Source organism: Mycolicibacterium arcueilense (genome assembly GCF_058536225.1).
In genome coordinates this window covers 1-56,876 of sequence record NZ_JBZTYL010000035.1, presented here as the reverse complement: position 1 = coordinate 56,876, position 56,876 = coordinate 1, and the positions used below count along the sequence as shown (strand labels likewise).

Annotated in this window: 54 protein-coding genes and 1 pseudogene (1 of these 55 running past the window's edge); 22 read left to right on the top strand and 33 right to left on the bottom strand. The window is 65.6% G+C overall.

The genetic code is table 11. The annotated features are described in order from the left end of the window. On the top strand, window positions 1–1,086 hold the 3' portion of the coding sequence (locus tag AC4LGL_RS29855; protein WP_491841900.1) for an acyltransferase family protein. 1,065 nt of this gene lie to the left of the window's left edge; only the last 1,086 of its 2,151 coding nucleotides appear in the window; its start codon lies off the left edge, out of view; its stop codon occupies window positions 1,084–1,086. A 3-nt stretch (window positions 1,087–1,089) separates the two neighbouring features. On the opposite strand, the gene AC4LGL_RS29850 is transcribed toward AC4LGL_RS29855, so the two are convergent. Genes AC4LGL_RS29850 through AC4LGL_RS29840 form a run of 3 tightly spaced genes read right to left on the bottom strand, consistent with a single transcriptional unit; the run spans window position 1,090 to window position 3,754 of the window. Continuing rightward, a complete protein-coding gene (locus AC4LGL_RS29850; protein WP_491841899.1) occupies window positions 1,090–2,637 on the bottom strand; it encodes a carotenoid oxygenase family protein in 1,548 nt (515 codons plus the stop codon). Between the two features lie 17 nt (window positions 2,638–2,654). Next, window positions 2,655–3,302 (bottom strand): TetR/AcrR family transcriptional regulator, encoded by a 648-nt coding sequence (locus tag AC4LGL_RS29845; RefSeq protein ID WP_491841898.1) that lies wholly within the window; start codon window positions 3,300–3,302, stop codon window positions 2,655–2,657. Then, the gene (locus AC4LGL_RS29840) at window positions 3,299–3,754 is read right to left on the bottom strand and encodes a MarR family winged helix-turn-helix transcriptional regulator (RefSeq protein ID WP_491841897.1); all 456 of its coding nucleotides are present in this window, start codon (window positions 3,752–3,754) and stop codon (window positions 3,299–3,301) included. Before AC4LGL_RS29840 ends, AC4LGL_RS29845 begins: the two co-directional genes overlap by 4 nt. 61 nt (window positions 3,755–3,815) lie before the next feature. Between AC4LGL_RS29840 and AC4LGL_RS29835 the strand changes: the two genes are divergently transcribed. Further along, window positions 3,816–4,142, top strand: a complete 327-nt coding sequence (locus AC4LGL_RS29835; protein WP_491841896.1) for an antibiotic biosynthesis monooxygenase family protein — start codon at window positions 3,816–3,818, stop codon at window positions 4,140–4,142. A 3-nt stretch (window positions 4,143–4,145) separates the two neighbouring features. On the opposite strand, the gene AC4LGL_RS29830 is transcribed toward AC4LGL_RS29835, so the two are convergent. Next, on the bottom strand, window positions 4,146–6,305 hold the full coding sequence (locus AC4LGL_RS29830) for an AAA family ATPase (RefSeq protein ID WP_491841895.1): 2,160 nt from the start codon (window positions 6,303–6,305) through the stop codon (window positions 4,146–4,148). 348 nt (window positions 6,306–6,653) lie between these two features. Further along, the gene (locus tag AC4LGL_RS29825; RefSeq protein ID WP_491841894.1) at window positions 6,654–7,454 is read right to left on the bottom strand and encodes a fructosamine kinase family protein; all 801 of its coding nucleotides are present in this window, start codon (window positions 7,452–7,454) and stop codon (window positions 6,654–6,656) included. Window positions 7,455–7,534: 80 nt separating this feature from the next. On the opposite strand from AC4LGL_RS29825, the gene AC4LGL_RS29820 reads away from it, so the two are divergent. Then, entirely contained in the window at window positions 7,535–9,238 is a 1,704-nt protein-coding gene (locus AC4LGL_RS29820; RefSeq protein WP_491841893.1) for a BamB-related PQQ repeat family beta-propellar protein, read from the top strand. Between the two features lie 19 nt (window positions 9,239–9,257). Here AC4LGL_RS29820 and AC4LGL_RS29815 read toward each other — a convergent pair whose 3' ends face one another. Further along, on the bottom strand, window positions 9,258–10,502 hold the full coding sequence (locus AC4LGL_RS29815; RefSeq protein WP_491841892.1) for an HNH endonuclease signature motif containing protein: 1,245 nt from the start codon (window positions 10,500–10,502) through the stop codon (window positions 9,258–9,260). 80 nt (window positions 10,503–10,582) lie between these two features. Between AC4LGL_RS29815 and AC4LGL_RS29810 the strand changes: the two genes are divergently transcribed. Then, a complete protein-coding gene (locus tag AC4LGL_RS29810; protein WP_491841891.1) occupies window positions 10,583–11,320 on the top strand; it encodes a hypothetical protein in 738 nt (245 codons plus the stop codon). Here AC4LGL_RS29810 and AC4LGL_RS29805 read toward each other — a convergent pair. The 14 genes from AC4LGL_RS29805 to fadD5 form a co-directional block, all read right to left on the bottom strand. Continuing rightward, window positions 11,283–11,969 carry a YoaK family protein gene (locus tag AC4LGL_RS29805; protein WP_491841890.1) on the bottom strand — a complete coding sequence of 229 codons (687 nt, stop codon included), beginning with the start codon at window positions 11,967–11,969 and terminating at the stop codon, window positions 11,283–11,285. The two genes, AC4LGL_RS29810 and AC4LGL_RS29805, sit on opposite strands and share 38 nt — an antisense overlap. A 16-nt stretch (window positions 11,970–11,985) precedes the next feature. Then, window positions 11,986–12,912: a mammalian cell entry protein gene (locus AC4LGL_RS29800; protein WP_491841889.1), complete on the bottom strand. Its 927-nt coding sequence runs from the start codon at window positions 12,910–12,912 to the stop codon at window positions 11,986–11,988. After that, window positions 12,879–13,439, bottom strand: a complete 561-nt coding sequence (locus AC4LGL_RS29795) for an Rv1363c family protein (RefSeq protein ID WP_491841888.1) — start codon at window positions 13,437–13,439, stop codon at window positions 12,879–12,881. The genes AC4LGL_RS29800 and AC4LGL_RS29795 overlap by 34 nt, the downstream gene beginning before the upstream one ends. Beyond that, entirely contained in the window at window positions 13,436–14,413 is a 978-nt protein-coding gene (locus AC4LGL_RS29790) for an RDD family protein (protein WP_491841887.1), read from the bottom strand. The genes AC4LGL_RS29795 and AC4LGL_RS29790 overlap by 4 nt, the downstream gene beginning before the upstream one ends. Then, the gene (locus tag AC4LGL_RS29785) at window positions 14,410–15,054 is read right to left on the bottom strand and encodes an Rv1363c family protein (RefSeq protein ID WP_491841886.1); all 645 of its coding nucleotides are present in this window, start codon (window positions 15,052–15,054) and stop codon (window positions 14,410–14,412) included. Before AC4LGL_RS29785 ends, AC4LGL_RS29790 begins: the two co-directional genes overlap by 4 nt. Further along, window positions 15,024–16,574 (bottom strand): MCE family protein, encoded by a 1,551-nt coding sequence (locus AC4LGL_RS29780; RefSeq protein WP_491842011.1) that lies wholly within the window; start codon window positions 16,572–16,574, stop codon window positions 15,024–15,026. The genes AC4LGL_RS29785 and AC4LGL_RS29780 overlap by 31 nt, the downstream gene beginning before the upstream one ends. Before the next feature lie 6 nt (window positions 16,575–16,580). Continuing rightward, window positions 16,581–17,732: a virulence factor Mce family protein gene (locus AC4LGL_RS29775; protein ID WP_491841885.1), complete on the bottom strand. Its 1,152-nt coding sequence runs from the start codon at window positions 17,730–17,732 to the stop codon at window positions 16,581–16,583. Further along, on the bottom strand, window positions 17,732–19,366 hold the full coding sequence (locus AC4LGL_RS29770; RefSeq protein WP_491841884.1) for a virulence factor Mce family protein: 1,635 nt from the start codon (window positions 19,364–19,366) through the stop codon (window positions 17,732–17,734). Before AC4LGL_RS29770 ends, AC4LGL_RS29775 begins: the two co-directional genes overlap by 1 nt. Before the next feature lie 9 nt (window positions 19,367–19,375). After that, a complete protein-coding gene (locus AC4LGL_RS29765; protein ID WP_491841883.1) occupies window positions 19,376–20,941 on the bottom strand; it encodes a virulence factor Mce family protein in 1,566 nt (521 codons plus the stop codon). Continuing rightward, window positions 20,938–21,969 (bottom strand): MCE family protein, encoded by a 1,032-nt coding sequence (locus AC4LGL_RS29760; RefSeq protein ID WP_064881270.1) that lies wholly within the window; start codon window positions 21,967–21,969, stop codon window positions 20,938–20,940. The genes AC4LGL_RS29765 and AC4LGL_RS29760 overlap by 4 nt, the downstream gene beginning before the upstream one ends. Then, window positions 21,966–23,195 carry an MCE family protein gene (locus AC4LGL_RS29755; RefSeq protein WP_064881268.1) on the bottom strand — a complete coding sequence of 410 codons (1,230 nt, stop codon included), beginning with the start codon at window positions 23,193–23,195 and terminating at the stop codon, window positions 21,966–21,968. Before AC4LGL_RS29755 ends, AC4LGL_RS29760 begins: the two co-directional genes overlap by 4 nt. 4 nt (window positions 23,196–23,199) lie before the next feature. Next, entirely contained in the window at window positions 23,200–24,069 is an 870-nt protein-coding gene (locus AC4LGL_RS29750) for an MlaE family ABC transporter permease (protein WP_064881265.1), read from the bottom strand. 1 nt (window position 24,070) lies between these two features. After that, window positions 24,071–24,871: an MlaE family ABC transporter permease gene (locus tag AC4LGL_RS29745; RefSeq protein WP_036443857.1), complete on the bottom strand. Its 801-nt coding sequence runs from the start codon at window positions 24,869–24,871 to the stop codon at window positions 24,071–24,073. Between the two features lie 243 nt (window positions 24,872–25,114). Next, window positions 25,115–26,704, bottom strand: coding sequence for a fatty-acid--CoA ligase FadD5 (gene fadD5 / locus AC4LGL_RS29740; RefSeq protein WP_491841882.1), 1,590 nt, complete (start codon window positions 26,702–26,704; stop codon window positions 25,115–25,117). Window positions 26,705–26,830: 126 nt separating this feature from the next. Here fadD5 and AC4LGL_RS29735 point away from each other — a divergent pair, with 126 nt between their 5' ends. Together AC4LGL_RS29735 and AC4LGL_RS29730 are read left to right on the top strand one after the other, a co-directional pair. Then, the gene (locus AC4LGL_RS29735) at window positions 26,831–27,523 is read left to right on the top strand and encodes a GntR family transcriptional regulator (protein WP_491841881.1); all 693 of its coding nucleotides are present in this window, start codon (window positions 26,831–26,833) and stop codon (window positions 27,521–27,523) included. A 426-nt stretch (window positions 27,524–27,949) separates the two neighbouring features. Then, complete coding sequence (locus AC4LGL_RS29730) at window positions 27,950–28,252, top strand: hypothetical protein (RefSeq protein WP_491841880.1); 303 nt, start codon at window positions 27,950–27,952, stop codon at window positions 28,250–28,252. Here AC4LGL_RS29730 and AC4LGL_RS29725 read toward each other — a convergent pair. After that, on the bottom strand, window positions 28,249–28,689 hold the full coding sequence (locus AC4LGL_RS29725) for an SRPBCC family protein (protein WP_491841879.1): 441 nt from the start codon (window positions 28,687–28,689) through the stop codon (window positions 28,249–28,251). The two genes, AC4LGL_RS29730 and AC4LGL_RS29725, sit on opposite strands and share 4 nt — an antisense overlap. Beyond that, window positions 28,658–29,122 carry an acyl-CoA thioesterase gene (locus AC4LGL_RS29720; RefSeq protein WP_491841878.1) on the bottom strand — a complete coding sequence of 155 codons (465 nt, stop codon included), beginning with the start codon at window positions 29,120–29,122 and terminating at the stop codon, window positions 28,658–28,660. Before AC4LGL_RS29720 ends, AC4LGL_RS29725 begins: the two co-directional genes overlap by 32 nt. A 26-nt stretch (window positions 29,123–29,148) precedes the next feature. Here AC4LGL_RS29720 and AC4LGL_RS29715 point away from each other — a divergent pair, with 26 nt between their 5' ends. After that, on the top strand, window positions 29,149–30,240 hold the full coding sequence (locus AC4LGL_RS29715) for an alcohol dehydrogenase catalytic domain-containing protein (protein ID WP_491841877.1): 1,092 nt from the start codon (window positions 29,149–29,151) through the stop codon (window positions 30,238–30,240). Here the strand turns inward: AC4LGL_RS29715 and AC4LGL_RS29710 are convergent. Further along, the gene (locus AC4LGL_RS29710; RefSeq protein ID WP_491841876.1) at window positions 30,237–31,955 is read right to left on the bottom strand and encodes an acyl-CoA dehydrogenase; all 1,719 of its coding nucleotides are present in this window, start codon (window positions 31,953–31,955) and stop codon (window positions 30,237–30,239) included. The genes AC4LGL_RS29715 and AC4LGL_RS29710 overlap by 4 nt on opposite strands. A 9-nt stretch (window positions 31,956–31,964) precedes the next feature. Next, window positions 31,965–32,861 carry a sigma-70 family RNA polymerase sigma factor gene (locus tag AC4LGL_RS29705; RefSeq protein WP_491841875.1) on the bottom strand — a complete coding sequence of 299 codons (897 nt, stop codon included), beginning with the start codon at window positions 32,859–32,861 and terminating at the stop codon, window positions 31,965–31,967. A 99-nt stretch (window positions 32,862–32,960) separates the two neighbouring features. On the opposite strand from AC4LGL_RS29705, the gene AC4LGL_RS29700 reads away from it, so the two are divergent. Then, entirely contained in the window at window positions 32,961–33,341 is a 381-nt protein-coding gene (locus AC4LGL_RS29700; protein ID WP_491841874.1) for a DoxX family protein, read from the top strand. Here AC4LGL_RS29700 and AC4LGL_RS29695 read toward each other — a convergent pair. Then, on the bottom strand, window positions 33,334–34,107 hold the full coding sequence (locus tag AC4LGL_RS29695) for an SDR family oxidoreductase (protein WP_491841873.1): 774 nt from the start codon (window positions 34,105–34,107) through the stop codon (window positions 33,334–33,336). The genes AC4LGL_RS29700 and AC4LGL_RS29695 overlap by 8 nt on opposite strands. Before the next feature lie 3 nt (window positions 34,108–34,110). Next, entirely contained in the window at window positions 34,111–34,788 is a 678-nt protein-coding gene (locus AC4LGL_RS29690; RefSeq protein ID WP_064878534.1) for a TetR/AcrR family transcriptional regulator, read from the bottom strand. 127 nt (window positions 34,789–34,915) lie between these two features. Between AC4LGL_RS29690 and AC4LGL_RS29685 the strand changes: the two genes are divergently transcribed. Further along, window positions 34,916–35,026 (top strand): hypothetical protein, encoded by a 111-nt coding sequence (locus AC4LGL_RS29685; protein WP_088305440.1) that lies wholly within the window; start codon window positions 34,916–34,918, stop codon window positions 35,024–35,026. On the opposite strand, the gene AC4LGL_RS29680 is transcribed toward AC4LGL_RS29685, so the two are convergent. Continuing rightward, window positions 35,027–35,545 (bottom strand): CGNR zinc finger domain-containing protein, encoded by a 519-nt coding sequence (locus AC4LGL_RS29680; protein ID WP_491841872.1) that lies wholly within the window; start codon window positions 35,543–35,545, stop codon window positions 35,027–35,029. It abuts the gene before it with no gap. 94 nt (window positions 35,546–35,639) lie between these two features. Between AC4LGL_RS29680 and AC4LGL_RS29675 the strand changes: the two genes are divergently transcribed. From AC4LGL_RS29675 to AC4LGL_RS29665, 3 genes are read left to right on the top strand one after another with little or no spacing between them, the layout of a single operon-like run. Further along, window positions 35,640–36,503, top strand: coding sequence for an alpha/beta fold hydrolase (locus AC4LGL_RS29675; RefSeq protein ID WP_491841871.1), 864 nt, complete (start codon window positions 35,640–35,642; stop codon window positions 36,501–36,503). Then, complete coding sequence (locus tag AC4LGL_RS29670) at window positions 36,503–37,180, top strand: haloacid dehalogenase type II (RefSeq protein WP_491841870.1); 678 nt, start codon at window positions 36,503–36,505, stop codon at window positions 37,178–37,180. Before AC4LGL_RS29675 ends, AC4LGL_RS29670 begins: the two co-directional genes overlap by 1 nt. Continuing rightward, window positions 37,177–38,160 carry a zinc-binding alcohol dehydrogenase family protein gene (locus tag AC4LGL_RS29665; protein WP_491841869.1) on the top strand — a complete coding sequence of 328 codons (984 nt, stop codon included), beginning with the start codon at window positions 37,177–37,179 and terminating at the stop codon, window positions 38,158–38,160. Before AC4LGL_RS29670 ends, AC4LGL_RS29665 begins: the two co-directional genes overlap by 4 nt. Before the next feature lie 90 nt (window positions 38,161–38,250). Here AC4LGL_RS29665 and AC4LGL_RS29660 read toward each other — a convergent pair whose 3' ends face one another. The 3 genes from AC4LGL_RS29660 to AC4LGL_RS29650 are packed head-to-tail and all read right to left on the bottom strand — an operon-like array spanning window position 38,251 to window position 40,911. Beyond that, on the bottom strand, window positions 38,251–39,039 hold the full coding sequence (locus tag AC4LGL_RS29660; protein ID WP_491841868.1) for an ABC transporter ATP-binding protein: 789 nt from the start codon (window positions 39,037–39,039) through the stop codon (window positions 38,251–38,253). Then, on the bottom strand, window positions 39,020–40,051 hold the full coding sequence (locus AC4LGL_RS29655; protein ID WP_491841867.1) for a taurine ABC transporter substrate-binding protein: 1,032 nt from the start codon (window positions 40,049–40,051) through the stop codon (window positions 39,020–39,022). The genes AC4LGL_RS29660 and AC4LGL_RS29655 overlap by 20 nt, the downstream gene beginning before the upstream one ends. Beyond that, on the bottom strand, window positions 40,048–40,911 hold the full coding sequence (locus AC4LGL_RS29650; protein WP_491841866.1) for an ABC transporter permease: 864 nt from the start codon (window positions 40,909–40,911) through the stop codon (window positions 40,048–40,050). The genes AC4LGL_RS29655 and AC4LGL_RS29650 overlap by 4 nt, the downstream gene beginning before the upstream one ends. 213 nt (window positions 40,912–41,124) lie before the next feature. Here AC4LGL_RS29650 and AC4LGL_RS29645 point away from each other — a divergent pair, with 213 nt between their 5' ends. Genes AC4LGL_RS29645 through AC4LGL_RS29635 form a run of 3 tightly spaced genes read left to right on the top strand, consistent with a single transcriptional unit; the run spans window position 41,125 to window position 44,409 of the window. Beyond that, window positions 41,125–41,769 carry a TetR/AcrR family transcriptional regulator gene (locus AC4LGL_RS29645; RefSeq protein WP_491841865.1) on the top strand — a complete coding sequence of 215 codons (645 nt, stop codon included), beginning with the start codon at window positions 41,125–41,127 and terminating at the stop codon, window positions 41,767–41,769. Then, window positions 41,766–42,623: a 3-hydroxyacyl-CoA dehydrogenase gene (locus tag AC4LGL_RS29640; protein ID WP_491841864.1), complete on the top strand. Its 858-nt coding sequence runs from the start codon at window positions 41,766–41,768 to the stop codon at window positions 42,621–42,623. The genes AC4LGL_RS29645 and AC4LGL_RS29640 overlap by 4 nt, the downstream gene beginning before the upstream one ends. A gap of 16 nt (window positions 42,624–42,639) precedes the next feature. Next, window positions 42,640–44,409, top strand: coding sequence for an oleate hydratase (locus AC4LGL_RS29635; RefSeq protein ID WP_491841863.1), 1,770 nt, complete (start codon window positions 42,640–42,642; stop codon window positions 44,407–44,409). Window positions 44,410–44,422: 13 nt separating this feature from the next. Here AC4LGL_RS29635 and AC4LGL_RS29630 read toward each other — a convergent pair whose 3' ends face one another. Then, on the bottom strand, window positions 44,423–45,037 hold the full coding sequence (locus AC4LGL_RS29630) for a DUF3159 domain-containing protein (RefSeq protein WP_491841862.1): 615 nt from the start codon (window positions 45,035–45,037) through the stop codon (window positions 44,423–44,425). Between the two features lie 55 nt (window positions 45,038–45,092). Further along, window positions 45,093–46,406: a cytochrome P450 gene (locus AC4LGL_RS29625; RefSeq protein ID WP_491841861.1), complete on the bottom strand. Its 1,314-nt coding sequence runs from the start codon at window positions 46,404–46,406 to the stop codon at window positions 45,093–45,095. 124 nt (window positions 46,407–46,530) lie between these two features. On the opposite strand from AC4LGL_RS29625, the gene AC4LGL_RS29620 reads away from it, so the two are divergent. The 5 genes from AC4LGL_RS29620 to AC4LGL_RS29600 all read left to right on the top strand — a co-directional run bounded on the left by AC4LGL_RS29620 (window position 46,531) and on the right by AC4LGL_RS29600 (window position 51,822). After that, complete coding sequence (locus AC4LGL_RS29620) at window positions 46,531–47,193, top strand: helix-turn-helix domain-containing protein (RefSeq protein WP_491841860.1); 663 nt, start codon at window positions 46,531–46,533, stop codon at window positions 47,191–47,193. Next, entirely contained in the window at window positions 47,190–48,206 is a 1,017-nt protein-coding gene (locus tag AC4LGL_RS29615) for a magnesium transporter CorA family protein (protein WP_491841859.1), read from the top strand. The genes AC4LGL_RS29620 and AC4LGL_RS29615 overlap by 4 nt, the downstream gene beginning before the upstream one ends. 118 nt (window positions 48,207–48,324) lie before the next feature. After that, window positions 48,325–49,851, top strand: coding sequence for a Re/Si-specific NAD(P)(+) transhydrogenase subunit alpha (locus tag AC4LGL_RS29610; RefSeq protein ID WP_491841858.1), 1,527 nt, complete (start codon window positions 48,325–48,327; stop codon window positions 49,849–49,851). 36 nt (window positions 49,852–49,887) lie between these two features. After that, complete coding sequence (gene pntB / locus AC4LGL_RS29605; RefSeq protein ID WP_491841857.1) at window positions 49,888–51,327, top strand: Re/Si-specific NAD(P)(+) transhydrogenase subunit beta; 1,440 nt, start codon at window positions 49,888–49,890, stop codon at window positions 51,325–51,327. A 111-nt stretch (window positions 51,328–51,438) separates the two neighbouring features. Next, window positions 51,439–51,822, top strand: coding sequence for a RidA family protein (locus AC4LGL_RS29600; RefSeq protein ID WP_491841856.1), 384 nt, complete (start codon window positions 51,439–51,441; stop codon window positions 51,820–51,822). Between the two features lie 65 nt (window positions 51,823–51,887). Here AC4LGL_RS29600 and AC4LGL_RS29595 read toward each other — a convergent pair whose 3' ends face one another. After that, entirely contained in the window at window positions 51,888–54,647 is a 2,760-nt protein-coding gene (locus tag AC4LGL_RS29595) for a cadherin-like domain-containing protein (RefSeq protein WP_491841855.1), read from the bottom strand. Window positions 54,648–54,770: 123 nt separating this feature from the next. Between AC4LGL_RS29595 and AC4LGL_RS29590 the strand changes: the two genes are divergently transcribed. Further along, window positions 54,771–55,931, top strand: coding sequence for an ROK family protein (locus tag AC4LGL_RS29590; protein WP_491841854.1), 1,161 nt, complete (start codon window positions 54,771–54,773; stop codon window positions 55,929–55,931). 49 nt (window positions 55,932–55,980) lie between these two features. Continuing rightward, a pseudogene (locus AC4LGL_RS29585) lies at window positions 55,981–56,808 on the top strand (acyl-CoA dehydrogenase family protein); the annotation flags it as partial. Window positions 56,809–56,876: the final 68 nt, after the last annotated feature.

Below are 56,876 nucleotides of genomic sequence, written 5' to 3'. Positions count from 1 at the left end.
GTGATATCGCTGGGCCTGGCGCTCCTGACGTTGCATCTGGTCGAGAACCCGGCCCGGTTCGCTGCGGCGCTGCGGGCGTCCTCGTGGCGCAGTTTGGCCGTCGGCGCGACGGCGACCGGCGTGGCCGTCTGCGCGGGTCTGGTGCTGTTGGCGATGCGCCCGGTTCCGACAGGGTCCGGACCGGCAGCGGTTCCGGTCGCCCTGATCGGGCCGCCCCCGGCTGCCGCCCCGACGCGGGCTCTGACGCCCGAACAACAGATACAGGCAGCCGTCGCCACGTCGGCCGGTCTGCGCGCAGTGCCGTCGAATCTGTCACCGCCACTGGACAACATCACCAAACCCGAGGCGTTCGTCAACGGGTGCGTCCTGTCGTGGCAGGACGTCGCCGTGCCGGACTGCGCGTCCGGCGACACCACATCGGCCACCAAGGTCGCGCTGATCGGGGATTCTCACGCGGGGATGTGGCAACCGGCCCTGGAAACCGCGGCGCAACAGCAGCATTGGCGGCTTGAGACCTATGCGAAGGTCACCTGTCCGCCGATGAAGCTCCCGATCCTCAGCCCCTACCTCGACCGCGAGTTCACCGAATGCAAGCAGTGGCGGGCCGATGTGCTGACCAGGATCGCCAACGAACGCCCGGCGCTGATCGTGCTGGACATGGTGCGTCGCTACGGGGCCGATTTCGGGTTCGTCAGTTATGACCCGACCTGGCTGGACGCATTGACACGACTGGTGTCGCAGTTACGCGGTACGGGCGCGCGGGTCCTGGTCCTCGGTCCGGTTCCTGACCCGCACACGACAGTGCCGACATGTCTGTCGGCACACATGGACGACGCGTCGGCCTGCGCCCCCAACCGCTCGATCGCGATGAACGACAACGGCATCGCCGCGGAGACCGCGGCGGTGCAGGCCGGCGGCGGCCAGTACGCGCGGCTGGACCAGTTCTTCTGCACCGACCAGCGCTGCCCGGTGATCGTCGGCAACACCTTGGTGTTCCGCGACGACAACCACATCACTGCCGAGTACGCCCAGTTGCTGTCGCCGGTGATCGCACGTTTGACCGAAAGTGCTCTGGCGCCCAACTAGTTTCTACAACCTGGCCACCTGATCAGTGAAGGCACCGTGATAGCTCATCGGCAGATGGAATGGCAGCCAGGCCTCGGCGATCGGTCCGGCATCGATGTGCGGCGCGTCGAACACCATCAGCCGGCTACGGTGCTGGGCCTCGTCATACCCCACGGTCAGCACCCATCCGTCGCCTTCTGCGGTACTGCCCGGGCGCGGCACGAAGATCGGCTCGACAAGTTTGTGGCCCGGCGGGCAATAAGTCTGCACACTGCCGTCGGCATGGTTGAAACGGCCGATCCCCTCCCCGCCACCCTGCCCGTCGCTGGGCACGGTCACGTAGGTCACCGAGTGTGGTCGGGTTGAACGACGCGGATCGATCTGCGGGAATTCGCAACCCAATTGGGCAAGTGGTTCGGCCAGCACCCTGTCATCGGGCGTGATACGGAACCGGGTGAGCCGCACGGTATCCGGCACATCCTCGGCCGCCACATCTTGGTACAACCGCGCCGGGTCGCTGCGGCTGTCAGCACCCCAGGCCTGCATCCCGCCGAAGGTCTCCGGGGCGAAGCGGGGTAGCTCCACCACCACGTCGGCGCCCTCCTCGTAGGCGTTGGCGTAATGCCACATGTAGAACGGGTCGGTCTCGATCGTCCGGACCTTGCCGCCGTCTCGCGGGGCCAAGACGAAGTAGGAGGGCTCGTTCTGCTTGAACCGCATGGCGTCCCAATAGGTTTGCCGCCCCAACGCGGCCCAGGGGTTGATCCGAAGGGGCGACAGCATGAAGACGGCGTAGCGCGGGGTCAGCGCCATGTCGTGAATGAGTCCCATGCCGGGTAGCGGTACCGCGCGGAGGTACCGGGTAACGCCGTTGCGGTCGGTCTCGTACAGTCGCAGCCGCATACGCGGAATCGCTTCGCCTGCGAGTTCCCTCAGCCGCCTGATCTTTTCGTCCCGGCTCGGCGCACTACGGACGTGTCGCAGATCGAGGCGAGGAAAGTAGGGTTCGAACCCGAAGTTGACCCTGGAGTCCGTCGTCGCGTCGTAGGTGTAGTGCGCCGAGTACGCACCGATCGGACCCTTGAGCACGCCGTCGAGACTGCACATCCCGATCGTGTTGAGCGTGTCGAGGTCCATGCCGTGCGGCCGACCACCCTCCCACAGGGCGAGCAGTTGGTCTGCGCCGATCATCACGTTGGTGTTGGCCGTGTTTGCGGGCAACCGAAATGCGTTGGCCCGCATGCCCCCTGGCCGCTGGTAGGCGAAGCCGCGTTTCACCATCCGGCCTGCTGCCGTGGTGGTGAGGTAGTGCTCGGTGCGGACGAACCGGTTCTTGAACCGGACGCCGTTGCCGTCGATCGCGAACGCGACCACCATGCCGTCGGCGTCGAACAGGCTGTCCACCCGTGACGCACCGATGTTCCAGCGGCCAGACCCATTGCGGTAGAGCGTTCCGGTCAACCCCTGCGGGAGCGTGCCGGTGATCTCGGTGAGGGTCAGGTCATGTTCGCCAGAGACGTCCTCCCAGTACCGCGAGGGACCGTCGACCTGAGGTGAGGTGGGCGCAGCCATAAAAGACATCGTGTCTTTTATGGCTGCCCACTGTCAATAGCCGAAACGTCGAAGGGGCTGAACGGCAGAGCCGAGCCGCCGTCCCAACACAGCTTCGTCAGATGCTCGACGAGTTCGGCGCGAGGCATCGACGAATCCCGGATCCACCACTGGGCACTCACCATCGCCGACCCGACGATGGCCCGGGCCCACGGCGCGGCTGCCGCGGTGTCGACACCGCCGGCCGCCATGGACACCGTCAGCATGACCTCGACGGCGGTGGCGAGTTCGTCGAATATCCCCGGCATCTCGTGTCCCCCGGCGGCATGCACGCTCAACGCCCGGTACAAGTTCGGGTCGTCCTGCATCCAGCCACAGAGGACATCGAAGAACAACGACATGCGTTGCCGCAGGTCGGTCGACCCGGCGGCACGGCGGGTGATCTCCGTCAGCAACCGATGAGCCTGACGCTCACCGAGCGCAGACAGGATGGCTGCCCGATTCGGGAAGACCGCATAAACGGCCGAGCGCACGAAGCCGGCCTCTTTGGCCACCTCGGCGATTCCCACATCGGGTCCGTGGGCACGGATCGCGCGCTCGGCGGCGTCGAGCAGATCGGTGCGTCGCTGCTCGACGTCGACACCAGGTCCGGCGGGCCTACCTCGCCCACGCCTTGCCGAGGTCACAGGCCAACCGTAGTTACCGGCACGGCCGCCTCGAGGTTCTCCGCGCAACGCAACAGCATCGTTGCGAGCTCATTCTGATCCTTGCCGGACAAACCGTTGAGCATGTCCCGCTCGACGTGGATGACCGCAGAGTGGGCTTGACCCAGTCGACGCTTCCCCGCCGCCGTCAGCTGCAACGCACGGGCACGGCCCCGCTGGGGGCCGGGGGCTTCCTCGACCAGGTCTTCGGCTCGTAGGCCCGCCAACACGTCCTGCAGCGACTGGCGGGTGACGAAACACAACCGCGCCAGCTCCGCGGCCGAGGCTTGCGGATGGTCGGCCAGCGCACGAAGGGCCGTGTACTGCGCCATCGACAAACCGGTGGAGCGCAGTGCCGCATCGCAATTGCGACGCAGGCTCTGCTGGACCCGCTTGACGAGGTAGCCGGCCCCACTTTCCACGTTCGGAGGCATGACAGGAACCTTACATCAGTGCTACCGTCGAACTTGTAAGGAACCTGACATAGGAGGAATCGTGACCACCATCCAGCAGCACAGCCCGCACGCCACCCTCATCAACGTGTTCACCGTGGAGCCGCAGCGGGCAGCCGAACTCGCCGCGTTACTGGGCCAGGCGACCGAGGACGTGATGCGCCACGTCCCCGGATTCATCTCCGCCAACATCCATCTGAGTACGGACGGCACTCGCGTCATCAACTACGCGCAGTGGCGCAGTGCCGAGGACTTCCAAGCCATGCTCGCCGACCCCACTGCGCGCGAACACATGGGCCGGTGCGCCGACCTCGCCACCAGCTTCGAGCCGCACCTGTACACAGTGGAATCGGTGCACGAGGCGAGCTAGGCGTCAGGCGGCGTCTTTCTTGGTGTCCTTCTTCTCGGGCTTCTTTTCCGGCTTCTTCTCGGGCTTCTTGGCACCCTTCACGTCGTTGACCGCCTTCTCCGCGCCCTTCTGGACACCCTCGGCAGCCGACTGGATCTGCTTGCGGCCGTCTTCGGCGAGCTTGTTCACGCGCTCCTGGGCGTCTTTGACAGCCTTGGCGGTGCGCTCACGCGCCCTCTCCGCGGAAGCCTTCGTACGCTCACCGGCCTCCGTGACCGATTTCTCGACCTCTCGGCGAGCCCCGTCAGCTGCGGCGGTGAGCTTCTTGACGCTGTCGCCCTCAACAGATTTCAGCTTGACGGTGTCCGCGCCGACCTTGGTCTGAGTGATGGGTTGCGGCTCGAAACTCGTCGTCTTCGTAAGGCTCTGTGTCCCAACGTTGTTCTCAGCGTTACCGAGCGCCTCCGGAGTGAGGCTGTTGAGCGAGTCGGTCAGCGCCGAGAGATCCAGGCCGGACAGGTTCGACGAGCCACCGACGCCGAGCAGGCCCAGCAGGGTCTTGATCGGGTTGGAGACCGGGGTCTGACTCACCAGGCCGTCGCTGATCGCCTTCTCGATGCCGGTGACGAGGTTGTTGATCAGATGCCCGGGCACCTGTTCCCAATCGACGTCCGCCGGAAGGGTGCCGAAAGCGGTTGGGACATCGGCTTCGTCGAGCGAGCGCTCATATATGCCCGTCGTCGGGTTGTAGGACACATCGGTGTAGCCGAGGTTGACCAGGCTGGTGAGGACCGGGCTCAGCGCCGTGCCGATCGGATTGTTGAGGTTCGCCCCGGTCAGCAGGTTGATGACGTCGTACGCCAGATACGTCGGCTCCAGCAGCGGCAGGCTGTTGGCGGGGATCGTGATGTAGATGTTGAGCTTGGGACCCAGCTGCGGGTTGTCCCCGGGATTGGCCAGATAGTCGGTGACGTCCGCGCCGAGCTGTGACACGGCTTGGTCGATCAGCACTGTGCCGAGTGTGTCGAGTGACTGGTTCCGCAGGATGTAGGTCGGGAACAGGCCTGCCGCAACATTGTTCGCCATCGTGAACGGGTTGGGCCAGGCGGCGAAGTCCGAGAGCGGCAGGTACTCGGCGGTGGCATCGATCTTGATCGGGATGAGGTTCGCACCGCCGGGAGTGAGTCCGAACAACGGGATGTCACCGACCACGGGGATGCCCGAGACGATGCTGGTCCCGCTGCTCTGCACCTGGGTATCGGGTGTCACCGTGTCGATCCCGAGCAGTCCGAAAAGCGGATACGCCCGCGCCAGAATGCCGCCGTTGGCGCGGCCCGGGTTGTCGATCAAGATCATCGGCAAGATGGTGAAACTGCCCAGCAGGGGGTTGGTTCCGGTGTAGTTGGCGCCACCGGGCTGGTTCGGCAGATCATCGACCACCTGTTGGTAGGCCGCGCCCGCGGCGAACGCGCCGAAGCCCCAGCCGGCGACGATCGGGATGCGCACATCGGCGGCATTCGTACTCAGCGGTGGCAGGGTGATACCGAGCAACGCGAGCGCAGCTTTGAGGCTGTCGAACTTGAGGCCACTCGTCGGCAGACCGAGCGCCGTGAAGATCGAATCGAGGCTGACATCGAGGTACGGGGTGTTGTTGATCTCGTCGGCCACCGAGTTCGGGAACGACGGCACCCACCCGAGGTCCACACCGAGCAGACGGATGAGCGTGAACAGGCCGCCGGTCGTGATCACGTTGACCCCGGCCGAGGACAACGGATCGGTGAGATCGACTCCCAGAAGGTCTTCCACGTCGACCGGCAGGGCGCCGAGTGCCCCACCCAAGATCCCGTTCAGCGCGTCCTTGGTGGGGGTGGTCGGATCGATCCCCGCGGCCTGCAGGAGGGCCAGCAGGTTGAAGTTGTCGACGAACGCCGTCTCCAGCTGCGCGCCGACGGTCTGGAACTGGTTGTACACCTGGGTTCCCAAGCCACCTGTGAGGTCCGGAATCTGGTCGGGCGGCGGGAAGATCTGCACCCCGGATTGCAGCCGAAGATCGCGCTGGACTGCAGCGGCCTGGGCCGGTGGCGGAGCAACGCCCACCGTAAGCGCGGTTACCGTTGCGGTTGCCGCCCCGAGAGTCGCGACCCTCTTGACGCGCCGCCGCTGCCTACGGTGCTTAACTGCCATCTGACCAGTCCTTTCGGTCACCTTCTCAGGTTTATCTCAGGCAACTTAACACTATTGTGACCTTTGTCACTGAATTGCTGGAGAAATTTCACTGTTCGCCTTCTCAATTTGTCGCAAACTTGTTGCAATTGACCCGATCGGTGCTGTGCTGGGCAGAGATATATTGACGCCTGCGACAGGCAACTCTCGGATCCACGACGAGCCACCCCCAGTGACGTTGCTATGCACCCATGGGCGTACGCCTTGCCGTGCCAGGCACCCATCGATGTGTCAACTGATCCTGATCGGCCCCGAACCCTCCTCAACCTGCACCGGACGACGCGGAACGGCGGCGCTCAGCGGTTCGAACTACTCGATCCGAAGTTTGCCGGCGAGGATTCTCCGGGCCGCCGCCTCAGCCTGTCCCGCATATCCGCCGCCGAACAGCACAACGTGAGCCAGCAGCGGATAGAGCTGATGCAGGTCGACCCGATCACGCCATCCGTCGCGCATCGGCCGGATAGACCGGTACGCCGCCAGCACGTCATCCAGGAACGGAAACCCGAACAGCGCCAGCATCGCCAGATCCGTCTCGCGATGACCACCATGTGCGGCGGGATCGATGAACACCGCACCGTCGGCAGTCCACATCACGTTGCCGGTCCAGAGGTCGCCGTGCAGCCTGGCCGGCCCGTCGTCGTCATCGAACGCGCCGGCGCGGCAGAGGTCGGCGACCGCCGCTATGGCGTCGTGCGCCCCTGCATTGAGCCGCCCCGCCGCCAGGTGCGCCATCGGACTCAATCGCTCATCGGCGTAGAACGTGCCCCAAGAATCGTGGTGGGCCAACGACATCGGCAACGGCTGCGACATCGGCCCGAAGAACCCCACTCCCCCGTAGCCGTCCGGCCCGGCTCCGTAGGCCGGCGCACCCGCATCATGGGTATGGGCCAGTTGCTCGCCGAAGGCTCGAGCAGCTCGCGCTGTCGGCGGCACCGAGTGCAGGCGCTGCAGCGTCAATGATGTTGCGTCGTAACCGATTACCGGGACACTCGGGACGCCACCTGCCACCGCCAACCAGTTCAGTCCGGCGGCCTCTGCGGCGAAGAATCCCGCCGGCGCCGACTCATTGCGTTTGACGAAGACGTCGGCCCGGTCCGCGGCATTGGGCATATAGGGCAGGTTACCGGCGTGAACTGGCAGAATTTTCCACCGTGCCGTGGGGGAGATCGTTGCTGCGTGTCATGTCGGCAGTGAGCCTGGGATTGGCGTGCTCCCTGCTCATATCCGCGTTGGGCCTCGCCCTCACGGGTTGGCTGACGGGTGAGCCCTCCCCGGCTCTCGGTGCGTGGGAGGAGTTCCTACCGCCTGAAGCAGCATCGCTGGGTGCACAGACACCCCGAACCATCGCCGTCGCCCTGTGCTGGCTGGTCGGGCTGCTGCTGGTGTCCGCTGTCATTGCCTGGTTCGTGGGTCGAACCCACCCGGGTTCATGGGCTGTGCCGGCGATAGCTGGCGTGATGGCGCTGTTGTTCATGGTGTTCTTCGCCGACCGGTTCGGACAGTTCGTCGGCTGGATGATGTTCTATCCACGAACCGCCCAGCTGCCCATCACGCTGGCCGCCTGGCGTATGGCACTGATCGGCGTGGTCGCACTGATCGTCGGCAGCTTCGCCGTTTCCCGCCTCTCGGATCGTGGCTGGCGCGTGCCTGCCGTGGCCGGGGTTGTCCTCGGGTTAGTGGTCTCGGCTTCGGCAACCATGCCGGCGATCCGTGCCGGTGACGACCACCGATTCGTCGATGCGTCGGTCTCAGCACCGCCGTCCACTGATGTTCCGCTGCCGGCGGCCCTGGGCGCAAAACGCTTTACCCTCAAAGTGTCCGACTGGACAAACTGGGACCGGATCGAGCACAACGGGTGGTACGTCGAACCCATCGCCGGCGGCTTCGTCACCTACGGCAACGGACGCGTCACCGCCTACGGCCCTGATTCCACTGAGCGGTGGCATTATTCGCGTCGCGGACCCGGCGAATCAGTCGTGACCTCGCTGCGGGTGTTCGACGCCGGACAGACGGTCATCATCGGAATCGGCTCATACCCTTCGGTATTGGTGGGTCTCGACGCACCCACCGGCCGCCAGATGTGGTGGTCCTCCGACCGGACTCTGGTCGACACCTACCGCCATGTCAGTGATCACCGCCGCCCACCGGGTCAGACGTACCTGGTGGATGAGGATCCCGATGCCTTGGCCTGGACACGATTCGACGCACGAACGGGGACCGCTTTGTGGACCGCGCCTGTCCCCGTCACAGGTTGCCAGTTCCGGAGCGACAGTGACGCACGCCTACTGCGAGTTGTCGACCGGTGCCCCGACGGCCACGGCATGGATGTCCAGTTCGCCGTTGCCGATCCGAACGATGGCACCACCGCCTGGCAAGCGACGGTGCTACGCGGACTTCCTTACTCGCAGCAGGATTTCAAAACCCACCGCGCGATGCTGTACACCCTGGAAGCAAGTGACGACGCAACCATCATCACCCTCGCCCCCAAAGGGGGACCCGATCGCTCCGTCTTCGTCAACGCCCGACTACGGACACTGTCGGACCTCAACGATCCTGCCTATCCGATCCTCACCACCGACGGCTCCGACCAGTTCCTGACCCATGACAACGACCGGGCCACCCTGCGCAACCCTGACGGACGTGAGCAGTGCTCGTTCACCAACCGTCCCGCGAGTGCCACCGGGCGCATGTCCGCGGACGGCATGGCCGTGATCCTGGACAGGCAGGTCGTTTTCGGCACCTACGACGCGCTCGTGAGCTTCGACCGAGACACGTGCGCGCAGACCGGGAGTATTCCGATCTCGTCGCGTCCGGCCGCACTCATGGCAGCACCCGGTGTCACCCTCGTCGTCCGCACCGATGACACCGGCACCTGGGTCGACGGTTACGCCTGATGCACGGCGCCGCCCGGGGCTAGGCGACTTTAGGCGGTGGTTGCGGTTGGAACGGTGTGTACCACCACCAGTCGGCACGCTCACCGGTAGGTCCGGGGCACGGCGGGACATTGGGTGGGGGTGTGGTGGGTGGACGGGCCAGCGATCCCCCGTGTAGCTGCTTCCCGGTGGGGTCGGTGACGACGAGTTGATGTGCGGGACCGGTGATGGTGATCTCGCCGCGGTGGTGGGCGCGGTGGTGATAGGGGCAGACCAGGACTAGATTATCGAGGTCGGTGGACCCGCCATCTTCCCAGTGCACGATGTGGTGGGCGTGCAGACCGCGCGTGGATCCGCAGCCGGGCACCACACAGCAGCGGTCGCGGTGCTCCAGAGCGCGGCGCAACCGGCGGCTGATGGTGCGGGTGCTGCGGCCGACCCCGATCGGCCGACCCTGGCGTTCCAGCCACACCTCGCAGGTGGCGTCGCACAATAGGTACTGGCGTTCGTCATCGGTCAACACCGGCCCCAGATGCAGGGCAGCGATGCGATCGGCGGCATTCAAATGCACAGCGACGGTGGTGTGCTGGCCGTGCGGGCGCCGCGCCGCCTCGTAGTCCCAGCCCGCCTCGACCAAGCTCATGAACGCATCCGCCCTGTCGGGAAACGGCCGCGCGCCCTCGGCGTCCTCGTCGGTGTCGTGGTCGCGTTTGAAGTCCGCGACCAACGCGTCGTGGTGCGCTTGGCGGGCGGCGTCGAATTTGGCGGCGTCCAAGCGTGGCAGGGTGATCCGGTAGGTGGTGTGTCCGTCGCCCTCGACCCGAGTGAATGACCGCTGCGGCTCAGGTTTCGGGTCAGGTGTTGGACGTGGCTCGAGCTTGACCGCGGTGCGTAACTGCCTGACGGTCGCGACCGCGGCCAACTCCGAATAATGCTCGTCGGACCCGTCGGCGGCTTTCTCGGCGATCACCCCCACTTGATCGAGTGAGAGTCGGCCTTCGCGCATCGCTTCGGCGCAGCGGGGGAACTCCACGAGCCGACGGGCCACCGCAACCACGGTCTCGGCATTACGCGGGGCGATGCCAGTCTTCCAGGCGACAAACGCGGGGATCGAGCGAACGCCGGTGGCTCCGCACAACTCGTCGCGCTCCAACTCCGCCACGATCTCCACGATCCGACCGTCGATCGCATTGCGCTGACCGCACAGCTGCGACAGCTCGTCGCACAGCACCTCCAACCGCCGCACAGGCGTCTCGCCGGCGAAAGAAGATGCCTCCGAATACATGCCACCATCATCCCAAAGGGGACCGACAACTTTTCGGACCACAACGACGACAGCCGCCGCCATCCGGCAAGATAGCTGCGGTGGGGATAAACCTGTTGCCTTCTGCGCACCTCTCCGACGCCGACGTCGCGGGGGCGCTCGAGAATGCCGTGGCTGTCATCAACCCGGTACTCGACATCTTCACCCGATTCGACCCCTTCGGGCTGCGGCGACGTACCCACCGCGAGGAACCCGCCGAGGGCGCCGTCGGCAAGACCCTCGACGTCGCGGCCGCGGTGCTGAACTTCGCCGAGCTGCCGGGCACCAAGGCCTGGGCCGAGATGGATCAAGACGGCCACGTGAAGTGGTGGGTGCATCGGGCCGGTGCGGTGACCACCATCCCGGTGGCATTCCCCGGTGCGTTCGGGGTCATCGCCAACCGCCTCCCGATCCAGGACATCCTGGGGTTCTCCAACCAGGCCATCGTGTTGTGTGCCATGGCCCGCGAGGACGGCGTCACCGACCTCGATGAGCAGGTACGGCTGCTGGGCGCGGTCCTGTGCGACCGTGGCCTCACCAACAGCCCCGCCGACGCCCCGGAAACGCCGCCGCAATCGCTGCCGGAAAAACTCTGGGACTTCGCCGGCAGCGTGCGGGCCGCCGGCGAGGAGATCGCGAAAAGACCGCACCCGCAAAAGGTTTACCGCTACCTCGGGATGCTGCCCGGGGTCGGCGCGGTAGCCGCCTACTTCGGCGAGGTCAATGCCCTGCGACACGCAGCGCACGAAGGGGAGAGCTGGATCAGCGCGCGTTCTCCGCAGGAGCCGGCCCGAACTTGAAGATCAACGCGCTGGTCGCCACCACCACGGCCGCCGCAGCGATCACCGGCGCAACCGTGAACTGCGACACCGTCCCGCCGAGCACCGCACCAACACACATCGTCAGCACCACGCCGTAACGGAGCTTCTCGCGGTCCCCGGTACCGCCCGCCAGCCTGCTGTCGAAGCCGAGGCCGACGATCGTCTGCGTCAGCACCGTGGTGCTCAGTTCCTGGATACCGAACTGTCGCGCAGTCGCGTTCTGGATCCCGAAGGTCATCGCCAGAATGATCAGGATCAGCTTCCGGTTGTCGTCATAGGCCAGCACTCCCGTTCCGCAGAGGACCGAAAGCACAGTCAGCAGAGCGACTTCCACACCCAGTGCGGTGGTCAGCCAATTCCGGACGTGGCTGTCGAGATGGCGCCGCAGGCGCCCGCCCACCACGGTGCCCAACACGAACCCGATAAAGGCGACCAGCGCACCCGTCACATCCACGCCCGAGTGCGGCACGAACCAGAACCCCAGGAAGATCACGTTTCCGGTCATGTTGGCGACGAACACGTGACCCAGCACCAGCACACTGACCGCATCGACGACCCCGGTCGCGAACGTCAACAACAACAGGGCCACGACGGTTGATCGCTGTGTCACCGGTGAGGCGATGGCCATGCCTACATCCTCGCTGCTACAGCTGAGGAGACAAGTCCAATTGGGTCAACGTGGGCATCTGGGTGATGCGCCAATCACCGTCGGTGCGCTGCAACATCAGCCGGAACGACAGATACCGCAGCGACGGAACGTTTTTGGTGACCGGACTGGTCGACACCGTGTTGGTGTAGACGATCGCGGTGGCCTCATCGCGCCCGATCGTCTCCACCGCGGTGCCCATCACCTCGGTGTTGTTGGTGACCTGCGCCTGCTTGTTGGTGGGCACGAGGGTATCGATGAATTGCCGGTACTGGGTGGCGAAGTCGTTGGACAGGTACTTCTCGGCTCGATCGGGCAGAGTCTCGATGTTGTCCGGGTTGTAGGTCCACAACGTGGTGATGGCATCGGCCGACGTCCGCGCCACCTGAAGCTTGGTGGCCACCAGGGCCCGATCGGCCAGGTACGGCTGCAGCATCGCACCGCCGAAAGCCCCGGCCACCACGAACACCGCCGCAGCACCTGCGGCGACGTACGTCAGTCGCTTGCCTGCCTCGCGGTGCGGTACCAGGACCTCGTCCTCGGCCGGTTCAGCATCGGCAGCGTCCTCGGCCTGTTCAGCGTCGGCAGCGTCGATGTCGGCCTCGGTGTCCGACTCCTCCGTCGGCTCAGGTGCAACGTCGGCTTCAGGTTCCGGTTCGGCCTCGACATCACCTTCGGACTCGGTCGCCGCCTTGCGGCGCGACTTGCCGGTCGGGATCCGACGTTCCGGAGCCGACTCGGCCGCGGCTGCATCATCCGCATCGGCGGCGTCGTCGTCGGCGTCCTCGGATTCAGAGACGGACTCCGAGACCGATTCCTCGACCACCGCCTCGGCACGGCGACGCCGCCCGAAACGTATTCTGCGGCGCGGCTTGTCAGGCTCGCCGGTGGTCAGATCACCTGAATCAGCTGGCTGATCTTCCACTGCTGTCCTTCCCAAATCGTCGTCGCAATCCAGCGGCTACCGCTTTCGATCACGGACTTGCCGTCCGGAGATCGGGTGCTGATCTTGGTGGCGACCAGCACGTCGGCACTGCCGTTGTCGTTCCATCTCTGAATGCCGGCATCGAGCACAGCACCCTCTGTCGGTTCCGCGCGCGCCACCTGAACGACGATCTCGTTCTGCTTCTCCTGGAACATCTTTCGGAAATCGCCGGTCGCCTGCTCTTTGATGCGATCGGCATAGTCGTTGGCGTGGAACGGATCCAGCGTCGTATAGACCGTCATGAACTCGCGCACGTAATCGAGCGCCCCGGCACTCTTGATCTCGGCACGGCGATCGGATTCGTGACGCACCAGGATCAGGCTGCTGCCCACGATGGCGGCAGCGATGAGCAGGGCGGAGAGCATTCCGACGATCGGCAGACCCCAACGGATGGGTTCCTTGGGCTCCTTCGGCTCGACGGCGAAGTAGTCAACTTGACCCGGCTCGATCCGGCGACGCGGGCTCACTGTCCGCCTCCGCTCAGTACCGGCCGCTTGAGCACCGTCAGGTTGTCGACCAGCCAGTGGTCGTCGGACTTCTTGAACTCCACCCGCACCGTCGCGGTGATGAACTTCAACTCCTGCGGATTGGTGCCGCGTTGGCCCTGCAGCGCCACCAGCATGGTCGCCGCATCCTTCGTCACGCCGGGCAGCACCGCACTGCTCACGGCCCAGTAGTCGTTGGTCGTGGGGCCGGCTTTGCGCACCGCGTCCTGCTGGGCAACCAGCTGCTGGCGGTAGTTGTCGGTGGTCAGCGCCTGTGCCTTGGTGAAATCCGCGTCGACGGAATCCACCCCGTAGCTGAGGAGTTCCTCGACGATGCGCGGCCCCTGCTCGGCGATCTGCGCCCGGGACTGATCCACGGCCCGGTCCTGCCGGTACACCAGCAGATATCCCAGCCCCACAGCGATTCCGCTGAGCAGCGCGAGCGTCAGCAACATCGCTCCGACGCGGCGCCGAACATCGGACTGCGGCCGGTCGACGCGACGCACCTCGGTGCGGGTCAGCAGATCGGCGAACGTCCGGTGACGCGAGTCCCACAGCGGCCACAGCCAGCCCACGAACACGGCCGCGGTGTCCAGCAGATGGGCGACATCGCGCAGCAGCAGCCGCCCCAGACCGGCATCGCCGGCCGAGGACACCACCCGGATACCGAACACCGATCGGCCGGGGCTCCACCCGGTCAACGCCGGCAACAGAATGCGATTCACACAAGAAACGGCCACCAGCAGGACCAGCCCGCCCGCGTACACCGCCCACCACAACCACTTGCCCAAATCCGTGCCCTGGGCGACCAGCGTCGCCGTCACGATCAAACCGGCCGGCGCCAGCACATCGATGGCGAACGCCCCGGCCCGCGCCGGCCACGACGCCAACCGCACCCCGTCCGTTCCGGTGCCCTCGGCGGCCACCGGTCCGGCGTTGTCCAGCACAGCGGTCACGACGACGTGACCTGGTCGAGCCGCGCGACCTTGTAGTTGCCGTCCTCCGCGCGGGCCATCTTCACCCGCAGCCGATAACCCTGCTCTTCATCGGACTTCTCGCTGTTGGTGACCAACACCCGCACCGCGACCAACAGGTCCATCGACCCGTCGTCGTTGTGCTTCTCCACCGCAGCCCGCAGATCCGAAACCTTCACCTGCACGTTGGCAGCCTGGTAGGCGTCGAGCAGCATGCCGCTGTAGAGGCCGGCCTGCGCGCCGAAGTCACCGGTCGCACATTCGATGATCTTGGTCTGAGCCTCGATCATCGCCTGGGTGTTGGGTGCCTGGGTCGCGGTGACACAGTCCTTGGCCGCCTGCAGGGCCTCGGCCTCGTCGCTGGCGATCCGTTCACTGTCCTGATGCGCACGCAGTGCCAGGTAGCCACCGACACCGGCGGCCGCGGCCAAGACCAGCAGCCCGGCGAGGATCGCCGCCATCCAGCCCCGCCCGAGCCGGGAAGGCCGCGCTGCGGCCTCCTCGGCGTCCGTGGCTGAGATCGGATCGGTGATCTCGGTGACGGCCTCCGCTTGCGGTTCGGTGGTGTGGGGGTCCTGCTGGTCGGCGAGGTTCAGCTGGCTGGCGCCAGCATCTCCTTCCATCCGTCATCTCCTGGTTTATTCGAGTTGGTGACGGAGTACTTCACACCGCCGGGACCGACCACCTCGCCGCTGGACGGACTATAGGTGGCGGTCGAACCTGCTGCCGGAGTGTAGATGCAGGGGTTCGGCTGCTGTCCACTACAACTCACATTGCCACCCCGCGGCGCGGTCAGCGGATCGCTCCGCATCGCCGTTGATTCCGGTGGTGGAAGTTGACTTGCCGGCAACGGGTTCATCCCATTATTCACCGAAGGCGCGGGGATCACCCGGCCCGGATCGACGGGCTGATCGCAGCGCGCGGCCGGGGCCGGGCAGTTGCGGATCTGATTCGGGTCGCCGTACCACGGGTTGGTGCCCAACGGCTGGTAAGGCTCGTTGCTACGGCACTCCGCGGGGGAAGCGGCCCGCTTGCCGGGCACGTCGGCACACGGGTAGTTACGCGCACCACGCACCGCGTTCGGCGCGTCCTTGGGGATCTTGCAGTACAGGCCCTCGGGCAGCGGAGCCTCGGACGTGTCCGCGGGCGAGCGCCACTGCGAGGCCGGCAGGAACCCGGTCAGGCACGGCGGCGGCATGTTGATGCCGAGACCGAAGTGCAGCAGGCCCTTGGGCGCAAAGATCGTCGCGGTCTGGGCGACGGCACCACCCTGGGGCAGTGCCACCAACACCTGCTCGACGTTCTTGTTGTAGCGCTTGAGCATGTCGATGACGATTTCCAGGTTCGCCAGCGTCTGCGGCAACGACTCCTGGACGTCACCGAACACCGAGTTCAGCTGATCGGCCGTCGGTGCCGCCTGCTGGATACCACCCCGCAACGCGGCATCGTTCTGAGCGCTCTGGGCGGCCAGCGTGTTCAGGTTCTTGGCCCACCGCGAGATCGCGTCGCCCGAATTCACCTGGCTGTCGATGATCGGCCCGGAGTTCTCCACGATGTCGTTGACCGAACCGATGTTGTCCTTGAAGTCACCGGCGATCGCCTGGGTGGAATCGACCAGATGCTGCAGTGACGGCCCGAGCCCGCCGACGGCCTGAGCCGTCTCGTCGAGCAGGGTCGCGATCTTCTCCTTCGGCAGCGCCGCCAAGCCCTTCTGCGCCGCGTCGAGCGACGGGCCCACCTCGGCAGGCACGGTGCCCTTCTGGATCGTGTCGCCGCTGCGGAAGTACTCCTTCGCGCCGTCCTTGGAGACCAGGTCGATGAACTGCTCACCGACCGCCGACACCGAGTGCACGTTGGCGCTCGCGTCGATCGGCACCCGGAACTGGTTGTAGATGTCCATCTTGACGTGGGCACCCTGCTCGGTGGGCTCCACCGAGGTCACCTTGCCGATCGTGGTTCCGCGATAGGTCACGTTGGCCGTGGCGTACAGACCGCCCGAGTTCGGGAGATTGGCGTTGAGCTGGTACATCCCGACGCCGGCCCAGGTCGGCAACCGCAGGTAGACCAGCGCCAGCACGACCAGGGCTATCACCGTCAACACAGTGAACAGAACGAGCTGCATCTTGATGAAGCGGGTCAGCAACATGTCTCACTCCCCCCTTTCCACAAGCGGGCCACCAGGTGCGTCGTGCGGGTTCGGCGTGAACCGGACATCCGGGATCATCGTCGCCGGATCGCGGCCCCATGCCTGCTCCAGCGCACGGAGCATGCCCGAGACACCGGTACCGGACAGGAACGCATTGTCCACCGAGCTCAACGTCAGGTCGATCGTCAGCGACACGTTGATGTAGTCGCCGCGCACCGCCTTCGGGATGTTCTCGATGTTGAACGGCACCGTGAGGATCAGCTTGAGCGCCTCGACCAGGTACGGAGCCGAACGGGCCAACTGCTTGAGCGGCCGCTGCAGGTTCTGCAGGTTGGTGTGCAGGTTGGCATTGCTGTTCGACAACGTGTCGTCAGCGGCCTTCGACAAGCGACCCAGCGAGGTCACCGCGTCGGCGAACAAATCGCGCGTGTCGGCGAAATGCTGGATCAGCGGCGGGAACTCGGTCAGCACCCGGTCCAACGTGTCATTGCGCGCCGCAACGATGTTCAACAGCCGGTTGGTCGAATCGATCGCCCGGGTGATGTCGTTGCGCTGCTGATTGAGCTCGTCGGTGAATGTGTCGAGCCGGCCCAGGAAGTCGCGGATCTGATCGGCGCGACCGTTGAGGATGTTGAACACCTCGGTCTGGATGGTCTCGATGTTCGGGATGCCACCGCCGGTCAGGATGCCGGAGATGCCGGCCAGCGTCCGCTCGATCGTCGGGTACGCCGACGACTGCGACAACGGGATGGTGTCCCCGTTGTGCAACTTCTCCTCGGACGGCTTCTCCGGCGGGTTGAGCTCCACGTGCTGCGAACCCAGCAAGCTGGTCTGGCCGATCTTGGCCAGGGTGTTCTTCGGCAGCACGATGCCGGGCTCCAGGTCGACGGTCAACGTCGGAGTCCAGTTGATCAGCTCGATCTTGCGGACCCGGCCGACGAACACGTCGCGCACCCGCACCCGGCTGTTGGCGTTGAGCGCCAACGTCTCCGGCATCTGCACGTACAGCGTGGTGTGACCGGACTCAGTGCCCGGCCCACCCGGCAGCGGCACGTTGGCGACGCCGCGCCACTGTCCACACGAGGTGAGGATCAGCGCGGACGCCGACAACACCGCGACGCGTCGACCGACGCGACCCCAGTTACGTGTCTCCATTAGCCCTGTCCTCCGACCTCGGCAGGCAACGCCGGTCCGGCGGGAGCCGGAGCCGGAGCGGCCGGTGCGGGACCCGACATCGGGTCACCCGGGATCACACCCGGCGCAGGCGCCGGCGGCGGTCCGGGCTGCGGGTACCACGGCGGCGGCAGCGGGTTGGTCTCGTTGTACGAGTTCGGCGGACCGGGCAGGTTGCCTCCCGGAGGAGCCCCGAACGCCGGCGGGGCCGGCGGCGCCACGATGTCCGGGCCACCCATCAACTCGGACAACGACTCCGGGGTCAGCATCTGCTGCGTGGCCGGCTGCACCTGCACACCCTGCATGCCCGGCGCCACGGTCCAACCCGGCTCGTGGTTGCCGTGCGAGAACAAGGTGTCCCGCGACCAGATACCGGGCACCGTGGTGTCCTTGTACCCGCCGGGTGGCTGCAGGCGGGACTCCGAGTAGGAGATCTGCTTGGGCAGCGTCATCGCGGTGTTGGCCAGGTTCTGGCCGAACGGCAGGAAGTTGAACTTGATCGCGTCGAGGATCGGCGCCAGGTACTGCGCGCACAACTCGGCCGAATCCTGGTAGCCCAACCGACTACCCGCCTGAATCGAACTGCAGATGAACTGCAGCGGGTTGGAGAAGTTGGTCAGGCCCGGCAGAACCGGCAGGCTCACGATGCCACCCTGATTGGGCGAGACGATGTTGAGCACGTTGGCGGCCAGGTTCGGGTAGGAGTGCAGCCCCTTCTCCAGACCCGCGCGCGGTTCCGGTTGCAGGATCGCCGTCGTCGCCTCCGACAGGTTGTTCACGTCGTGAGCGAGCACCCCGCCGTTCTCGTCCAGGAACTCACGGGTGGTCTTGAGCACCCGGTTGAGATCCTGCAGGGCCGTCGCCAGCTCCTGGTCGGTGTTGGTGAACGAGTTGGTGAACTGCGCCAGATCCTGGTTGAGCGCCACGAACTGCTGATCGCTCTTGTGCAGGGCGTTGACGAACAACGCCAGGCTCTTGACCACCTGGAAGAAATCACCGCGGCCCTGGTTCAGCGTGGTCAGCGCCTCCGACAACCCGTTCAGGGTGCGGTTGAGCTGCTCCCCCTTGCCTTCGAAGCCGTCGGCGAAGGAATCGATGATGTCGCCGAACGGCCCCTTGGGTTGCTCGGCGGTCGGACCCAATTCGTCGAGCAGACGGGTGATCTGGTTACGCAGCTCGTCATATTCGACCGGGATCTGGGTGTTCTCGATCGGGATCACCGCGTTGTTCTGCAACCGCGGCCCACCGGTGTACGGCGGGGACAGCTGGATGACGCGCGAGGCCACCAGGCTGGGGTTCAGCACGGACGCCGTGACGTTCTCCGGCACCTTGTACTTGTTGCTGACGTGGAAGACGACCTTCATCTTGTCGCCGTCGGTCTCGATGCTGTCGATCGCGCCGACCTTGACGCCCATGATGAGCACCTTGTCGCCGGGATACAGCGCCAGCACCTCGGGGAAGTACGCGGTGACCGTGGTGTTGGTCATCTTCTTGTACAGGCTCAGGCCGAAGTAGCCCAGCACCAGGGCAGCCACCACCGCCAGCGCACCGACGATGACAGATGCCCGTGATGCCTTGGGCAACTTGATGTTTCGAACGTTGAAAACTGTTGACATGTTTGCGGCCTATCCCTGCGACCCGGGCGGAAGGAACGGCGGGTTACCCGGAAGCGGCGGTGTACCCACCGGCCCCGCGTCCGGCCCCGGTCCCGGCGGTGCCGGGGGAGCGTTCAGCGGTCCCGGATGCGGTGCGTAACCCGGGATGGGTCCCGGCGCCACCGGCAGCGGGGCGATCGGAACGGTGCGGGCTCCCGGCGGGCCGGGGAGCAGATCGACCGGCGCGCCCGGCTGATCGGGCGGCATCTGACCGGGGATGGCCGCACTGGGCACACCCGGCGAATGCGCGATGCCGTCAGGATTCGGTGCCGACGTCGCGAGGTCCGGCGGACCGTACTCCGGGCCACCGAACGGACCCTGCGTGGCCGCCGCACACGGCATCGGGTTGCCCGGCGACGGGATTCCGGCCGCGGTCGGCGTGTACGAGCACGGCGACCCGGGCGGGACGGCAGGTCCCGGATGCTCCGGGGTGCCTTCCAGCGGTGTCGGAGCCGGCGGCGGAGCACCGTTCTCGAACCGCTTGCCGTTGGGATCGGGGAACCGCGACGACGGCAGGCCGGCGTTGCGCCAGAACTCCTCGGGATCGATGCCGCGCTTCTTGAACGCGGAATCGACGAACGGCTGCAGGATCTGCGGCGGGATCAGGTTGACCAGCATCACCTTGAAGTACGGGCCGGAGGCCAGCGCCTCGGCCAGCGAGGTGATGAACTTGCCCGCCACGGTCAGCGTGTCGGCCAGATCCTGCTTGCGCTCGACCAGCAGATCGCTGACCGTGCGCAGCTGCTCCAGCACGTGGTTGAGGTTCGGGTTGTCGTTGATCAGGCCCTCGACCTGACGCGACACCGACGAGACCCGCTCCAACAGCATGCTCACGGCCTGGCCGCGCTCGTTGACCGCGGCCAACAGGGTCTGGGCATTCACCAGCAGCTGGTTCACCTGCGTGCTGCGGTCACCGAGGATCGTCGCCACCTTGTTGGCGTTGGCCAGCAGCTTCTTGACATCCTCGTCGCGCTTGCCGATGGTCTCGGAGAACTTGGCCACACCGTCCAGCGCGGCACTCAGGTGCGGCGAGGTCTGATCGACGGTCTCCGACAAGACATTCAGCGAATCCTTGACCGACTTGGTGTCCCAGCCCGACGCGTTACGCGTGACATCGAGGAACGCGTCGTAGATCTGGTACGGCGTCGTCGTCTGGCCAAGCGGCAACATCCCGCGCGGCGGCAGGGTCTGGCTGCCGCGCGGCTGGATCTCGATGTTCTTCCGACCCAGGATCGTGTCGGTACGGATCGCCGCGCGGCTCTCGGTGCCGATCGTCTTCCCACCGAGGGTGTAGCCGATCTCGACCTTGTCGCCGTTGATGTCCATGCTCTTGACGGTGCCGACATCCATACCGGCGATGCGGACCTTGTCGCCCAGGTTCAGGCCTCCGGTGTCGGAGAACTGGCCGTAGTACGTCGGGACCGCAAACAGCATCGGCACACTCGTCAGCGTCGAACCGACGCCGATCACCAGCGCCACCACCGCCACACCCATCAGGCCTTTGCGGAAGCGGTCGGAACCTTGCAGTGTCCTCATCGCGGCGTGCACCTCCCCGACGGCTGTGAAGCGAGTCTGACGGTTCGGACGGGTCCGCCCGGCTGCAACCCGTTGAGCTTCAACGAAAGGTCGCAGGCATAGAAGTTGAAGAAGTCACCGTAGATGCCACCGGCACGGCCGATGATCTTCAACGCCTGGGGGAACTGCACCAGGATGTCGTTCAGCTGCTGCTTCTGGTCGATCAGCGGCTGCTGGATGACCTCGAGCTGACCGATGGTGTCCTTGAGCAGCGGGCGGTTGTCCCCCAGCAGATCTGCCAGTGAACCGGCCGCGTTGCTGATGTTGGCCACCGAGGCTCCGATCGGATCGGCACGGTTCTTCAGCCCCGTGACCAGCGTCTCGAAGTTCTTCAGGGTGTCGTTGAACTGCTGCTGATGCGCCACGGTGGTGTCCAGCACGATGTTCAGGTTCTTGATCACCTCGCCGATCGCCTGATCCCGGTCGGCGATGCTCTGGGTGAGCTGCGCGGTCTGGTCCAGGATGTCGTTGATGGTGCCGCCCTGGCCCTGGAAGATCGTGATGATCGACTGGGAGATGGTGTTGACCTTCTCCGGGCTCAGCGACTGGAACAGCGGACGGAAGCCACCGACGAGCGCGTCGAGGTCCAGAGCCGGCTCGGTGCGCTCCAGCGGAATGGTGCTGCCGGGAGCGATCTTCGTGTTGCTCTCGCCCCGCTTGAGTTCCAGATAGCGGTTACCGATCAGGTCCTGGTAGCGGATCGCGGCCGTGGTCTCCTCGAACAGCGGCAGCGACTTCTCGACGTTGAACGTGACCTCGGCCTGCTGGCCACCGTTGACCAGCTTCACGGCCGAGACCTTGCCGACCTCGACACCGGAAGCCCGGACGAACTGCCCGGTGCGCAACCCGCTGACGTTCTTGAAGATCGCCGAGTACTCGGAGGTCCGGTTGAACCGGATCTGGCCGAAGACCACGAAGATGATCGCAGTGAAGGTGAGCAGCACCAGTGAGAAGATGCCGAGCTTGATAAGCGTGCCCTTGATGCTCATGGGTTGATCGTGTTCTCCCCCACTTGGCGTCCCCACACATACTCGGCGACGAGAGGTTGCCCCAGCTCGAGGTGGTTGTACGGCGCGATCGATGCTCCGGTGTCCATCACCAGGTACGGCATGGGCCACAGGTCCTTGGTGATCGGCTGCCAGCAGCCGGGCCGGCCCTCGGGCCCACCCTTGGCGTTGACCCGCGGCAGGTTGTCGGGATAGACGTACGGGTTGCCCACGCCCATCACCAGCGACTGGGTCTGCAGCGAGTAGCCGTTACCACCAAGTGCGCCTGCGAGTTTCGGGCCGGCGTCGTGGTAGTTGCGGATCGTGCAGAACAGCGCCGGGCTGTACTTGTCGAGCAGTGCCGAGGTGGGCAACAGGTCCTGGGCGCCGCGGACCAGGTACGGGCCGCCGCGCTCGAAGATGTCGCCGCCGGTGTTGCCGAAACCGACCGCAGCCACCAACGCCTGGTCCAGATTGCCGCGCTGCTCGTTGAGGGTGCGGGCGGTGGTGACGGCGTTGGTCAGACCGTCGAACAGGTCCGGTCCTGCGTTGGCGTAGACCTCGCCGAGGTCGGCCAGACCGGCGATGTCGCGACGGATCTGGGGCATCCGCGGATTGAGATCCGAGAGGATGTCGTTGCCGTTGACGATCGACTGGCCGAACTTGTCCCCCAGCCCGTCGAGGGCCTGCGCGGTCGCCGTCAGCGTCTGGTTCAGCTTGATCGGGTCGATCTGCTCGGAGATCGCGGTGATCGTTTCGAACAGCGTGTTGAACTCCGTCGTCACACCCTGCGCCCGGATCGGCGTGGAGGGCGACAAGCGCTCCGACGACGGGTTCGGCGGCGACAGGAACGAGATGTACTTGTTGCCGAACACCGTGGTGGCCCGCAACTCTGCGCTCACGTTCTCCGGGATCAGCTTCAGATACTGGGGTTTGACGTCCAGGATCAGCTTCGCCTCGGGGTTGTTGTCGACGGTGACGACGTCGATCGAGGCCAGTCGCCCGATGGGCACCCCGTTGAAGGTGACCTTCGAACCCGGGTCCATCGACAGACCGGCCCGACCCGACAGCACGGTCAGCTGTGTCTTCTTCTCGAACGTTCCGCGGAACTGCATCCACGTCAACGCGAAGACCACCATGGTGACGAGGGCGAGGATCAAGCCGGCCAGCTTGTACGGCGGGACCTTCGGCTTGTTCAAGGGCGCGTGCGGCACTGCAGGCTGGGTCATGCCGCTACACCGTGAGGTTGAAGTTGGGGTCGGTGCCGTAGAGCGCCAACGATGCCAACAGGACCACCAACACGATTGCGATCAACGAGGTTCGCATCGACCTCCCTACTGCCTCACCCACACCGACGGCACCGCCACTGGCGTAATAGCCGAAGTAGCAGTGGTTCAACATGACCACGATCGACATGACGATGACCTGAAGGAAGGACCACATCACGTCGTCGACGCGTAGGAACGTATGGAAGTAGTGCTCATACGTACCGACTGACTGCGAGTAGAAGACCGTCGTGACGAACTGCGCAGACAGGAAGGACAGCAGGACCGCCCCGGCGTACAGCGGGATGATGACGATCGAGCCGGCGATCAGGCGAGTCGACACCAGGTACGAAATCGACCTGATACCCATGACTTCCAGCGCATCGACCTCTTCGCTGATCCGCATGGCACCAAGCTCTGCGGTGGCACCGGCGCCGACTGTCGAAGCCAGGGCCTGACCCGTGACCACCGGGGCAACGACGCGGATGTTTGCCAACGCGGCGAAGAAGCCGGTGAAGGCCTCGACACCGATATTGCCCAGGGATGCGAAGCCCTGAATGGCGATCAAGGAGCCGGCCGAGAGGGTGACGAAACCGATGATGGCCACGGTGCCGCCGATGACGGCCATGGCGCCGGTACCCATACCGATCTCGGCGACCAGGCGCAGGGCCTCACGGCGGTAGTGCCGGAACGCATGCGGGATGGAGCCGATGGCCTGGACGACGAACCACGCGACGTGGCCCATGCTGTCGAGGAACCGGGCCGGAGTGCCCGCGATGTCCGAGGTGCGCGAGAAAGCCCGGGGGAACCGGGAGCGAAGAACTGTTGCAGTACTCATGTCAGTGCCCTGTTCCGAACCGCACACCGATGGTGGTGAGCACGACGTTGACTGCGAACAATGCCACCACGCACAACACCAGGGTCTCGTTCACCGCGGTACCGACGCCCTTGGAGCCACCGGCCACCGTCAGGCCCCGGTAGCAGCCGACGAGTCCGGCGATCAGGCCGAACAAGGTTGCCTTGATGACCGAGATCATCACCTCGGGGAATCCGGTGAGCAGGGTCAGGGTGGACACGTACGCACCGGCGGACACGTTCTGGACGTACACGCCGAAGAAGAAGCCACCGATGAGGCCGATGGTGATGACCGCACCGTTGAGCATGAAAGCCACGAATGTGGAGGCCACCACGCGCGGGACGACCAGCCGCTCGATCGGGTCGATGCCGAGCACCTCGAGCGCGTCGATTTCTTCACGCACGGTGCGGGCTCCGAGGTCTGCGCAAATTGCGGTCGATCCGGCGCCGGCCACCACGAGCACGGTCACCAGCGGACCGAGCTGCGTCACCGCGCCGAGGGCCGCGCCCGCGCCTGAAACATCGGCTGCACCGAACTCCGCCAACAGGATGTTGAGGGTGAAGATGATGAGCACGGTCAGCGGGATCGACACCGCGAGCGTTGGCAGGAATGCCACGCGGATCAGGAACCAGCTCTGAAGCACGAATTCCTTCCACTGGAAAGGCCGTGTGAGAAAGGCCTTTCCAGTGAGCACAGTCATCTTGAAGAAGCCACCGACCATAGCCAGCGGCTTCTCCAATTGACCACGTACGTAGCCGACGAGCCCGTCGGCGGGCGCCGTCACCGGTGCGCCCCCTGGACGTGTCGCACGCCCCCTCCTCGTCGCCTGTCAGCTTGTGTGATCCGTCTCTCCCTACTCACGAGTAGTAATTGAGACCACCGGACTGTACCCGATGGAAACCGGGCCGTGCACTGCATCGGGTGGATTGTGCCATCAACCGTTAACAAGGGCGTGCAAAGACAGCAAACTTTCCCCGCGACCTGCAGAAACCCGTTGACGCGGAGTTACTTTCGTAAACGTCAACCGCTACTGGACGTTGATCGGAGAACCGAACCGCTCCCGGAGTTCGGTCTTGAGTACCTTGCCCGAGGGGTTGCGGGGCAAAGCGTCGACGATCTCGATCGCCTTCGGGTGCTTGTAGCGCGCCAGGCGCTCGGTGAGGAAGCCGTCGAGATCCCCGAGGTTCAGTACGTCTCCTCGACTCAAAGCGACCACCGCAACCGGAACTTCGCCCCACTTCTCGTCGTGGCGCCCGATCACCGCGACCTCGGTGATGGCGGGGTGCCCGGCCAGAACGTTCTCGACCTCGGCGCAGTAGATGTTCTCGCCGCCGGAGATGATCATGTCCTTCTTGCGGTCGACAACCCAGATGTAGCCCTCCGCGTCCTGGCGCACCAGATCGCCCGAGTGGAACCAGCCGCCGGCGAACGCCTCGGCGGTGGCCTTCGGGTTGTTCCAGTAGCCCGCCATCAAAGTCGGGGCGCGGTAGACGATCTCACCGACGTCGCCGACCGGGACGTCGTTCATGTTCTCGTCCACGATGCGGGCCGAAACGGTGGGGATCACCTGACCGACCGAGCCCAGCTTCCGAATTGCGTCGTCTGCCAACAACATGCAGGTGACCGGGGACATCTCGGTCTGCCCGAACGCAGCGAGGATCTGGCTGCCCGGGAACGTTTCGGCCATTGCGCGTAGCAACGTGTCCGACGCCGGCGCAGCACCCCACGACAGCGCCCGCAGGCACAGGTCGCGTGGATTGGCTTTCTGCTCGGCACAAACCGCCTGCCACTGCGCGGGCACCAGGAAGATCGCGGTGACCTTCTCGGCCGCCAGTACGTCGAGCAACGCACCCGGGTCGAATGCGCCCAGCGGATAGATGACCGTCGGCAGGCCGAGGGTCAGACCTGTGTTCACGTTTCCGGCGACACCGGCGATGTGGAACAGCGGGACTCCGATGAAGCCGACGTCGTTGTTGATGTCGACACCGGTGGTGAAGAGGTTGGTCATGCCCTGTCCGACCAAGTTGTTGTGCGTCAGCACCGCACCCTTGGGCCGGCCGGTGGTGCCGGAGGTGTACATGATGAGCGCCGGGGCATCGCTGGGGATGTCGACCGGTTCGACGGGCGGGCCGTCTTCGGCGATCAGGTCCTCGTAGCCGAGGACACCTTCTTCTGTGGGGGCGTCGGCCACGATGACCGTTGACAGCGTGGCATCGAGATCGCGTACCGCCGTGGCGACTCCGGCGAGCACGGGCTCGGTGACGATGACGCGGGCCTCGCAGTCGCTGACCAGGAAGGCCACCTCGGGTGGGGTCATCCGGAAGTTCACCGGCACTGCGATCGCGCCGAGCCTGTTGGCCGCCAGCATCGCCTCGATGAACTCGGGGCGGTTCAGCATCAGGATCAGCACGCGATCGCCGAAACCGACCCCGCGCCGGCTCAGGGCGCCGGCCAGCCTGGTCACCCGGTGGTCGAGCTCGCGCCACGTGGTGGTGTGCCCCAGGAAGCGCAGGGCCGTCTTTTCGGGCTGCATCAGGGCATGCCGGGTCAGTTGATTGGCCCAGTTCTGACGACGGGCCAGGTACGGCTGCTCAGTGGGGAACGGCTCGGCAGTCAACGGATCTGTACTCCATGGGTATTGAGTTGCACGAATTTTATATTTGATCAAACATGGGGTTGCCCCGGTCACACTATGGCCTCGGCGCCTCGGCGACAAGCCCACCAGAAAGGCGACCGGATTCGCGTGAATGCACCTGCCAGAGCGGCCGTGCAACGTCGTCGCGGGGGACGGCGCGAGCAACTTTCCGACGAGGTTGCCGCCCAACTGCGGGCCGAGATCATGACCGGCGTACTGCGCCCCGGGACGTTCATCCGGCTCGACGAGACCGCGGCGGCACTCGGAGTCAGCATCACCCCGGTGCGGGAGGCGCTGCGCACGCTCCGCGGTGAGGGCATGGTGCAGCTGGAGCCGAACCGCGGACACGTCGTGGTGCCCTTGACCCGCGCCGACGTCGAGGACATCTTCTGGCTGCAGGCCACCATCGCGCGCAAGCTGGCCGCCACCGCCACCGCCCGCATCACCCCGGCTCAGATCGACGAGCTGGAGCGGCTCAACGCCGAGCTTGCGACCGCCGTCAAGGAGCAGGACCCCGTGGCGATCTCGTCAGCCGAGTTCACCTTCCACCGGGCCTTCAACCACGCCAGCGGCCGGATCAAGCTGGCTTGGTTCCTGCTGCACGTCGCGCGGTACCTGCCCGCGCTGATCTATTCGACCGATCCGAAGTGGGGCACCGAAGCCGTCGAGAACCACCGACTCCTGATCGAGGCGCTGCGCCGGCGCGATCAGGAGGCCGCAGTGGAGCTCAACGCCAACCAGTTCACCGACGCCGCCCAGCGGCTGATCGCGCGGCTGACCGAGATCGGGATGTGGGACTGACGGCGCCCAGTCGGGCCGCCCGCGTGTCCGTGTCGGCGTGTCGGCGCAGGACGGCGACATCCGATCTGCCCGCCTACGAGCGACAATTCAGCGACAATCGCCCCATAGACATCGTCAGCACCGGCGGCCACACGGACGTTCAACACTTCCGCCACTCCAGATGACGCCAGTCCCGTGGGTAACACATTTCGGGTTGCCCACCTGCGAGCGACAGAGTCGCTGACAGGTGGGCACTGGACGGATGAGGCTGACGATGCTGCCGTGGCGCTGGAGACGAATGTGACAGCCAGACTTGAGGCTGTTGAGACGCGCGGCAACGTGTGAGGCGATTGTCGCTGGATTGTCGCTGACAGCCGGGCACATCGGATATGTCACCGAAATCCCGGACCGGCATGAATTGTCAGACCGCCTTGGCACCGTGACTCCATGGCGGACAAACTCCTGCTGCGGGGCACCAACCTCCGTTACGTGCTCACCATGCAGCTGCTCCAATACGGCCCACAATCGGTCGCCGACCTGGTCGATGCCCTTGAGGATCAGGGGTTCACGACCTCGGGGCGCGCATCGAAGTCGATCTCGGACGCCCTGCGCTGGGAGATGAGCCACGGCCGGGTCTACCGGGTCAGGCACGGTCGATACCGCCCCGCCGAGATGCCACGAGCCACCGAGCACCGCATCCGCAATCGGGTACTGGAGCTCCGTGCGGCAGCGGCGGACCGGGCTGCCTAGGCGGACAGTTCCTTCACCCTGGTGACGAGTGCGTTGGCCAGGTGGTCCAGGGTGTCGCCGATGAGCTTCTTGACCATCATCGCCGGGATCGGCAGCTTGACCTCGACCTCGAGATCGACCTGAAGCAGCGTGTTGTCCGGGCCCAGCGGAACGACGGAGAAGCGCTGCTCCTGCTTGGTGAAGTGGTCGCCCTGCTGCAGCACGGTGTAGATCTGGTTTTCGGCGGGGTAGTAGACCGCGTTGATGAAGGTGCCGGACTGACCCTGGATCTCGACGTCCATACGCAGCTGGCTGGGCCGGCCGTCGTCGTAGCGGGCCAGGATCCAGCAGCCCTTGATCTCGGGGTTCCACTGCGGGTAGGCCTCGAAATCGCCGACGATCGCCATGATCTTCTCGGCAGGGGCATCAACCTCGACGGTCTTGCTCACGAGTGGCATCCGGCGAGCATATCGACTGCAGCAGATCGCGGATCACGTCGGGAATCGGTACCGGGCGGCGCGAGGTCCGATCGACGTAGACATGTACCCAATGGCCGACCGCCGCGACCGGCCCATCCGGCTCGAAGAGTCCGAGTCGGTAGGTGACGCTGCTGTTCCCCAACCGGGCCACCGCCAGACCGACCACCAGCGGGTCGGGGAACTTCAGCTCCGCGAAGTAGCGGCACCCGGACTCGGCGACCACACCGAGCCAGGGCGCGGTGACCGGATCGACGTCGCAGTTGGTGTTGATCCAGGCGTTGATCGCCGTGTCGAAGAGCTCGTAGTACACCGCGTTGTTGAGGTGGCCGAACATGTCGTTGTCGGTCCACCGGGTCAGCACCGGCCAGTGGAGGGGAAAGTCCCCGCGGGTCAATTCAGCTCCGTCGGTCATTCCGGCAGTCTGACAGGCTGGAGGTCATGAAGATCCGCGGCGCCGTCCTCGAGCACATCGGCCTCAACCGTCCGTACGCCGAGTCCCGACCGATCCGGGTGAGCGACCTCGAACTCGCCGAGCCCGGCCCGGGCGAACTTCTGGTCCGCATCGAGGCCGCGGGTCTGTGTCACTCCGATCTGTCTGTCGTGGACGGCAACCGGGTACGACCGGTCCCGATGCTGCTGGGCCACGAAGCCGCCGGGATCGTCGAGGCCGGTGACACCGATCTGCCGGTGGGCCAACGGGTGGTGATGACGTTTCTGCCGCGCTGCGGAGATTGCCCCGCATGCGCCACCGACGGCCTCACCCCGTGTGGTCCGGGATCGGCCGCCAACGGCGCCGGCACCTTGATGAACGGCGACATCCGGCTGATCCGTGACGGCGAACCGGTGTTCCATCACCTCGGGGTGTCCGGCTTCGCCACCTACGCCGTCGTGGACCGTCGCTCGGTGGTGCCCGTGCCCTCTGATGTCCCGGCTGTGGTCGCGTCGCTGTTGGGGTGTGCCGTGCTCACCGGCGGTGGTGCGGTGCTCAACGTGGGCACGCCGCGGCCGGGCCAGACCGTTGCGGTCGTCGGTCTGGGTGGTGTCGGCATGGCTGCCGCCCTGACCGCGCTGGCCCACGACGACGTCCGCGTCATCGGTGTGGACCAGCTGCCCGACAAACTGGCCCGGGCCCGTGAACTCGGTGTGCACGAGACCTACACCCCTGAGCAGGCCGCCGACCTCAAGGCCGACATCGTGATCGAAGCTGCCGGTCATCCCGCCGCATTGGAAACCTCGATCGCGCTGACCGGGCCGGGTGGGCGCACGATCACCGTCGGCCTGCCCCGCCCAGACGCCCGGATCTCGGTGTCGCCGTTGGGTTTCGTCGCCGAAGGCCGGTCGCTGATCGGCAGCTACCTGGGCTCGGCGGTACCGGCGCGCGACATTCCGCGTTTCGTCGAACTCTGGCGGGCCGGCCGGCTGCCGGTCGAATCCCTGGTGTCCGACACGATCACCCTCGATCAGATCAACACCGGGATGGACGCCCTCGCCGACGGTCGAGCCGTGCGGCAGATCATCGAATTCGACTAGAACCAGCCGTCGCGCATCTCGAGCGTGGTGTGGTCCAGGCTCTCGAGCAGATCCAATTGTGGTGCGGTCCTGGGCAGTTCGTAACGGAAGAAGTACCGGGCGGCCTGACGCTTACCGTCGTAGAAATCCCCGGTCCGGCCATCGGCCGCAAGGAACTGTTCCAGCCAGATCCAGGCGACGACGATGTGACCGAACGCTTCCAAATACACCGCGCTGTTGCCCATCGCGGCTTCGATGTCACCCGAGGCGAACATGGCAGCGGTGACGGCGACCAGCCGCTGCCAGGCCGCGTCGAGCTGTGCGGCCAGTTCGGGCGCCGCATCCGAAGCCGCCGCGGCCGTGGCGGCGATCCGCTCGCCTAATGCCGCGAGGCCCGCCCCACCGTTCTGGGTCACCTTGCGCCCCAACAGATCCAGGCTCTGGATGCCGTGGGTGCCCTCGTGGATCGGGTTCAGCCGGTTGTCGCGGTAATGCTGCTCGACGTCGTATTCGCGGGTGTAGCCGTAGCCGCCGTGCACCTGGATCGCCAGATTGTTGGCCTCCACGCACCACTGCGACGGCCAACTCTTGGCGATCGGGGTGAGGATGTCGAGGACAGAACTGTCCCCGGCGGACCCGGTGTCGACCAGCTTGGCGCAGTACAGCGCCAGAGCCAGACCGCCCTCGACATAAGCCTTCTGCGCCAACAGCATTCGCTTGACGTCAGCATGTTCGATGATGGGCACCTGCGGGGTCGACGGATCCTTGACTCCCAGCGGCCGGCCCTGGGGACGCTCGCGCGCATACTCCAGCGACTTCAGGTAGCCGGTGTACCCGAGAGCGACGGCGCCCATACCGACACCGAGGCGGGCCTCGTTCATCATGTGGAACATATAGATGATCCCGCGGTGCGGTTCGCCGACGAGATAGCCGACCGCGCCGTCGAAGTTGAGCACAGTGTTGGTGATACCGCGCTGCCCCATCTTGTGGTTCAGTCCGGAGATGGCGACCCCGTTGCGGCTTCCGTCGTCAAGGTACTTGGGCACGATGAGCAGTGAGATGCCCTTGGTCCCGGCCGGCCCGCCGGGAATCTTGGCCAGCACCAGGTTGACGATGTTCTCGGTCATCTCATGCTCGGCGCCGGAGATCCACATCTTCGATCCGAACACCCGATAGCTGCCGTCGGGCTGCGGTTCGGCACGCGTGGTGATGTCGGCCAGCGACGATCCGGCCTGGGTCTCCGACAGCGCCATGGTGCCCGAGAACCGTCCGGCCAGCATGGGTTTGACGAACCGCTCGATCTGCTCTGCCGAGCCGAAACGGGCCAGCAGGTTCGCATTGGCGATGGTGAGCATCAGATAACCCGATGTCGACACGTTGGCCGCGGCGATCCAGGCGAACGCGGCCTGCGCGACGGTGACCGGCAGTTGCGCACCGCCGAGTTCGTCGTCGAAACCCATGGCGATCAGGTCGGCCGCCGCGAACGCGTCCCACGCCTCTTTCACCTCGGGGATCAGCGTGACGGTCTGCCCGTCAAATGTCGGCTCGTTCGCATCGCTGAGCTTGTTGTGCGGCGCGAAGTAGCGGGTCGCGAGTTGCTCGCACAGATCCAGCACTCCGTCGAACGTTTCGCGGGAGTGCTCGGAGTACCGGTCCAGCTTCGTGAGCTTTTCGACGTCCAACCACTCGTAGAGCAGGAAGTCCAGGTCGCGCCGCGAGAGGATGGTCGACTTCATGCGGCCAGGTTAATCGCCGGAAGGCGGCTCGGGCAGTGACATCCTGGCCAGCCGTCGCGGGTCGATGATCGACACGATCCCCACCAGTCGACCCCCGTCGACGATGCAGGCCATCACGCTGAGCGGGCGACCGGTCGGACCCCACGCCAGGATCCCCGGCTCGCCGTTGACCGACACGCGCCGGGCCAGGACGCGGGTCCCCTGGCCGCGCCGGACCGCGGCGACGATCGCGTCCGATCCGGTCCCGACGGTCACGCCGGTGGCCGTGTACCGCTGCCAGCTGACGTCGGGATCCAGCACGCGCAGCAGGGCATCGAAGTCGCCGTCGCGCGCGGCGGCCAGGAAGGCGTCGACCACCGCACGCTGCTCCTGCTTCCGTCGGCGGCCCCCGGTGGGCGCCGGCACGTCCTGCACCTTCCGGCGCGCACGGCTGGCCAGCATCTTGACGGCGTCGCTCGACTTGTCCAGGATCTGCGCGATCTCGGCGAACGGCACGGCGAACATGTCGTGCAGGACGAACGCGAGGCGCTCGTCCGGACGCAACGACCCCAGCACGACGAGCATCGCCAGCCCGACCGAGTCCGCGAGCACCGCGGCGTCCTCCGGGGAGTCCTCCCGGATATCTGAGTCCTCGGTGACCACCAGATCCGGAATCTCGGCGGTGGGCGTCACCTCGGCGCGGCTGGTGCGCGACCGCAACATGTCGATGCAGATGCGGCCCACCACAGTTGTCAGCCAGCCCGCGACGTTCTCGATCGAGTCCGCGTCCTGACGAGACAGCCGTAGCCATGCTTCCTGCACGGCGTCCTCGGCATCTGCCCGGGAGCCGAGGACGCGCTGGGCGACCGCGAGCAGTCGGGGCCGCTGCCCTTCGAATGCCTCCGCCAAAGATGCCTCAGGTGTCATCAGTTACCTCTCCTCGCGCCGACCCGTCATAAGAGTGACGAGTCGACAGGGCTCGACGTAACCACGAGGCCCAAACGTAACCACGAAACGGAGCGAGAAATGCACACCGCCCTCTGGATCATCACCATCATCGCCGCGGCGGCGTACGCCGCAGGCGGGACCACCATGCTCCTGATGTCGCGGGAGAGGTACCGGTCGATGGGCAGCACCCAGCACTGGGTCGACGAGTTCGGTGACGGTCACCTGAAGGTGATCGGGACCATCAAGCTGGTCGGCGCGCTCGGCCTGGTGCTACCTGCGGCGTCGGGTATCGCACCGGTGCTGACGCCGGTGGCCGCCTGCGGCCTGGCCCTGTTCATGGCCGGTGCGGCCACGACCAGATTCCGTCGCAGCGAGTGGCTCTACATGGCCGGCGACATCGTCTATCTCGGTGTGTTCGCCTTCTTGGCCTGGGGCTGGTTCACCCTGCCCGTCAGCTGATGGTGCTCACGCCGCCGTCGACCGGGATCACCGTGCCGGTGATGTAGGCGCTGGCCCGGCTGGCCAAGAACACTGAGATCCCGGCGATGTCGTCGGGCTGTCCGATCCGGCCCAAGGGAAGGACGGCGCCTACCTCTTCCGAGCCGGCGCGCAGCATCTCCTTGGTCATCCGGGATTCGAACAGGCCCGGGGCGATCGCGTTGACGAGGATCTTCGGGGCCAGTTCACCGGCGAGGTGCTTGGTCAGCATGTGCACGGCGGCCTTGCTGGCGCTGTAGGAGAAGTTGTCGCGGCCCTTGCCCGGGGCGACGATGCCGTCGATGCTGCCGGTGTTGATCACCCGGGCCGGATCCTCTTCGGTGGCAGCGGCTTTCAGCAACGGGGTGAGCGCGCGGGTCAGCAGGAAGACGCCTTTGACGTTGACGTCGTAGACCTTGTCGAATCCGGACTCCGGGAACTCCTCGTAGGGTGCACCCCAGGCCGCGCCCGCGTTGTTGAACAGGGCGTGGATCGCGTCCTCGCGTCCAGTGACGGCGGCGGTGAGTGCGGCGACACCTTCGGCAGTGCCGAGGTCGGCCGGTACCGCGGACACCCGCCCGAGCGGGGACAGCGCCTCGACCGCCGCGTTGAGCTCGGCTTCCTTACGGCTCGAGAGGTACACGGACGCCCCGGCCTGCAGCAGGCCACGGGCCATCATCAGGCCGATGCCCCGGCCACCTCCGGTGACGACGGCGACCTTGCCGTCCAGTCGGAACAGATCGGTCATGTTCTAGGCCTTTTCCTCGATCTCGACGCCCAACGGCGATTCGTTGCGGATTCCCTCGTCGCGGATCAGCCCGCGCAGCAGCGCCGTGCTGAACTCGACGGCGATCTCCTGGGCACTCCGCCGGCCGTGGGGTCGCAGCCAGCGGTAGGAACCGAGCGTCATGCCGATGTAGCCCAGAGCCAGCACGTGCGAGTCGCAGTCGTAGAACTCGCCGCTCGCGATGCCGCGATCGATCACGTCCCGGACGTGCTCGTAGACCTGGGTCTCGGCCCGCCGGATGTAGGCCACCTGCTCCTCGGTGAACCACTCGGCGATGTACGGGCCCTCCTGGAAGTACACCGCAGCGCGCTCCAGGTCGTTGGCGATGCCGACCATCAGCCGCCGGGTGAAGTTGTAGATGGTCTCCCGCGCCGAGGCGGTCGGGTCATCGTGGAGCGCCTCGACGGTGAAGTCCGCAGTGCCCTTGTAGATGTCGTAGAGGATCAGCGACTTACTGGAGTAGTAGTGATAGACCGTGGCCTTGTTCAGCCCGACGGCCTCGGCGACATCGTCCATCCGGGTGCCGTGATACCCGCGAGCGGCGAACAGTTTCGCCGCAACGGTCAGCAGTTCATCGCGGCGGGATGTCCCGTTGGCAGTCGCGCCCCCGCGGCCCCGGCCGCCCTCTGCATCGGATGACATAGCACACTCACTATCAGCATCGCCGGGACCTTGCCCGGGAAATCAATCAACTAGATGGTTGAAGAGTGTAGGCAATTTCCGTTCTCGGCCCTGTTCCGACCTCGCGTACTGCGTCTAGACTGCGGGAATGGATCCGAATCCTGACTACGACGTCAGCGACGAGAGCGACTTCTTCTTCCCGTGGCTGGCCTGGGGCTTGCGTGGCGTCTACCCGCCGCCGGCCTATCCCCCGGTGTAATCAGGGCTGTTCGTCAGTCTTCGCAGTCCTTGCGCGCCGGTGATACCGGCGCGCCTTCATGCGGTTTCCGCAGGTAGTCATCGAGCACCAGCGTTTCGCGTTGGGCTTGCTCCGATCCATCAGGAAGAGCCGACAGTCCGGGTTCGCGCACGCGCGTAGCCGCCCCGGCCGCGCGATCCGCAGCGCATCCCAGGCCAGGACCGCCCGCACGGCGCCGCGCATCGCTTCGCCGACATCCAGTTCCCAGTTCACGCCGCTCTCCGTCGCGTGCGCCCGTAGGGTCGCGGCGTTGAGGTACGGCGTCAGCGCAACCGCCGACTCGGTTCCGCGCACCACGGCCTGAAGCACATTCCGGGCCGCGGCCAGTTCTGCCAGTTCGGCTTCGGCCGCCCCGTGCTCACGCAACCAGGCCTGCGCGGCGGCCTCTTCTTTCAGCACGTCGTATTGCATTCCCTCCATCACCGGCGTGGTGTTGAGGAGATCGAGCAGCAGCGACTCGTCCGTCAGGCCTACCTCCATGAGTCTCATATCTAACCTCCAAATAGGTATTGACAGGTTATGCCGACGGGCGTTAGATGTCACTAACCACTAAAACTAGTTATAGGAGTTAGTCATGACCGTTCACCATCGCTACGCCACCGTCGACGGGCAGCGCCTGTTCTACCGCGAGGCCGGAGCACCTGACGCACCGGCGATCGTCCTGCTGCACGGCTTCCCGACGAGCTCGTACATGTTCCGCGACCTCATCCCCCGGCTGGCCGAGCGCTTCCACGTCATCGCCCCCGACCACCTGGGCTACGGCCACTCCGATGCACCCGCGGTCACCGAGTTCGACTACACCTTCGACGCCCTGGCCGACCTCACCGACGGCCTGCTGAACCAGCTCGGGGTGTCCCGCTACGCGATCTACGTCCAGGACTACGGCGCCCCGATCGGCTGGCGACTGGCCCTGCGGCATCCGGAAGCCATCACCGCGATCGTCAGCCAGAACGGCAACGGCTACGACGAAGGTTTCGTCGAGAGCTTCTGGTCCGGCGTGTGGGCCTACCAGCGCGAGCAGAACCCCGAGACCGAGGCCGGAGTGCGGACCGCATTGAGCCTCGACGGCATCAAATGGCAGTACCTGACCGGGGTTTCCGACGAAAGCCTGGTCAATCCCGACACCTGGGTGCACGACGCGGCGATGGTGTCGCGACCCGGCAATGATCTGGTGCAGCTCAAACTGTTCCGCGACTACGCCACCAACGCTCCCCTGTACCCGACACTGCACGAATACCTGCGCACCAGTCAGGTTCCCGTGCTTGCCGTGTGGGGTGAGGGCGATCCGATCTTCGGTCCCGACGGGGCGCGCGCCTTCGCCAAGGACGCCGCCGACGCCGAGATCCACCTGCTCGACGGCGGGCACTTCCTACTGGAAACCCACGTCGACGAAGTCGCGAGCCTGATCGACGGATTCCTGCAACGCCGGGTCGCCTGATGAAGCCGGCGGTGCTGGTGTTCGACGTCAACGAGACGCTCATCGACATCGACTCTTTGACGCCATATTTCGAGCGAATCTTCGGCGACCCTCAGGTCCTTCGCGAATGGTTCAACCAGCTGGTGATGTACTCCATGGCCATCACACTGTCCGGGCGATACACCGATTTCTTCACGCTCGGGCAAGCTGCGCTGCGGATGACCGGCGACATCCGCCACGTGGATCTCACCGAGGACGATCTCACCGCACTTGCCGACAGCATGCGCTGCATGCCGGCACACGCCGATGCCGCAGCAGGCTTGCAGCGACTTCTGGCAAACGGCTTCCGCCTCGTCACACTTACCAACTCACCACATCGCGACGAGCCGACCCCGCTGGAACGGGCCGGCTTGGGCAGTTACTTCGAGCACCAGTTCAGCGTCGACGGGCAACGCGCTTTCAAGCCGGCGCCGTCGCTGTACACCGGCGTCGCCGAATACCTGGGAGTGGCGCCCTCGGACTGCATGATGGTCGCCGCGCACATGTGGGACACCCTGGGCGCCCAGGCCGCCGGATTCAGCGGAGCACTCATCACCCGCCCCGGCAACGGTGTGCTGCGAGCACCGAATGTGCCCCAACCCACCGTCGTCGCATCAGATCTATTACAGCTCAACGAGATCCTGGAGAGACTCTCATGACCACAAAGATGCGCGCGATCGTTCTCGACGGCTTCGGTGGACTCGACCACCTGGTCTACACCGATATCCCCAAGCCCGAGCCCAAAGCCGGCGAGGTGGTCATCCAGATCAAAGCCTTCGGCATCAATCACGCCGAGATGCACATGCGCCGAGGTGAATGGGCCGAGGCCGCGGAGGTCAGCGGCATCGAATGCGTCGGCATCGTCGAATCGTGTCCGGGCGGCGAGTTCCCGGTCGGCGCCAAGGTCGCCGCACTCATGGGTGGGCTGGGCCGCACAGTCAACGGCAGCTACGCCGAGTACACCCGGGTGAGAGCGGCCAACGTCGCGCTGATCGACGCCGACTTGCCGTGGGACCGACTGGCCGCGCTTCCCGAGACCTATGCGACGGCCTGGACCTGCCTGTTCCGCAACATCGACCTGCAGCCCGGTCAGACCCTGGTGATCCGCGGCGCCACCTCGTCGTTCGGCCAGGCCGCGGTCAAGCTCGCGGTCAACGCGGGGGCGCGCGTCATCGCGACCACCCGCAGCCCTGAACGATTCGCACTGCTGGAAAGTCTCGGCGTCGCTCGCGCCGAACAAGAAGTGCCCGATCTGAGCGCACACATCGCCGAATCCGGCACCGTCGACGCGGTACTGGACCTGGTCGGCAACAGCACCATCCTCGACTCACTGGACATGTTGCGCCGAGGCGGAACCGCGTGCCTGGCGGGGTGGTTGGGTGGGCTCGATCCGATCCCGGATTTCAACCCGCTGCTGCAGATGGCCAGCGGCGTCAAGCTGACTTTCTTCGGCAGCTTCGTGTTCGGCTCACCCGGGTTCCCGCTGTCCGACGTGCCGTTGGGCGACATCGCCCGCCAGGTCGCCGACGGCGCGCTGGAAGCCGCGCCGTCGCGGGTGTTCACGTTCGATCAGATCCGCGAAGCGCATGAGGTGATGGAGTCAGGCGCCGCCGGCGGGAAGATGGTGGTTGTCGTCTGATGTGGCGTGTTGGTAGCGGCACTGCCGAAAGTGACGCCAGGGTCGTTGACCGCGAAGGTTTACGACCCTGGCGTCACTTTCGTTGCGAGATCAGGCCGCAGCGAGTTTGACCGCCTCGCTCACATCGGTACGCAGCTTGAGGTATTCCGGCGAGCGTCGCAGTTCGTGCGCGTCGACGCCGGTGCGCGGCAATTCCACCGGCAGGTCCAGCGCGATTTTCCCGGGCCTGCGCGTCAGCACCACGATCCGCGAACCCAGGAACGCCGCCTCGTCGGCACTGTGCGTCACGAACACCGTGGTGCGACCGGACTCCGCACTGACCTGACGGACGTCCTCCTGCAACCGCTCACGGGTCAGCGCGTCCAGAGCCGCGAACGGCTCGTCCAACAGGAACAGCGGGGTCTCGGCGGCGAGCGCCCGCGCGATCGCGACACGCTGCTGCTGGCCGCCGCTGATCTCCCAGATCTTGCGCTTGGCAGTACCTTCCAGACCGACACGTTCCAGCAGTTCCTCGCGCCGCTCCGTCCGTCGCTCCCGCGGCACGCCGGCGTACTTGAGCGCCAGATCCACGTTGCCGCCCACCGTGCGCCACGGAAAGAGCCGCGGCTGCTGGAACACCACACCCGAGGTGACCCCGGGCGTGGGGCGAAAACCGGACACCTCGACCTCGCCCTCGGACGGGGTCTCGAAGCCGGCGATCAGCCGCAACAGCGTGCTCTTGCCGCACCCAGAGGCCCCCACCAGCACCAGGAACGAACCGGGATCGACATCGAGATCCACCGGTCCGAGCGCGGTCACCTCATCCGAGCCGCGCCCGTACCGATGGGCGACGTTCTTGATCTTCAGGCCGCCCGATGCGTCACTGCTTGGCGAGGACATCCGGCAACCCCTTCGTGTAGACGGCGTCCTTGAAGACCTGCAGCGAAGCGGCCTCGGGGATCTGCTTCTGATCGGCGAGGAACTGCGACGCGCTCTGCAGGTTGGCGGCGATGTTGCCCGGTGCGCCATCGGTACCCAGCCATTCGGGAGACGCCACCTCGGCCGGGGTCAGGTAGACGCCCTGCTTGAGTTGTCCGGCAACATCTTCCGGGCTCAGACCGACCTCGGCGGCGATCGCCTTGGCCGCGGCCTGCGGATCGTCCTTGATGACGTTCAGCGCGCGGGCCTGCTGCTGGCGCCAGATGTCGACCACCTCAGGGTGGGCGGTCGAGAATTCGTCGGATACAGCGGCCAGGTCCAGCGTCGGCTTGCCGTCCTTGGCCAGCTGCCGGCTGGTGATCAGATCCTTGCCCGTCTTGCGCAGCTGGTCGAGCGTGGGCAGCCAGCTGTAGGCCGCGGCGATGTCGCCCCGGTCCCAGGCCGCCAGGATGGCCTGCGGCTGCAGGTCGATCAGCTGGACATCGTTGGGCGACAAGCCGTTCTGCGCCAGCGCGGCCAGCAGGCTGTAGTGCGCGGTGGACGCGAACGGTGTGGCGACACGCTTGCCCCGCAGGTCGGCGATCGAGTTGACGCCGGCGCCGTCACGAGCCACCAACGCCTCGTTGTCACCGGCGATGTCGAGCACGAACGCCACCTTGTACGGAATGTTCAGCGGCGCTGACAAACCGCGGGCCACCGGGCTCGAACCCAGGGCACCGAAGTCCAGTTCCTTGGCGATGAATGCGGTGTTCACGTCGGCGCCCGAGTCGAACTTCGTCCACTTGATGTTGTAGTCGGGCAGCGCCTCTTCGAGCCACTTGTTGTTCTTGACGATCAGATCGCCACTCGGAAAGGATTGGTAGCCAAGGCGAATGGTGGGTTTCTGGGAGTTCCCCCCGGAGTGGTCCACCGCGCAGCCGGCCAGTGCCACCGTCGCGGCAGCCAGCACTGTGACCAGCTTCGTCAATCTCATATTTTTCCTCTCCAGGGGACGGCCCGTCGTTCGACAGCCCGCAAACCTCCGTCGATCACCAGGCCCGAGATCCCGATGGCGAAGATCCCGACCAGCACGACCGGTGTGTTGTTGTAATTGCTTGCGTCCTTGACCAATCCACCGATGCCGGGGATGCCGTTGAACAGTTCGGCGGCCACCACCGACGAGTACGCCATGCCGACGGCCAGCCGGATCCCGGTGAAGGTCTCCGGCAGCGCCGAGGGCACCACGACGTCGCGGATGACCTGTGCCCGGGTGGCGCCCAACGCCCGGGCCGCTTCCTGCAGACCGACGGGAGCAGCGACCACGGCGGCCGTGGTGGCGACCGCGGCCGGCGGCAGCGCGGCCAGGGCCAGCAGCGTGATCTTGGGTGCCTCGTCGATCCCGAGCCAGATCACCAGCAGGAAGAAGTACGCCAACGGCGGCAGCGCACGCAGGAAAGTCAGCCACGGTTCGAGCACGCTGCGCAGCCATCCGACCGAACCCATGAGGAGGCCCAGGAGAACGCCGACGACCACACCGATCACCACACCGGCCAGTACGCGGCGCAGCGTCATGTAGAGGTGCTCGTAGAGCAGGTACCCCGCATAGCCGCGCGCGCCGTCATGGGTGGTCGAGACATCGATGAAGGCCCGCCAGACTGCCGACGGGTAAGGCACGAACGTCTGGTTCCAGATGCCTGCCCAGGCCACCGCCTGCCACACCACGAAGAACAGGACCACCGATAGAAGTGGCAGCGCGGACGTGGTCAGCAGCGTGCGCCACCGGTTTGACGGTGTGACCGCGCGCGGCGGACCGGCTTCGGCCTCGGGAGGAACGATGTCGACGAACACAGACACTGTGGGCAGCTTTCTGTTGCTGAAGGTAGTGGGGTGGCGATGGGCTTCAGCGACGACAGCAACCAGGCAGTGATCCGTTCACCTGGGTATTGGTACCGGTGAGCACCGGCGTGGTGAAGGTCTGAAATCGAGCTGAGTTTATTCACCCCGGTTGACACCGCTCCGGATTAATGAGTACGTTCATTAATGAGCGCACTCATTAATGAGGTGATCATGACAGGCCGACGGACGCGCAACATGCAGGACAAGCAGCAGCGGATCTTCGCTGTGGCGAGTGCACTGTTCGAAGCGCACGGATTCGAGCCCGTCACGGTGGCCCAGATCGCCGAGGCCGCCGACGTCGCGGCGGGCACCCTGTTCCGCTACGCGTCCTCGAAAGCCGAACTGCTGCTGATGGTCTACAACGACCAGTTCCGGCAGGCCATCGAAACCGGCATGCGCAACGCAGCCGACATCGACGATCCGAGCGCCGCGGTGTTCGCGATGGTGGCTCCCGTCATCGCCGAGGCCGCACGGCAGCCGAGCAACGCCACGGCCTACCAACGAGAGCTGCTGTTCGGCTCCCCCACCGAGCGTTTCCGGGCTGAAGGCCTCGACCACGTCATGCGGCTCGAGGATGCGATCGCCGCGCGCCTGATGCGCTGCCACCCGGCCGATCCGACCACCGACAACGAGCTGCGGGCCGACGCCGACCGCGCCGCCAGAAGCGTCTTCGCGGCACTGCATCTCCTGGTGGTCCAACCGTCGACCGGCGTGAAGTGGGGTGCTGACGGCGCCCACGAACTGCTCCAGCAGATCAACCAGATCGTGCTGGGGTTCCTGGCAACCACAACACCACGAGAAGGAGAGACATCATGACGAACTCCATCAAGAAGGTGACCGTGCTCGGGACCGGAGTGCTCGGTTCCCAGATCGCGTTCCAATCCGCGTTCAAGGGCTTCACCGTCACGGCCTACGACATCAACGACAAGGTTCTCGAGGCGGCCAAGGACCGATTCGCGAAGCTGGCCGAGACCTATGCCAACGAGGTACCCGATGCGCGTGACGGCAAGGCTCAGGAAGCGTTGAGCCGGCTCACGCTGACCGCCGACCTGAAGGACGCGGTGGCCGACGCCGATCTGGTCATCGAGGCAATCCCGGAGATCCTCGATCTGAAGCGGGACACCTACCAGAAGCTCGGGGAACTCGCCCCGGCCAAGACCATCTTCGCCACCAACTCCTCGACCCTGCTGCCCAGCGACCTCAAGGATTCCACCGGCAGGCCGGACAAGTTCCTGGCATTGCACTTCGCGAACCGGGTGTGGCAGTTCAACACCGCCGAGATCATGGGAACCACCGACACCGACCCGGCGGTGTTCGCCGAAGTGGTCGAGTTCGCCAAGGCCATCGGGATGGTGCCGATCGAACTGCACAAGGAGAAGGCCGGCTACGTCCTCAACTCACTTCTGGTGCCGTTCCTCAATGCGGCCGCCGAGCTCGCGGCCGGCGGCTACGCCGACCCCAGCGCCGTGGACGACACCTGGCGGATCGCCACCGGAGCACCCGTCGGACCGTTCCAGATCTACGACATCATCGGCCTCACAACGCCGTACAACATCATGGCCAACGGAGACGCCGAAGCTCAGAAGCTCGCCGCGTGGCTCAAAGAGAACTACATCGACAAAGGCAAGTTGGGCCTCGCCACCGGCGAGGGCTTCTACAAGTACAACTGAGGAGAAAGTGGGCGAGATGTATTACAGCAGTGGCAATTACGAAGCATTCGCACGCCCCCGCAAACCGCAGGGCGTAGAAGACAAAACCGCGTGGTTCGTCGGCGCCGGTTTGGCATCGATGTCGTCGGCGGTCTTCATGATCCGCGACGGACAACTCCCCGGCAACAAGATCACCATCCTCGAGCGGCTGAAGCTGCCCGGCGGCGCCCTCGACGGCATCAAGGAACCCGAGAAGGGCTTCGTGATCCGCGGCGGCCGCGAGATGGAGGACCACATGGAATGCCTGTGGGACCTGTTCCGGACCATTCCTTCCCTCGAGGTCGAGGGCGCCAGCGTGCTCGACGAGTTCTACTGGCTCAACAAGGACGACCCCAACTACAGCCTGTGCCGGGCCACCGAGAACCGCGGTCAGGACGCCCACACCGACAACAAGTTCGCGCTCAACGCCAAGGCGCAGAAGGACATCGTCAAGGTGTTCCTCGCGACCCGCGAAGAGATGGAGAACAAGCGCATCAACGAGGTCTTCGGTAAAGACTTCCTGGAGAGCAACTTCTGGCTGTACTGGCGCACCATGTTCGCGTTCGAAGAGTGGCACAGCGCGCTGGAGATGAAGCTCTACATCCACCGGTTCATCCACCACATCAAGGGGCTCCCGGATCTGTCGGCGCTGAAGTTCACCAAGTACAACCAGTACGAGTCACTCGTGCTGCCGATGTACCGATGGCTCCTGGATCAGGGCGTGACCTTCCATTTCGATACCGAGGTCACCGACATCGACTTCGATATCACCCCGGACCGCAAGCAGGCCACCAGGATTCACTGGATCAAGGACGGCCAGCCGGGCGGTGTCGACCTCGGCCCGAACGACCTGGTGCTCACCACCATCGGCTCGCTGACCGAGAACTCCGACGACGGCGATCACCACACACCGGCCAAGCTCAACACCGGGTCCGCCCCGGCCTGGGATCTGTGGCGCCGCATCGCGGCCAAGGACCCGTCATTCGGGCGCCCCGACGTCTTCGGTGGCCACATCCCCGAAACGAAGTGGGAATCGGCGACCGTGACCACCCTGGACCACCGCATCCCCGAGTACATCCAGAAGATCTGCAAGCGGGATCCGTTCTCCGGCAAGGTCGTCACCGGCGGCATCGTGACGGCGCGCGACTCGAAGTGGCTGATGAGCTGGACCGTCAACCGGCAGCCGCACTTCAAGCAGCAGCCTTCCGACCAGATCGTGGTGTGGGTGTACGGGTTGTTCGTCGACACCCCTGGCGACTTCGTCAAGAAGTCGCTGAGCGACTGCACCGGCGAGGAGATCACCCAGGAATGGCTGTACCACCTGGGTGTCCCCGAGGCCGACATCCCCGAGCTCGCCGCCAACGCGGCCAAGACCGTGCCGGTGATGATGCCCTACGTGACGTCGTTCTTCATGCCGCGGCAGGCGGGTGACCGTCCCGGCGTCGTCCCGGAAGGCGCGGTGAACTTCGCCTTCATCGGTCAGTTCGCCGAGACCACCCGCGATTGCATCTTCACCACCGAGTACTCGGTCCGGACCGGCATGGAGGCGGCGTATCAGCTGCTGGGTATCGAGCGCGGGGTGCCGGAGGTGTTCAACTCGACCTACGACGTCCGCAAGTTGATCGCCGGAACCGTCCATCTGCGTGACGGCAAGGAAGTGGATCTGCCCGTACCGGAGATCATCCGCAAGCGCGTGATCGGCAAGGTCACCGACAACGAGATCGGTGAACTGCTGGCCGAGTACGGGTTGATCCCCGGCAACAACTGAGGGCCGGCTCCGCTCAGGATGCCGACCGCGGCAGCGCCCGGATGGCGTACCGGGCGCTGAGCAGGACCAGCGTCGTAGTGACCACGAACAACGGCCAGCCCATCGCGAGCCGGGCCACCGCCAGCAGTCCGTCCTGCCCTGTGTCGTAGAGATAGTTCTGCACCAGGAATCGCGACCAGGACACTGTCGCCAGGACCGCGGTGACGATGTTGAAGACCAGCCGCACCCCGGGGACCTGGCGCCAGCTGCCGTCCCGGCCGGTGGCCCAGGCCCAGATCACCCCGACGAGGGGGCGTCTGACCAGGATCGAGCCGGTCATCACGATGGCCGATGCCAAGGACATCCAGATACCCGGGAGGTAGAAGTCCTTGGCCTGGCCGGTCACCAGGGCCAGCAGCCCGCAGGCCGCCACCCCGACGAATCCCCACACTGCGGGCCTGATCGATTCTCGGCGCAGCAACTGCCAACCGAATACGAGGGCCGCCGTCACCAGCGCGGAGATGATCGCGGGCACCCGTCCCGAGAGCGCCGAGACCGACGCGTAAACGGTGACCGGGAGCGCCGAGTAGACCATGCCGCTGACGCCCCCGACGCGCGCCATCAGTCCGTCGAGTGGGGAATCCGTCATGGGGGTGTGGGCCTCGCGTTCAAGATCGGGCAGGTCCCCACCGAGAGTACCGAGCTCAGCAGACCAGACCGGCCGGCTCGGTGCGCCGGGACCCCAGCAGAGCGGGCAGCTTCACATATCCGTGCAGATTGACCAGACCCCGCGGGCGCGGGGCCTCGGTCAGGCGCAGATCCGGATAGGCCTCGAACAGTGCGCGCAGCGCAGTCGCCCCCTCGATGCGAGCCAGGGCCGCACCGAGGCAGGCGTGGATGCCCGAAGCGAATGCCAGATGCTCGCGGGCATTGGAGCGGGTCACGTCGAAACGGTCCGGTTCGGCGAACACCCGCGGATCGCGGTTGGCGCCGCCGAGCAGCACTGCGACCATGTCCCCGGCGCGAACGCGTCGACCCTCGATCTCCACGTCGCACTGCGCGGTGCGCGCCGTCATCTGCACCGGGCTCTCGATGCGCAGGATCTCCTCCACCGCGGCGGGCCACAGGTCCGGATCGTCACGCAGCAGGGCGAGTTGGTCGGGGTGCTGCTGCAGCAGGACTATCCCGTTGCCGATGAGGTTGACGGTGGTTTCGAACCCCGCGCCGATGAGAAGCGCTGCGTTGGCGGCGAGTTCGTGGTCGGTCAGTGTGTGGTCGGCGGCCATCTTGGTGAACGGGTTGTCCTCGGCAGCGCCGGCGCGGACTTTGTCGAAGTGCTCGGCGAGGAATGCGCCGAGACCGCGCATGCCGTCGATGCCACGACGGTAGGTCCGCCACGGGATCCCGACGTCGAGCAGCGGCGCCCCGTCGTGACCCCACTCGAGCAGTTGCGCATGGGATTCGCCGGACAGACCGAGGATCTCGGCGATCATGGCAACCGGGAGGACAGCGGCGAAGTCCGCGATCAGATGGGGTCGAGGCGTACCTGCCAGCCGGTTGACGAGTTCTGCAGTCACCTCCGCCACCCTGGCGTCCAGCTTGTCGATCGCCCGCGGGGTGAAACTCTGCGCGACCAGCTGCCGGTACTGCGTGTGCGCAGGCGGGTCGACGATGACCATCGCGGGCGGCTCGACCGGATTGGCCACTTTCGGATCGGTCAGGTCCAGCAGCTGCTGCACGGGTTTCGGCATTCCCATCCCGGTGGGCGGGGTGACGCCGAACCGCTTGTCCCGCAGGATTTGCCGAGCCACCCCGTGGTCGACGGTGGCCCAGACGAACGGAGTCTTCACCAGTGGGCCGCGTCGACGGATCTGCTCCATCAGCGGATACGGGTCGATGCCCTTGCCGTGGCTGGAGATCAGCGCACCCATCGGATTACCCACCCGGCCCTGAAACGACATGAACGCCTTCGGTACGGCATGCAGTGCCGTCCAGCGGGTCCACAATCCGATGCTCATAACGCCCTCCCTCGTCGGCCCGGACAACTATGGTGAGACATGCGAGACATCGATACGCTCACTGTCTCGCTAGTCTCTTTGGTTAGGCTACGGCCATCGCGACGCACGGGCAAGGAGAGACTTCGTGACTTCCACGCGAACAGCGGACTTCGTGCGGCGCCTCGCCGAACCGGATCCCGCGGTACTGGCCCGCGTGCGCGACCCCGACGAGATCACCGCACGCATCTTGAGCGCGACGCTGGAACAGGCCGAGTTGGTCGGCATTCGGCGCACCACCATGGAGGACGTCGCGCGGCGCAGCGGCGTCGGGCGGGCGACTCTCTACCGCCGCTTCCCCACCAAGGACGTATTGATCGACGCGGTGGTGCTCTCCGAAGCACGGCGCTACCTGGATGGCAGTGCACAGGCCCGGGCCCACGCCGACACCCTCGAAGACCGCATGGTCTACGAGACCGTCTTCACGGTGACCTTCCTGCGCGAGCATGCGCTGCTCAAAAAGCTGCTACGCACCGAACCCGAGACGATCCTGCCCAGCCTGACCGTCGACGCAGGCGCCATCATCGATTTCGCCACCGACTTCTCGGTCGCGCACTTGCGCACCGATCTCTACGGGACCACCGAAACCACCCCGGCACAGGAACGTCACCTCCGAACCGTCGCCGAGTTGCACACCCGACTTACGTTGTCGTTCATCGTGACTCCGCACACCAGCATCAAACTGACCAGCCTGGAGGACACCCGCGACTACGTGCGCACCTACCTGCTGCCGATGGTGGCCGCCTCGTGAGGCAGGTGCAGGGACGGATCTGGCGCAACGGACAGCCGGTCGACGGCGGCTTCAAGTTCACGGATGTCTCGGACTGCCTAACCGACGAGGACACCTTGGTGTGGGCGGACATCTACGACCCCGATCACGAGGCACTTCGTGAACTGGCCACCGAGCTCGGGCTCAACATGTGGGCCGTCGAGGATGCTGTCGCACCCAAGGAACGCACGAAAACCTCGGTGTACCACACCCATACGTTTTTCACCGTGTACGCCGTGGACACCCGGGAGCCGGAAGCCGACGCGACACCCGACACGTCACTGTTGATCAAACATCGCATCTCGGCGTTCGTCCTGCCGCGAGGCCTGATCACCGTCCGGCTACCCAGCTCCAACGGTGAGTCCACCGAGTTCGACATCAGCAAGGTGTCGCACCGCTTCGACGACCTCGGCGGCCAGCGGTACGGCGTCGGGTCGCTGGTCCACGCGCTGCTCGACGTCGTGGTCGACGGACACTTCGAGGCTGTCGAGGCGCTCGACGACGCCATCGAAGGACTCGAGGACGAGTTGTTCGCCGACGGCGGTCCACGACGCGGCCTACAACGACGCACCTTCCAACTGCGCAAGGACCTGGTCGAGCTGCGGCGGGTGGTGCTACCCATGCGTGAGGTGGTCAGCACCATCCAGCACCGGCGGATGGACTCGTCCACCTCGCCCGACCTCGACCCGCTTTACGCCGACCTGTACGACCACGTGTTGCGGGCCTCGGAATGGACCGAATCGCTCCGCGACATGGTCACCACGGTGTTCGAGACCAACCTGTCTCTGCAGGACGCGCGGCTCAACACCGTGATGAAGAAACTCAGCGGCTGGGCCGCCATCATCGCGGTGCCGACGGCCATCACGGGCTTCTACGGCCAGAACGTCCTGTATCCCGGGATCAACACCGCCGTGGGGTTCGTCGCCAGCTCCATTTTGATTGTTGTGCTGGTCATCCTGTTGTATGTGATGTTCAAACGTCGTGACTGGCTGTAGCCGCACCAGGGCCAGCAGTCACATCCCCCAAAAGGGGCATGCGCGTTATCTGAACACAAGTGCGACACTCTTCCAGGCTGAACGAAGAGGCCTGGACACATAGAACGGAGCGGATTCGATGCTCATCGGGATCCCGCGCGAGTCCCTACCTGGGGAAACGCGCGTCGCCGCCACCCCGCAGACAGTCGGGCAGATCATCAAGCTCGGCTACGCGGTAGTCGTAGAAACCGGCGCCGGTGCTGCCTCGAGCTTCTCCGACGCGGCCTACGTCGACGCCGGTGCCGAGATCGGTGACGCGTGGGACGCCGACGTCGTGCTGAAGGTCAACGCCCCCAACGATGACGAAGTTGCCGTCCTCAATGACGGAGCGACTCTGGTGAGCTTGATCTCACCCGGGCTCAAGCCCGAGCTGGTCGAGAAGCTGTCCACCCGGCCGATCACCGTGCTGGCCATGGACGCGGTGCCGCGTATCTCGCGTGCCCAGTCGCTCGACGTGCTGTCCTCGATGGCCAACATCGCCGGCTACCGCGCAGTGGTCGAGGCCGCCCACGCATTCGGCCGGTTCTTCACCGGTCAGGTGACCGCTGCGGGCAAGGTGCCGCCGGCCAAGGTGCTTGTGGTGGGCGCCGGTGTGGCCGGTCTGGCCGCGATCGGCGCCGCCGGCAGCCTGGGCGCGATCGTGCGGGCCACCGACCCCCGACCCGAGGTCGCCGATCAGGTCGCCTCGCTCGGTGGCGAGTACCTGTCCGTGGCCAACGAGGCCGCCGAGGTGTCGGCCACCGGATACGCCAAAGAGATGGACGACGACTACAAGGCCCGCGAGGCCGCGTTGTACGCCGAGCAGTGCAAGGACGTCGACATCATCGTCACGACCGCGCTGATCCCCGGTAAGCCCGCGCCGCGCATCATCACCGCCGAGATGGTCGCCTCGATGAAGGCCGGCAGCGTGATCGTCGACATGGCCGCGGCCAACGGCGGCAACGTCGAGGGCACGGTCAAGGACCAGGCGATCGTCACCGACAACGGCGTGACGATCATCGGCTACACCGACCTGGCCGGCCGTCTGCCCGCCCAGGCCTCCCAGTTGTACGGCACCAACCTGGTGAACCTGCTCAAGCTGCTGACCCCGGACAAGGACGGCAAGGTCGTCCTTGACTGGGACGACGTGGTGCAGCGCTCGATGACCGTGGTGCGCGATGGCGAGACCACCTGGCCCCCGCCACCGGTGCAGGTCTCCGCCGCGCCGGCCGCCCAGCAGGCTGCGGCCGCCCCGGCGGTCAAGGAAGAGAAGCAGCCGATGTCGACCGGGCGCCGGCTCGGCATCACGTTCGCCGCCGCGGCCGCCGTGTTCGCCCTGATCGCGCTCTCACCCGCCGCGCTGCAGGTTCACCTGACCGTGTTCGCTCTGGCGATCGTGATCGGCTACTACGTGATCGGCAACGTGCACCACGCGCTGCACACCCCGCTGATGTCGGTGACCAACGCGATCTCGGGAATCATCGTGGTCGGTGCCCTGCTCCAGGTCGGCCACGGCAACACGCTGGTGACCGCGATCGCGACCTGCGCGATCCTGCTGGCCAGCATCAACGTATTCGGCGGCTTCGCGGTGACGCGTCGCATGCTCGCGATGTTCTCCCGTAGCTAGAACCTGCGTGCCCACAAAGACTTTGGAATGGATTCCATGTTCACCCTAGAAAACGTTGCCACGGCCGCCTACGTCGTCGCGGCACTGCTCTTCATCCTGGCTCTGGCCGGACTGTCCAAGCACGAGACCTCCCGTGCCGGAAACACCTTCGGCATCACCGGCATGGCGATCGCCCTCATCGCGACCATCGCGCTGGCCTTCGACCGCGAGATCGAGCCGCTGGGCCTGGCCCTGTTGATCGGCGCCATGATCGTCGGCGCCGCGATCGGCCTGTGGCGCGCCAAGGTCGTCGAGATGACCGGCATGCCCGAACTGATCGCACTGCTGCACAGCTTCGTCGGTCTGGCCGCGGTACTGGTCGGCTGGAACGGCTACCTGGACGTCGAGAACGCCCCCACCAGCCACGAGGCCGTGAAACTTGCCGCCGAGGGCATGACCGGCATCCACTCGGCCGAGGTGTTCATCGGCGTCTTCATCGGTGCCGTCACCTTCACCGGCTCGATCGTGGCGAACCTCAAGCTGTCGGCCCGCATGAAGTCCGCGCCGCTGATGCTGCCCGGCAAGAACTTCCTCAACATCGGTGCGCTGGTCGTCTTCGCCGCACTGACCGTCTGGTTCGTCGTCGAACCGCACCTGTGGCTGCTCATCGCCGTCACCGTGCTCGCGCTGCTGCTCGGTTGGCACCTGGTCGCCTCGATCGGCGGCGGCGACATGCCCGTCGTGGTGTCGATGCTCAACAGCTACTCGGGCTGGGCCGCCGCAGCATCGGGCTTCCTGCTCGGCAACGACCTGCTCATCATCACCGGCGCCCTCGTCGGCTCCTCCGGTGCCTACCTGTCGTACATCATGTGCAAGGCGATGAACCGGTCGTTCATCTCGGTGATCGCCGGCGGGTTCGGCATCGAAGCCGGACCGGCCGAGGACAAGGACTACGGCGAGCACCGCGAGATCAACGCCGAGGGTGCGGCCGAGCTTCTCGCTCACGCCGACTCGGTGATCATCACCCCCGGTTACGGCATGGCCGTGGCCCAGGCCCAGTACGGTGTGGCCGACCTGACCCGCAAGCTGCGTGAGCGCGGCGTCAACGTCCGCTTCGGCATCCACCCCGTCGCGGGCCGCCTGCCCGGCCACATGAACGTGCTGCTGGCCGAGGCCAAGGTGCCCTACGACATCGTGCTCGAGATGGACGAGATCAACGACGACTTCGACGGCACCTCCGTCGTGCTCGTGATCGGCGCCAACGACACCGTCAACCCGGCTGCGTCCGAGGACCCGTCCAGCCCGATCGCCGGAATGCCGGTGCTCACGGTCTGGAACGCCGACAACGTCATTGTGTTCAAGCGCTCCATGGCCTCGGGTTACGCCGGTGTGCAGAACCCGCTGTTCTTCCGCGAGAACACGCAGATGCTCTTCGGCGACGCCCGCGACCGCGTCAACGACATCCTGGCGGCGCTGCCCGCTGCGGAACGCGTCTAGGTTCTCTGCCGAGCAGTCCCCCGTAAGCGGGAGATCCCCAGTGGAAGCCCCCTATTTCCTTGGAAATAGGGGGCTTTCGCGTCTGCCCGCGGAGAGACAAGGAGATCGTCCATGAAAATCGTTGTTCCGCAATGGATGCAGCCGATGTACGACGCCCACCATTTCGCGCCCGCGGTGATCGACGGCGACCACCTGCGCTGCTCGGGGATGATCGGGATGCTTCCCGACATGTCCGTTCCGGAGGATCCACGGGCCCAGTTCACCCAGGCCTTCTCGAACCTGCAGGGGCTGTTGGCGGAGGCCGGGCTGACGTTCGCCGATGTCGTCGACATCACCAGCTACCACGTCGGCCTGCAGCAGCATGTGCAGGTTTTCGGCGAGGTCAAGGACGAGTTCGTGCCCGCGCCGTATCCGGCCTGGACGGCTGTCGGCGTCACCGAGCTGGCCATGCCGGGCGCGCTGGTCGAGATCCAGATCGTCGCGCGGATGCCTTGAACGCCAACCGCTCCGACGCACTCTCCGTGAGGTGAGCGGGTCGGAGCGGTTGGGCCGTTCGTGAACTACATGTTCGCCCTGTCGTCGTCGATCCTGTCCTGATCGTTGACGCTCTGCACGTCACCGTCGAGGTCAGAGGTGATGTGGCCCGTCATCGTCCGCTGAAGCTTGTTGATCGTGGCGTCCGCCTTGAGGTATCCGGTGTGCTCACCCGTGACGGTGATGTAGGCGAGGTAGCGGATGGATGACTGGCTGGCGGTGGTATCGGTTGATTCGGTGCCGTTGAGGATCATTCCCTGCTCATTGACGTAATCGGTGTAGGTGACGGTGCGGACGATGTGGCCCGTCGTCGCATCGGTCGCCTCGGTGACCACTGCGGTGCCGCCGCCGGCACCGGCATACGTTCCGGTCGGCGGCAACGGTGCTGTGCTGGGCACGTATGTCTTGAGTTCGGGAGCCCACGTCGGATCCGGGGTGGTGCGATCACCCGCCACGGGGCCGACGCTGGTGGTGTAGTTCACCTTGGCGATGACCAACCGGGTATCTGTCGCATCAGCCCCGCTGGCCTCCCAGAATGCCACCGCATCTCCGGTGTTGTTCCAGCTCGCCATGCTGCGGGCGGTGTATCCGTCGCCGTCGACGAACACCGGGATGCCGTTCTCGCCCTTGAGGTCATCCTCGATCGCGATGACCCATTCCTGGTTCGTGATATTGGTGGAATCCCCGGTTCCCCGGTACGCCTCGTACACCGCGCCCTGGATGTCCGCCGGCAGGAACGCCGGTCGGACGATCCGCGACATCGGCGTCAGCGCGTCGTACCCTCGGGTGCTGCCGACCGCGATCCACTGCCCGTTGGGGGACATGTCGATGTCCTCGTCGTAGTCGAGGTTGCCGGTCAGGCGGGTCACCTCTCCGGTCTCCAGGTCGACGACGATGTCGTCGACGTTCCCCGCCTCGTATCGCCCACCGAGGATGATCACGCCCTTGCCGTCCGGGGTCCACTGCTTGCCCTCACCGACGGGATAAACCACCCTGGCATCGGCGATCTCGTAGCCGGCGTCGGTTCGTTCCAGCCGGCCCACCACCGGTACCGCGGTGATGAGACCTTGCGGGCTCATCTGGATCTGGCTGAACAGCACGTGCGTCCCGTCGGGGGAGATGCGCATCTCACGCTGAGGGTCGAGGACGCGTGTCCCCGCGGGCGGGGTGATGACGGGAACCAGTTGTTTGCCGTCAGCTGTCTCTTCGTAGACGACGTAGGAGTTCGGGCTCGTCGTGACCTGAATCATCAGCCGACCCGAACCATCCTGGAAAGGAACGACTCTCGACAGGCCGGCAGTGACTTCGGTGGACACGCCGCAGGTGATGCACTCGACGTCGTTGCCGTCGACGCTGATCCGATAGATCTCCTGGCGGCCCCCTTCTGCCGGCGTGGCCCCGAAGTAGATGGACTGGCCGTCCTCGGAGAACCGCGGGGTGTTCGGGTTCTTGATGCCGTCGGAGAGATCCAGGATCACCCGCTCGACGGTCGGATTGAGCACCGTGAGGTCGACGTCTTTCTGCGCGGTGCGCGGCTTGAACAGCGCCAACAGGTTGATCCGGTTCCCGTCGGTGACCGACACCGTGAACGTATCCGTTTGCGCCGCATCATAATTGATGTCATCGGGGGTGTAGGTGAACTCACCGGTCTGCTGATCGATGGTCACCGTGCCATGCTCGGGGGCCTTGGTGACCGTGTACGTCAACGCGTCACCCTCAGCATCGGTCACACCGATGTTGCCGGTCACCGTCTGGCCGGTCTGCACCGTGGTCGTCGGATTGCTGACCACCGGAGCCTGATTGAACAGATTGCGCCGCACCCACCCCAACACGGCCCACGCCATCGGAGTGAACGGGTCCGGAGCATCCGGAGACGGCGCCAAGAACGGATTCAGCAGATTCGTCACAATCCCGTTGAGCAACCCCGCCGGATCAGTAGGCGCAGCCACCTGAGACCTCGGCGCCACCGCAGCCGTGGCGATCTGCGCATTACTCGCAGTCGACACCGCCAACGACCTGGCCTCGTACACGGTAGACGCCGACTTCGGCGCAGCGAGCTTCTCGCTGAGTTGTTCGCTCACCTTCTCGGTGATCGTGCCGGTGACCTGTTCCACCCGCTCGAACGATCGCTTGACCGTGTCATTGATGTTCACCGGACTCAGTGACGCCGGGGGCTGGGCGGTATCTGAGGTGCGCGCCGACGCGGTGCTCGGCTTGCGGTCCTTGCCCACCGAGAGGTCCAGCACGGTCGAGCGAACCTTGTCAGGTATCGACGCCAGCGCCTTCAAGGGCACATCGATCGCCTCCTCGAACCTCGCCTGCTTTCCTGGTTCCTTCTGTGCCCCGGCACTTTCGGCAGCGGGCGCAGAATCAGCATCGTTCGCGCGTGCTCCGCCACTGCTGCTGACCGTCACTCCGGGCGCCAGGTCCTTGGTCAACGATGTCTTGCCGGCCCGCTTCGGCTTGGTGGTCTTCTTGGCCCAGCCCTTACCGACGGTGGGTCCGGTCTTGGTCCTGTCGCCGGCCCCGTCCCCCGCGCTCGGCTTCGCCGTCGTTCCGGTGGACGCTGCACCCGACGATGTGGAATTCGTCGAGCTGGATGTAGCGGAATCCGACGAAGACGTACCGGTGGCGTCGGCCGAGGCGACGCCGTAGCCACTGGCTACCGCGGCGACCAGCCACCCCGCCACCACGACGCCGCCGTATGCGCCGATCCTCGCGGTAGTTTGAGTTGGTGTCCGAGGCGAAGCGAACAGGGGATTGACGAGGGGATTACTAGCGGTCATGGCGTGGCTCCGATGCCCTAGATGCCTATTTAATTTCTGTGACGAACTTAATAGCAGCATATTGTTGAGACCGTCAAGGAGGTTCTGCTGAAACGGTCAGAATCGACGCGTCAGGAAGCGCAGGTGCTGCACCTGCTGCACCGCCAACGTGTCGTTCACCTGTTGCGGACCGAGGGGCCGCTGGCCCGAGCCGACCTGGCAGATCGGCTCGGTCTGAGCCGACCGTCGATCACGGCCATCGTCAGTGAACTGATCGATGACGGGACCCTGATCGAACTGGATTCGCGAGTCGAGGGCCCGGGCTACCGCGGTCGCCCCCGCAAACTTCTCGGCTGCAACCCGCAGGCGCGTCGGGTGCTCGGTATCTGGATCGACGAGCGTCGAGCGCGCATCGTCGTCGCCGATGCGACGGGCAACATCTCCCACGAAGAAGAGACGCCCACGGCCGGGAGAACCTCCGCATCCGTGATCCGGTCGATCACCCGCATCGCACATCAACTGATCGACGACCCCGCCGTCGGCGCCGTCGCCGCAGCCGGCATCTGCCTGCCCGGATTCATCGACAGCACAACGGGATTCGTCGTCGAGTCGAAGGCTCTCGGCTGGTCCGAGGTGGAACTGGGCAAACCGATCTCACGCTCTCTCGGAATTCCGACCGCGGTGCTGGATTCGACGCAGGCCATGACACTTGCCGAGACAATCGCCGGCGAAGCCAGAGAGGTGCGCTCTGCGCTCCTGCTCGATTGCGGCGGCCATGTCAACGTCGGGTTGATCATCGGCGGACGACCATATTCCGGCGCCACCGGAGTCGCCGGAGCCATCGGACACACGCCGATTGCCGGCAGCGACGCGCAATGCCTGTGCGGCAGAACCGGTTGCGTCGACGCCGGTATGTCGCTACACGCGATGCAACCCGTCGCCCCGCAGACCGAAAGTGTGCCGCTGAAGGACATCGACCTCGACGCCGTCGCACAGGAAACCAGTCGAAAACCGGCCGCCCAGAAGATGATCCGCGACGTGATCGACCGGATTGCGCACACCGCGATCCTCACCGAAGCACTCTTCGATCCGGAAGTCATGATCCTCTCCGGGCTCATCACCGAGTTCGAGGACCTCATCGTCGCCCTCGAATCGCGTATCGACGAGATCAGACCACCCGAGAGGCGTGGCCGCACCACCACCGTGCGCTCACAGATCGGCCGCGACTACCGGGTCGCGGTCATCGTCGCCCTGCAGCAACTCGATCCCGACATCGCCGGGCTGTTGCACACCCCGGCTTCGTAACGCGCCGGGGATCGCCTCCCACCGAGCAGAGAAACTAGGATGTGCAAGTATGCCGGTTGATCGCCTCCTTCCCTCTGACGACGCTCGTGACCTCATTGCGCTGACCCGCGATGTCGCCGACAAGGTCCTGGACCCGATCGTCGACGAGTACGAACGCGACGAGAAGTACCCCGAAGGGGTCATGGCCCAACTCGGCGCGGCGGGGCTGCTGAGCCTGCCGCAGCCCGACGAGTGGGGTGGCGGTAGCCAGCCCTACGAGGTGTACCTGCAGGTTCTCGAGGAGATCGCGGCGCGGTGGGCCGCGATCGGCGTCGCGGTCAGCGTGCACAGCCTGTCCTCGCACCCACTGCTGGCCTACGGCACCGAGGAGCAGAAGAAGCGCTGGCTGCCGGACATGCTCTCCGGTGAGCAGATCGGCGCCTACAGCCTGTCGGAGCCGCAGGCCGGCTCCGATGCCGCCGCCCTGAACTGCAAGGCCACCCGCGACGGCGACAACTACGTCCTCAACGGCTCGAAGGCGTGGATCACCCACGGTGGAAAGGCCGACTTCTACACTCTGTTCGCCCGCACTGGAGAGGGCTCCAAGGGCATCTCGTGCTTCCTGGTCCCCGCCGATCTCGAGGGCCTGAGCTTCGGGAAACCCGAGGAGAAGATGGGCCTGCACGCGGTCCCGACCACCTCGGCGTTCTACGACAACGCCCGCCTGCCCGCCGACCGGCTGATCGGCACTGAGGGCCAGGGCCTGTCGATCGCGTTCTCCGCGTTGGACTCCGGCCGGCTCGGCATCGCTGCCGTCGCGGTCGGCATCGCCCAGGCCGCCCTGGACGAAGCGGTCCGGTACGCCAACGAACGAACCACGTTCGGCCGCAAGATCATCACAGCTTATCAGTAGTTAACTACACAATGTGGGCGCACAATGCGTGTTGAACTGCGTATTTATCGTCG

Coding starts and splice junctions, on each gene's coding strand:
- AC4LGL_RS29850 (WP_491841899.1), bottom strand. CDS start 2,637: ATGGCTGCGCCCACCTCACCTCAGGTCGACGGTCCCTCGCGGTACTGG.
- AC4LGL_RS29840 (WP_491841897.1), bottom strand. CDS start 3,754: ATGCCTCCGAACGTGGAAAGTGGGGCCGGCTACCTCGTCAAGCGGGTC.
- AC4LGL_RS29830 (WP_491841895.1), bottom strand. CDS start 6,305: ATGGCAGTTAAGCACCGTAGGCAGCGGCGGCGCGTCAAGAGGGTCGCG.
- AC4LGL_RS29825 (WP_491841894.1), bottom strand. CDS start 7,454: ATGCCCAATGCCGCGGACCGGGCCGACGTCTTCGTCAAACGCAATGAG.
- AC4LGL_RS29815 (WP_491841892.1), bottom strand. CDS start 10,502: ATGTATTCGGAGGCATCTTCTTTCGCCGGCGAGACGCCTGTGCGGCGG.
- AC4LGL_RS29805 (WP_491841890.1), bottom strand. CDS start 11,969: ATGGCCATCGCCTCACCGGTGACACAGCGATCAACCGTCGTGGCCCTG.
- AC4LGL_RS29785 (WP_491841886.1), bottom strand. CDS start 15,054: ATGGAAGGAGATGCTGGCGCCAGCCAGCTGAACCTCGCCGACCAGCAG.
- AC4LGL_RS29775 (WP_491841885.1), bottom strand. CDS start 17,732: ATGGAGACACGTAACTGGGGTCGCGTCGGTCGACGCGTCGCGGTGTTG.
- AC4LGL_RS29770 (WP_491841884.1), bottom strand. CDS start 19,366: ATGTCAACAGTTTTCAACGTTCGAAACATCAAGTTGCCCAAGGCATCA.
- AC4LGL_RS29765 (WP_491841883.1), bottom strand. CDS start 20,941: ATGAGGACACTGCAAGGTTCCGACCGCTTCCGCAAAGGCCTGATGGGT.
- AC4LGL_RS29760 (WP_064881270.1), bottom strand. CDS start 21,969: ATGAGCATCAAGGGCACGCTTATCAAGCTCGGCATCTTCTCACTGGTG.
- AC4LGL_RS29755 (WP_064881268.1), bottom strand. CDS start 23,195: ATGACCCAGCCTGCAGTGCCGCACGCGCCCTTGAACAAGCCGAAGGTC.
- AC4LGL_RS29750 (WP_064881265.1), bottom strand. CDS start 24,069: ATGAGTACTGCAACAGTTCTTCGCTCCCGGTTCCCCCGGGCTTTCTCG.
- AC4LGL_RS29730 (WP_491841880.1), top strand. CDS start 27,950: ATGGCGGACAAACTCCTGCTGCGGGGCACCAACCTCCGTTACGTGCTC.
- AC4LGL_RS29725 (WP_491841879.1), bottom strand. CDS start 28,689: ATGCCACTCGTGAGCAAGACCGTCGAGGTTGATGCCCCTGCCGAGAAG.
- AC4LGL_RS29720 (WP_491841878.1), bottom strand. CDS start 29,122: ATGACCGACGGAGCTGAATTGACCCGCGGGGACTTTCCCCTCCACTGG.
- AC4LGL_RS29715 (WP_491841877.1), top strand. CDS start 29,149: ATGAAGATCCGCGGCGCCGTCCTCGAGCACATCGGCCTCAACCGTCCG.
- AC4LGL_RS29710 (WP_491841876.1), bottom strand. CDS start 31,955: ATGAAGTCGACCATCCTCTCGCGGCGCGACCTGGACTTCCTGCTCTAC.
- AC4LGL_RS29705 (WP_491841875.1), bottom strand. CDS start 32,861: ATGACACCTGAGGCATCTTTGGCGGAGGCATTCGAAGGGCAGCGGCCC.
- AC4LGL_RS29700 (WP_491841874.1), top strand. CDS start 32,961: ATGCACACCGCCCTCTGGATCATCACCATCATCGCCGCGGCGGCGTAC.
- AC4LGL_RS29695 (WP_491841873.1), bottom strand. CDS start 34,107: ATGACCGATCTGTTCCGACTGGACGGCAAGGTCGCCGTCGTCACCGGA.
- AC4LGL_RS29690 (WP_064878534.1), bottom strand. CDS start 34,788: ATGTCATCCGATGCAGAGGGCGGCCGGGGCCGCGGGGGCGCGACTGCC.
- AC4LGL_RS29685 (WP_088305440.1), top strand. CDS start 34,916: ATGGATCCGAATCCTGACTACGACGTCAGCGACGAGAGCGACTTCTTC.
- AC4LGL_RS29680 (WP_491841872.1), bottom strand. CDS start 35,545: ATGGAGGTAGGCCTGACGGACGAGTCGCTGCTGCTCGATCTCCTCAAC.
- AC4LGL_RS29675 (WP_491841871.1), top strand. CDS start 35,640: ATGACCGTTCACCATCGCTACGCCACCGTCGACGGGCAGCGCCTGTTC.
- AC4LGL_RS29670 (WP_491841870.1), top strand. CDS start 36,503: ATGAAGCCGGCGGTGCTGGTGTTCGACGTCAACGAGACGCTCATCGAC.
- AC4LGL_RS29665 (WP_491841869.1), top strand. CDS start 37,177: ATGACCACAAAGATGCGCGCGATCGTTCTCGACGGCTTCGGTGGACTC.
- AC4LGL_RS29660 (WP_491841868.1), bottom strand. CDS start 39,039: ATGTCCTCGCCAAGCAGTGACGCATCGGGCGGCCTGAAGATCAAGAAC.
- AC4LGL_RS29655 (WP_491841867.1), bottom strand. CDS start 40,051: ATGAGATTGACGAAGCTGGTCACAGTGCTGGCTGCCGCGACGGTGGCA.
- AC4LGL_RS29645 (WP_491841865.1), top strand. CDS start 41,125: ATGACAGGCCGACGGACGCGCAACATGCAGGACAAGCAGCAGCGGATC.
- AC4LGL_RS29640 (WP_491841864.1), top strand. CDS start 41,766: ATGACGAACTCCATCAAGAAGGTGACCGTGCTCGGGACCGGAGTGCTC.
- AC4LGL_RS29635 (WP_491841863.1), top strand. CDS start 42,640: ATGTATTACAGCAGTGGCAATTACGAAGCATTCGCACGCCCCCGCAAA.
- AC4LGL_RS29630 (WP_491841862.1), bottom strand. CDS start 45,037: ATGACGGATTCCCCACTCGACGGACTGATGGCGCGCGTCGGGGGCGTC.
- AC4LGL_RS29625 (WP_491841861.1), bottom strand. CDS start 46,406: ATGAGCATCGGATTGTGGACCCGCTGGACGGCACTGCATGCCGTACCG.
- AC4LGL_RS29610 (WP_491841858.1), top strand. CDS start 48,325: ATGCTCATCGGGATCCCGCGCGAGTCCCTACCTGGGGAAACGCGCGTC.
- pntB (WP_491841857.1), top strand. CDS start 49,888: ATGTTCACCCTAGAAAACGTTGCCACGGCCGCCTACGTCGTCGCGGCA.
- AC4LGL_RS29600 (WP_491841856.1), top strand. CDS start 51,439: ATGAAAATCGTTGTTCCGCAATGGATGCAGCCGATGTACGACGCCCAC.
- AC4LGL_RS29595 (WP_491841855.1), bottom strand. CDS start 54,647: ATGACCGCTAGTAATCCCCTCGTCAATCCCCTGTTCGCTTCGCCTCGG.